The organism is Nonomuraea sp. NPDC050733, from assembly GCF_040654215.1.
In the GTDB taxonomy this organism is placed as follows: Bacteria; Actinomycetota; Actinomycetes; order Streptosporangiales; family Streptosporangiaceae; genus Nonomuraea.
The window spans coordinates 190449-248119 of record NZ_JBFAHO010000009.1 but is presented as its reverse complement, the minus strand read 5'-3'; the positions used below and the strand labels follow the sequence as shown (position 1 = coordinate 248119).

The window sequence follows — 57671 nt, the reverse complement described above, 5'->3', positions numbered from 1 at the left end:
CAACAACGGCAGCGGCGCGGCGGACGTGATCCGCAGGACGAACATCCGGTAACCGCCGCGGCAGAACCACCTCCGAGACATCAACCGAGGCAGGACAGATGAACCTCTCACGACGCCGCTTCGGCGCGTTCCTCGGCGCCGCCGCCCTCGCCCCCGCCCTCTCCGCCGTCCCGGGGCGCGCCGCCGAGGCCGCCCGCGCCGCCGGCCTGCTCCCGTCCGGGATGCGCTGGCAGCTCCTGTGGTCACCGTCGGCTTCCTCGGACGGCATGAACGCGTGGGAGACCGTCGAGGACGACCGCGCCGACTCACACCCCGCGGGTCAACCGCACATCCGCCCCGACGGGAACAACTACCGCTTCACCATGCACCTGGCCGACCGCGACACCAGCACCGACAGGCAGCGCCAGGAGGTCACCGGCAACCGCACGAGCGGCGGCTACCTGAAGTGGAAGTCCGGGGAGCTGTGGCGGGTCACCTATTCGATGTACATCCCGAGCACCCTCAAGGCGACCACCACCTTCACCCACATCTTCCAGACCAAGATGCCGGGCACGGGCACCGGCCCGATCACCGTCACCTCGCTGCGCCGGGTGAACGGTGCGCAGACCATCGAGCACAAGGTGTTCGAGCCGGACATCCTGGTCGGCAGAGCCGACCTGACGCCGCTCCAGAACACCTGGATCGACATCGACTACGAGCTCAGGATCGGTGACGGCGGCGCCGGCGCGGTGCGCTGGGTGGTCCGCAAGGGCGGCGCCACGGTGGTGGACGCGGTCAAGACCGGCGTCGACACGTTCCTCGGCGACCGGGTCCGCCCGAAGTGGGGCATCTACCGCTCGCTGGGCGACACCTCCGGCTCGCTCCAGGACTGCCATCTGCTGCTGACGAACCTGCGCGCGTACAAGGCGGTCACATGAATCTCCCCGGACGCGGCGGCACACCCGCCCGGAGAGCACCTGCCTGGCTGCTCGCCCTCGCTCTCCTCCTTCCGGCGCTCCCCGCCCTGGCCCCGACGCCCGCCCACGCGGCGGCCGAGTTCGACGTCCGCGACTACGGCGCGACCGGCAACGGCAGCACCAACGACGACGACGCGATCGACCGGGCCGTCAACGCGGCGAGCGCCGCCCCGGGCGGCGTCGTCGTCTTCCCGTCCGGCACGTACCGCTCCCGGACGATCCACCTCAAGAGCCACATCACCCTGCGCCTCGACAGTGGCGCCACCATCCGCGCCGCCTCCAGCGGCATGGACGCCCCCGAGTCCAACCCGTACGACGACTACCAGGACTTCGGCCACAGCCACTTCCACAACTCGCTGCTGGTCGGGCAGGACGTCACCGACGTCCACATCACCGGGTCCGGCACGATCGACGGCGACGGCAACCTGTCCACCAGCAACTCGCCGCCCTCCGGCGCGGGCAACAAGGCCATCGCCCTGACCGGCTGTGCCGACGTCAGCGTCACCGGCATCACGATCCGCCGCGGCGGCCACTTCATGGTGCTGCTCAACGGCTGCCACGACGTCCTCATCGACGACCTCAAGACCGTCTACGCCGACGAGGGCGTCCGTGACGGCGTGAACATCATCAACAGCTGGAACGTCACCGTGTCCGACAGCCGCATCGAGGCGAGCGACGACGCCGTCGTCCTCAAGAGCGACTACGCCCTCGGCGCCACCCACACCAGCCAGAACATCCGCGTCCGGAACTCCGTCGTCTACTCCCACGAGAACAACGCCCTGCAGTTCGGCTCGGAGACGTGCGGCGACTTCCGCGACGTCCGCTTCGACGACGTCACCGTGCTCGGCGCCGGCAAGGCCGGCATCGGCCTGGTCTCGATGGACGGCGCCACCATCGAGGACGTCCACTACACGAACATCACCCTGACCAGGACCACCACGCCCGTCTTCATGAAGATCGGCGAGCGTCGGCGCTGCCCCGGCTCGCCGCCCGCCGGCCGCATCCGCGACATCCACCTCACCAACGTGACCGGCACGAACCTCACCGCGCCCGAGCCGTCCGGCACCACCGGCGGCTCCGAGCTGACCAGCACCATCACCGGCACCCCGGCCGTCGACATCGGCCCCGGCATCACCCTGTCCGGCGTCCGGCTGACCGTCCCCGGCGGACACCCCGCCTCCGACGCGAGCCGGGTGCCCGGCGAGTTCCTCACCAGCTACCCGCCGCGCGACTACGGCACCCGGCCCGCCTTCGGCCTGTGGACCCGGCACGTCACGGGGCTGACCGTCGACGGCGGCAGCGCGTTCCGGACCGGCAGGAACGACGACCGGCCCGCCGTCGTCGCCGACGACGGCTCGGGTGTCCGCCTCGACGTCACCGCGCAGCGCGGCTCCGGCAGCGCCTACGACGTGGGCGTCAGCGGCGTCACCGGCTACGCCGTGTCCGGCGCCGACACGACCGGCCGCCCGCTGCGGGTGCGCGCCACCGGCTCCACGCCGATCCCCGGCCAGAGCGTCACCCTGTACGGCGAGGCGGAGGCGGGCACGGTCACCGCGCCCATGCAGACCGTCCAGGACCCGGCGGCCTCCGGCGGGTCGTACGTGACCGTCGCCGCGGGCAACAACGCCAAGACCAGCGCCCCCGCCACCGGTCACGCCACGCTCTCCTTCACCCTGCCGAGCACGGGGCCGAGCACGGGGCCGAGCACGGGGCCGAGCACGGGGCCGAGCGCGGGCACGTACCAGGTGTGGGCCCGGGTGATCGCCCCGACCCGCGAGGACGACTCGTTCTGGGCGCGCGCCGACGACGGCGCGTGGACGAGCTGGAACGAGCTCCCGCTCGGCTCCTCCTGGCACTGGGCGCGCCTGCCCGTGACCTACGACCTGTCGACCGGCTCCCACACCGTGACCTTCGCCTACCGCGAGGACGGCGCCCGCCTCGACCGCGTCGCCATCTCCAGCGACCCATCGTTCACCCCGTCCTCCTGAGGAGCCGCCCATGAGCCGATCCCGCCGTTTGGCGTTACCCGCCGTGCTGGTCCTCCTGCTCACGTTCCTGGTCGCGGGAACCGCCCGCGCCGAGCTGACCCATCCCCGCCAGGCGTTCCTGCGATCCGCCGTCGGCGGCCTGTTCCTGCACTGGGGCATGCGCACCTCGCCCCAGCACACGAGCTGCTCCGCCTGGGAGTCGGCCGTCACCGGCGGAGGCTGGAAACCCGACTACTGGGTCGACGAGGCCAGGAAGCTGCGCACCCAGTACATCGTGCTGGCCACCTTCCACTCCCGGCTCGGCTACGCCCGGCCGTACCCCTCCGGCGTCCCCGGCTCCTGCCGGACGAGCAGGGACTTCCTCGGGGAGCTGATCGACGCCGCCGACGCGCGCGGGCTGAAGGTCATCCACTACATGACCGACGACCCGCAGTGGTGGAACGAGGGCCTGTCCTCCGGCCAGTCGTGGCTCGACTCGGCCGCCTACTCCGCCTACAAGGGGCACACCGTCGATCTGCACACCCGCGACGGGTTCGGCGAGTACAGCTACGACCTGTTCGTCGAGCAGATGGCCCGCTACCCCAAGCTGGCCGGCTTCTGGATCGACAACGACAACGCCTACTGGGAGCGCAACGGCCTGTACGAGCGGATCCGCCGCGACCGTCCCGACATGACGCTGTCCAACAACAACGAGGACACGCCGATCATGGACATGATCAGCAACGAGCAGAAGACGGGGATGACGCCGGACTACGACTACCCGCAGGCGGTCTACACGGCGCTGCCCCGGCTCACCGAGGCCGACTTCAAGCTGCCCACCGCGGGCCCCTGGTGGTACGGCGGGTCGGACCAGGCCGTCGACCGGCGGCTGACGCTCGGCCGGCTGATCACGAACGTGGGCTCGTCCGTCAAGGCCCTCATGGCGGAGACGCCGATGAAGGCCGGCCGCATGCCGCCCGCGCAGGAGGCGTTCAACACCTTCGCCGACGGCTACCTCGGCGCCATCTGGGAGTCGATCGGCGGCACCGAGGGCGGCGGCTACCTCAACGGCGGCCTCGACCCCGGCTTCTGGAGCTCGGGCGCGCACGGCGTCACCACCGTCAGCCGCGCCGACCCGAACCTGCACTACGTCCACGTGCTCACCCGCCCATCCGGGAGCACGCTGTCGCTGCGTGACAACGGCTACCGCATCGCCTCCGTCACGAACCTGCGCACCGGCGCCGCCGTCTCCTTCACCCAGTCCAACGGCTCGCTGAAGCTCAGCGGCGTCTCCTCGTGGGACCCGTACGACACGGTGTTCAAGGTGGTCTCGAGTGGACGGGAGGGGATCCACTCGGGCGTCACCCTGTCCGCGTCCGCCTCCGCGAGCGGCCACCCGGCCTCCCATGCCGGCGACCGCGACCACCTCACCTACTGGGACGCCGGCTCCGCCGAGCCGGTGTCGCTCCGCTTCGACCTCGGCAGCGCCAAGCCGATCCGCTACATCGGCCTCAACCAGCGCGAGGACTCCACCACCTACCCGGCGTCCGGCTCGGCGCGGATCAAGTCCTACCGCGTGTACGTCAGCTCCGACGGCTCCACCTGGGGCAGCGCGATCAAGACCGGCACGCTGCCGAACCAGCGCGGCGTGCAGTTCATCGACGTGCCCGCCACCACGGCCCGGTACGTGCGGCTGGAGAAGGTCAGCACCCACGGCGTCGCCCGCCTGCGCGTGGACGAGGCGTGGATCGGCGGCTCCTACGCCCGGCCCGCTCCGGCCTCCGCCGGCTGACCCGGCCGTCCCCCCGGCGGTCCGCCCCTCGGCGGGCCGCCACCCCCCAACGAGAGGAGCGGACCCGTGAGATGGATCAGGCTGTGCGCGGCCGTGGCGGCGGTCGTGCTGTTCACCGCCGCGCTGACCGCCGTCCCGGCGGCCCCGGCCGCCGCCTCCGACAACGGGCTGTCGATCCGGCCCGCCATGGGCTGGAGCAGCTGGAGCTTCGTGCGCCGCCAGCCCGACGAGGCCAAGATGAAGGCGCAGGCCGACGCCCTGGTCAGCAGCGGCCTGGCCGCCAAGGGCTACGTGTACGTCAACCTGGACGACTTCTACCAGAAGTGCGACTCCAACGGCTTCACCGTGGACGGGTTCGGCCGGTGGGCGGTCGACACCGCCAAGTTCCCCGGCGGCATCAAGGCGCTGGCCGACTACGTGCACGCCAAGGGGCTGAAGTTCGGCTTCTACGTCACCCCGGGCATCGCCAAGAACGCCGTCACCCGCAACACCCCGGTCGAGGGCACCTCTTACCACGCGCAGGACATCGCCGACACCACGCGGACGCACAAGAACTACAACTGCAAGAACATGTACCGCCTCACGTACTCCCACCCGGGCGCGCAGGCGTTCATCGACTCCTGGGCGGACCAGATGGCCTCGTGGGGCGTCGACTACCTGAAGATCGACGGGGTCGACGCGACGACGGTCGCCGACGTCGAGGCGTGGGACAAGGCGCTGCGGCAGACCGGCCGGCCCATCAACTTCGCGCTGTCCAACAACCTGCCCATCGCCCAGGCCGCCACCTGGAAGCGGCTCGCCAACAGCTGGCGCACCCAGGGCGACGTCGAGTGCTACTGCGGCCCCGGCTCCAACGGCAGCGGCTTCCCGCTGACCGACTGGTCGCACGTCTCCAGCCGGTTCAACTCGGCCGCGAGCTGGCAGCAGTACGCCGGGCCCGGCGGCTGGAACGACCTGGACTCGCTGGAGATCGGCAACGGCGACCAGATCGGCCTCACCGCCGACCAGCGCCGCTCCCACCTCACGCTGTGGGCGATGGCCGCCAGCCCGCTGCTGCTCGGCAGCGATCTGACCGCCCTCACCTCGACCGACCTGACCATGCTCACCAACGACCGCCTCATCGCGGTCGACCAGGACGGGGTCGCCGCCCAGCGGATCGTGAGCAGCGGCGTCAACCAGGTGTGGCGCAAGCGGGAGGCGAACGGCGACTACGTCGTGGCGCTGTTCAACACCGGCACGTCGGGCAACTCCACGGTCAGCGTCACCTGGTCGCAGGTCGGCTTCAGCGGCTCCGCCCAGGTCACGAACCTGTGGTCGGGATCCTCCGAGGGGACGGTGGCGTCTTCGTACAGCGCCACGCTGCGGCCGGGCGAGACGCGCCTCATCCGCGCCCGGCCCGCCGGAGCAGTGCCCCGTTACGAGGCCGAGAACGCGACGATCGCGCAGGGCGTGGTGGAGTCGAACCACGCCGGCTACTCCGGCACCGGCTTCGTCAACACCGACAACGCGGTGGGGGCGTACGTGGAGTTCGTGGTGACGGCCGCACGGGCCGGCGACGCCGCGCTCACCCTCCGCTACGCCAACGGCACCACGGCCGCGCGGCCGATGGCGGTCACGGTGAACGGAGCGGCCGCGCTCACGCGCGACTTCCCGGGGACGGGGGCGTGGACGACGTGGGCCGGCGCCACGTTCACCGTGCCGTTGCAGGCGGGGGCCAACACGGTCCGCTTCACGGCCACCACGGCCGACGGCGGCCCGAACCTCGACCACCTCGACGCCGGGGCCTGACGGGGGAGGGCCTGGTAGAGGGGGCGGGTCGCGTTCCGCGTGCGCGGCCCGCTCTCGCGTAGGCTCCCGGCCATGCGGACGCTGGCGGGTGTGGACGTCGGGACGACGCACGTCAAGGTCGCCTTCCACGACGACACCGGCCGGTGCCTGGCCGAGGACCGGCGGCCGACCCCGCGCGACCTGCCCGGCCTGGTGGCGGCCGTGGCCGGGGGCCTGCGCCGGTGCGCCGACCGCGCCGGACGCCCGCCCGAGGCCATCGGCGTCACCGGCATGGCCGAGACCGGCGTGCCGCTCGACGCCGGTGGCCGCCCCCTCACCCCGCTCATCTGGTGGACCGACCCCCGGGGCGCCGAGGAGGCCGCCGAGCTGGCCCGTGACGAGGTGGCGCTGTTCGACGTCACCGGGCACCGCGCCACCGCCAAGACGCCGCTGGCCAAGTGGCTGTGGTTGCGCCGCCACGAGCCGGCCGTACTGGACGGCATGCGCTGGTGGGCCGGCGTGCCCGACGCCGTCGCCCACGCGCTCACCGGCGCGCTGCGCACCCACGAGACGCTCGCCGCCCGCACCCTCGCCTACGACCCGGCGAAGGGCGCGTACGACGCCGGCCTGCTCGCGCTCGCCGGCCTCGACCCCGACCGGCTGCCGCCGCCGGCGCACGCCGTGGAGCCGGTCGGCGGCGCGGTGGTCGGCCTCGACGGGGTGACGGCCGGGACGCCGGTGGTGATCGCCGGCCACGACCACGCGGTGGGCTGCTGGGCCGCCGGCGTCCGCCGCCCGGGCGACGCGGGCGACTCGCTGGGCACGGCCGAGGCTGTCATGGTCCCGGCCGCCGCTCCGCCGGACCCCCGGGCGGCCCTCGACCTCGGGATCACGGCGGACCCGTCCCTCGACGGCCGGCATGTCATGCTGGTCGGCGGCCTGTCCAGCAGCGGCGCGCTGCTCGACTGGCTCCTCGCCCTCCTCCTGCCCTCCGCCACCGCCGGCGACCGGTACGCCGCGCTGCCCGGCCTGCTGGAGGGCGTGGCGCTGCCCACGGGCGTCATCGCCGAGCCGTACCTGCGGGGGCGCGCCGCGCCGGCCCCTGACCCCGGCCGGCGCCTGACGCTGTCGGGGCTGGACGCCGGCCACGGGCCCGGCGACCTGCTGGCCGCCGCGATCGAGGGCACCTGTCTGCACACCCGCTGGACGCTGGCCGAGCTCACCGCGCTGGCGGGGACGGAGGTCCGGCGGCTGACCGTGTTCGGCGGGCAGGTCAGGGTCCCGCTGTGGATGCGGGTCAAGGCGGCCGTGTCCGCCCCGCCGGTGGAGATGGTGCCGGCGGGCGACGCGGTGTGCGCGGGCGCCGCCCTCATCGCCGGGCAGGCCGGCGGCTCCCTCGACGACGTCCCGATCCTGCCCCGCGAGCCCCTGCCCCGCGACCCGGCCCTCGCGACCGCCTACGACGCCGCGTACGAACGCTTCCTCGCCTCGGCGACCGCCCCACGCCCCCCGTACGGACAGGAATCACGATGACGGCACCCCATCCGCACTCCGGCGACGTCCCCGAGGGGGGGCGGTGGCCCGCCGACGCCGGACCTGCCGGCCCGGCCCGGCTGCCCTGACCCGGTGAGCGCCTGACCCGCCGCGTCCCTGAGCGCGTTGTGTCCCTGAGCGTTGTGTCCCTGAGCGTTGTGTCCCTGAGCATGGGGGAAGAGCCGGCGGGGGCGCGTGGTTGCAAGGGGCGTGGAGGAGATCGACGTCGTGGTCATCGGCGCCGGGCAGGCGGGACTGTCCAGCGCGTACTTCCTGCGCCGCTTCGGCCTGGACCCCCTGGTCCTGGACGCCGCCGAGGGGCCCGGCGGGGCGTGGCGGCACCGGTCGCCGACGCTGACCATGGACAAGGTCCACGGCGTGTTCGACCTGCCCGGCAGCAGGCGCGACCGGACGGCCGGCGGCGACCGCCCGGCCGCCGCCGTGGTGCCCGCCTACTACGAGTCCTACGAGCGCGGCCTCGGCCTGCGCGTGCTCCGCCCGGTCGAGGTGAGCGCCGTCACGCGCGGTCCGGGCGACCGGCTGACCGTCGCCTCCGGCGCGGGGGAGTGGGCCGCGCGCGCCGTCGTCAACGCCACCGGCACCTGGACCCGCCCCCACTGGCCGTACTATCCGGGCGCCCGCGACTTCCGGGGCAGGCAGCTCCACTACGCCGGCTACCGGGGGCCTGAGGAGTTCCGGGGCCTGCGGGTGGTCGTGGTGGGCGGCGGCAGCTCCGCCGCGCACGTGCTGTCCGAGCTGGCCGGCGTCGCGGCGGGCACGCTGTGGGTGACCCGCCGCCCGCCGCTGTTCCGGGACGACGACTTCGGCGAGGACGCCCGCCGGGAGGCGGTCGCCCAGGTCGAGCAGCGGGTACGCGCGGGGCTGCCGCCGCAGAGCGTGGTCAGCGTGACCGGCCTCGGCTACTCCACGGTCGTCCGCGAGGCGCTGGAGAAGGGCGCGCTGGAACGGCTGCCGATGTTCGCCCGGCTCACCCCGCACGGCGTCGCGTGGGCCGACGGCACCGAGGAGGAGGCCGACGCCGTCGTCTGGGCCACCGGGTTCCGCTCCGCCCTGAACCACCTGGCGCCGCTCCGGCTGCGCGAGCCGGGAGGCGGGATCGCGGTGGACGGCACCCAGGTGGTGGCCGAGCCCCGGCTCCAGCTCGTCGGCTACGGCCCGTCGGCCAGCACGATCGGCGCCAACCGTGCGGGCCGTACGGCCGCCTCCAACGTGCGCCGCCTCCTCACAGCCGCCACCCGGGCCGCGTGAGGCAGCACTCGGCCGTTCGCGCAAGGGGAAATGCCCATCATGTCGAGGTTCCGGGTGCGGCAGGTCCATGCCTGGACACGCCGCGTCACTGAGAGGTAACGTCCCGACATCAGGATCTTTATCGCATAAAAGGATGGGATGTCGGGTCGGGAGGTGCGCCGCCATCGTGACGGAACGCGACGTGACGGGGCCGGACCACGTCAAGGGCACATGCGACATGAAAGGCCGATGCGGTTCGACCGGCGCACGCGACCCGAGAGGGCCAGTCCTGGCGGGGCAGGATGGAGACGCGTCCCCCCGCTCGTCCGGCCACCATGACGCCCCCGCGCCACCGGCCCCCATCCCCCGGCGGCAGCGCGACCCGTTCCAGGCCGCGCTGAGTCCCACGGCCAGGCGGGCGGTCGCGGGCGGGCTCCTGCTCGCCACCGTGGCCGCCCTGGCGGCGGCCCTCGCCATCTGGAACGGCCGCGCCGCCGACGGAGCCCCCTGCGCCACCGCGCGAGCCGTCCCCGCGCAGGCGGCCCCCGCGCAGGCGGCCCCCGCTCAAGCCGCCCCCGCTCAAGTCGCTGTCTCACCCGTCGCGCACCCAGCCGTGTCACCCGTCGCGAACGCGGCGATTCCCGGCGTAGTGGTGTGATCCCCTAATATCTACCCTCGGTAAGAGGGCGTTCGCCGGACCGTCACGAATTTCGGCCGGCTCCGCCCTGCGGCACGGCCGAAGGAGAAGCGTGGCGGTTGCGTCCCCCGCCGACCGGCGGCGCGGCCCGCTCAGAACCCTCCACCTCCCCCTGGCGCTGGTCCTGACCCTGTCGTGGACCATGACGGGCCAGCCGGCGCAGGCGGAGCCGGCACCACGGGCCTCACACGCGGAGCCCCTCGCCCGCCCGGCGCAGGCCGCGCCGAAACCCACGGTCAAGCAGCTCAAGAAGGAGCTCGCCGCGCTCCAGAAGGAGTCCGACCGGCTCATCACCGACTACTACAACGGCCGCATCGCCCACGAGAAGGCCGAGAAGGCGGAGAAGGCCGCCAAGGCGCGGCTCGCCGCGGCCCAGGAGGTGTTCGACCGGGAGTCGTCGGAGCTGCGCGCGATGGCCGTCGCCCAGTACACCGGCGCCGTTCCCAGCGAGCAGGAGCTGATCTCCAGCGTGGACCCGGGCGCGCTGCTGGGCCGGCTCGCGCTCACCCGCCACCTCGCCGACCGGCAGCACGCCAGGTTGAGCGGATTCGCCCGGGTCAGGGACGAGCGCGCCGCCGCCGAGGCCGAGGCCGCCGCCCGCACCGCCGAGCTGGCCGACCAGATCGAGGACCTGGCCGGGAGCAAGGAGAAGGCGCAGAAGCAGATCGACAGGATCAAGGACAAGATCGACCAGCTCTACCAGGCGCCGGGGGTGCGCCGCTCGGACGGCACCTGGGTGCCGCAGCTCCCCGAGGGGCCCGACCACATCACACCCCGGATGCGCCTGGTCAAGACCCTCGTCGAGGAGCGCTTCGACGTGCCGTTCGGGATCGGCTGCTACCGGACCATCCAGGACGGCGGCGAGCACCCGCTCGGACGGGCGTGCGACTTCATGCTGAGCCGCGGCGGCGCCATGCCGACGGCCGCCGAGGTGGCGCGCGGCAACGAGATCGCCGCCTGGGCGATCAAGAACTCCCGGCGGCTGGGGATCATGTACATCATCTACCGGCAGCGGATCTGGCACGCCCGTACGGGAACCTGGCGGATGATGTCCAACCGCGGCGGCACCACCGCCAACCACTACGACCACCCGCACATCTCGGTCTACTAGCCGGGCGCCGCGGAGCCGGGCTTTCACCGGCGCCTCGGCGCGGACCTCCGGACGGCGAGAACATGGACGTGATCTGCTCCCACGCCCGGGGGTGAGCTCATCGGCTGCGGCCGCGGGGCCGCAACCGCGTGCCGGGCAGGACGGGCGCGGGCAGCGGGTCGCCGTCGAACCCCGCCACCGTCCCGAACCCCTCGCCGTCCATCCACTCCTTGCGGAACGCGACGATCTCGTCGTGGTCGCGCCCCACGAAGTTCCACCACATCACGATCTCCTCGGGGAACGGCTCGCCGCCGATCACCAGGACCCGCCCCTCCCCGCGCAGGGCCAGGCTCGTACGGCCCGGCGGCACGTACAGCAGCGGCCCCCGTTCCAGCGGCTCCACCTCGCCGTCGAGCAGCAGCAGCCCGTGCTCGAACCCCCGGTCGAGCGGCAGCTCGGCCGCCCCCGACATGGTGACCTCGGCCCCGGCCAGCGGCGTGAGGGCCGTCGCCGGCGACCTCTCCCCGGCGAACGACCCCATGACGACCGTCGCGCCGAAGCCCGGCCCGGACACCCGCGGCAGCTCCGCGTGGTGCTCGAACCCCGGCTCCATGCCCCGGGCCTCGCCGGGCAGTGCCACCCAGAGCTGCACCCCGTGCAGCAGCTCCTCGCCCGACTCCTCCGAGTGGGAGATGCCGCGCCCGGCGGTCATCAGGTTGAGCTGCCCCGGGCGTACCACCTGGCGGCTGCCCACGCTGTCACGGTGCAGCACCTCACCCGACAGCAGCCAGCTCACGGTCTGCAGCCCGGTGTGCGGGTGCGGCGGCACGCGCATCGTGGCCACCTCGGGCCCGTAGGCGTCGACGAAGCACCACGCGCCGACCATCCGGCGGTGCACGCCGGGCAGGGTCCTGCTCACGCGCATCGCGCGTGGCCCGCCCAGCGGCACCTCTCTGCCGGGGAGCAGCTCGGTCGAGACGCCGTCCGCCGCGCCGCACCGGACCATCTCGCCGGGGTCCCGCTCCAGGTTGCTCATGCAGTGACTGTACGGCGGGATCTCCGGGCTCGTGCGATCAGGCCAGGGTCTCCCACCAGCCGTCCACGGCCGGGGCCGCGCCCGGATCCACGGCCTCGCCGGGCCGCGGCACCACGATCGACACGTCGCGCGCCTTGGCCTCCCGCCACAGCCGCTCCACCGGCTCCGCCCACGGGTGCAGCGCCAGCGTGAACGTCGCCCAGTGGACCGGCAGCAGCACCCGGCCGCCGAGGTCGAGGTGGGCGTTGACCGCCTCCTCGGGGTTCATGTGGATGTCCGGCCAGGCGGGGCTGTAGGCGCCGATCGGCATGAGGGTCAGGTCGAACGGCCCGTGCGCCGACCCGATGCCGCGGTAGCCCTCGAAGTAGCCGGAGTCGCCCGCGTAGAAGACCCGGCGGGTCGGCCCGGCCACCACCCACGAGCCCCACAACGTGTCGTTGCGGGCGAGCGTGCGCCCGGAGAAGTGGCGGGCGGCCGTCGCGACGAAGCGCAGCCCCGCCACCTCGGCCTCCTCCTCCCAGTCGAGCTCGATGATCCGGTACGCGGGCACGCCCCAGCGCTCCAGGTGCGCGCCGATGCCCAGCGGCACCAGGAACGGCGCCTTCTGCGTGGCCGTCAGCGTGCGGACCGTCGCCATGTCGAGGTGGTCGTAGTGGTCGTGCGAGATCGCGATGGCGTCCACCAGCGGCAGGCTCGCGAGCGGCACCGGCACCGGGTGGTGCCGCTTCGGCCCGACGAGCTGCGAGGGGGAGGGGCGCCGGCTCCACACCGGGTCGAACAGCACCCGACGCCCCTCGATCTCCACCAGCGTGGAGGCGTGGCCGTACCAGATCGCGCGCACACCGTCCGGCGGCGCCTCGCCCGCGGGCGGGACGCGCAGCGGCACGGGCCCGGCCGGCCGGCGCTGGTCGCGGTCCTTGGCCAGCTCGCCCAGCATGTTCGCCGGCGGCGCGTTCAGCACCTCCGTCGCCTCGGGCATGGTGTTGACGAACGCGCCGTCCCTGAACTGCGGCGAGCGCCTGATCCGCTCGGCCCGCCCAGGTCCCGACCTCAGGGGCCGCACGCCCAGTTCCGCGGGTACGTCGCGCAGGGCCCACCCCGCCGCGGCCAGGGCCGCCCCGCCCATGAGGATCCGTCGTGCCGTCCGCAGTGCCGCCATTCGTTCACTCTCCCCTGGAAGTATGTTCCGTCCTGCTCAACCGCTCGGGGCGCCCGTGCTGTTCCCGATTACGGCGATATATCGCGATAGATTCAGACCGTCTTGATCGCTCCGCCGTCGATGACGTGGTCGGCGCCGTTGACGCTCGCGGCGCGCGGCGAGGCCGGACACATCACCAGGGCGGCGACCACCGTCGGCCGGACGAACCTACCGGTCGCCGTCCCGCTGCCGGCCGCACCCCCCGCGAGCGGTTGCTCGTGCCCCGGGCCCGGCGAGGCCGCGAGAGCCGCGCCGCACCCCTGTGGATCTTCCCATGTCACCGTGGGGGCCAGGCCGGGGGATACGGCGCCGCACTAGCGGCGATCTCGGGCTGGGCGCGGCTCCTTGGAAAGCGAGGGCCCTCCGGAGGCGGACGGCGCTTCGGCCGGGGACGGCTCTTCGGCTCGGGAGGGCTCCCTGGCTGGATGAGGCCAGGGGTTGGGCCGGCAGCCGTCCAGCGTCTTCGACTGCTGCACCATGACCGGTGCGAGCCGCCCCGGTCCCGGGCACGAGCTGTGGCCGTGGCCCATAGCGTGCCCCACCTCATGGCTGATCACGTACCGGCGGTAGGCGTCCAGGTCCCCTCGGTACTGCGGCACGCCGTACGCCCAGCGGCGGGCGTTGATGACGGAACGGGAACCGTTCCAGCAGGACAGGTCGCCGCCGGTGCGCAACGGCAGGCACTGCCGGTCGGTCAGGGAGGGGCTGGACAGGGCCACGCGCACCCGCACCGGGCCGCCGTCCACCCGCTGGAACCGCGCCCAGCCGCGCGGGTCATTGAGGGTGCGGTGCACCTCGGCGGCGAACCGGTGGGCGTCGAACGGAAGCCCCCGCTCCACCTCGACGAGGTACCGCACCACCCCGCCGCCACCCGACCGCGCGGGCGCTCCGCCCCCGACGACGTCGTACCGCCCGGACGCCGCGTACGGCACCTTGACCATGTTCGCGACCTTGACCCGGTGCTGGCCCTTGACGTGGCCCGGGGGCTTTGCCTGGCCTGGGGGCTTTGCCTGGCCCGGAGCCGTGGCCTCGTTCGGGGTCTTGGCCTGGTCGGAGCCCGCGGGCTCAGGGGGCCCGGCGGCCGGACCCGCCGACGCGGCGCGCTTCCCGGCGATGGAGGGAAGATCCATGAGCCCGGTGGCCACGAGGGGCACCGCCACGCATCCCCCGGCGACCAGGACCACGATCAGCACCGTCGACGGACGCACCGCGCCTCCCCACTCGATCACGGTGGGGAGGTGTCGATCGTATGCCGGGCGGTGGCCCCGCCCCGGGACTCCGGCCACAAGGTCATGTCCCAATCGCGTAGATCGTCCGTCTAGCCCCGTACCTCCAGGAAGCGTCGGTGAGGCCAGGAAGCGTCAGTGCGGTCGGAAGTGTCAGTGAGGTCAGGTATGTGGTGCAGGTGCGGTCAGGAGGGGAGACGGTACGGCGACAGGTCCAGCGGCGGGCGCTCGCCCAGCGCGAGGTCCGCGGCGAGGCGTCCCGCGTACGGCCCCGCCGTCAGGCCGTACGCGCTCAACCCCGTGGCCACCACCACCCGCTCGCCGGCGCGGCACACGAGCGGCGGCCCGCCCGCGTGCACCGGACGCAGCCCCACCCGCACTTCCGTCATCGCCGCCCCGGCCAGCCCGGGCGCGAGGCGGAGCCCGGCGCGCAGCACCTCGTCCAGCCCGCCCATCGTGACGTGCGGCGCGAACCCCACATCCTCGACCGTCGCCCCCACGACCACCCGCGAGCCCGGGAACCCCAGCAGGTAGGGGCCGTTGTGGGGGAGCACCATCGGCCACCCGGCCGTGTCGGCGCCGTCGAGGGTCGCGTGCACGATCTGCCCCCGCCTCGGGAACACGGGCACCTCCAGCCCGAGCGGCGCGCACACCATCCCGGTCCACGCCCCCGCCGCCACGACCACCACATCGGCCGCAACCCTCTCCCCACGCCGGCCCTCCCCACCGCCGGCCTCCCGGCCACGGCCCTCCAGGCCACGGGCCTCCCGACCACGGACCTCACGGCCGGTCGCGGGGCGATCACCGGAGCCGACCGCCGGTCGATCGCCGGAGCCGGTCGCGGGGCGATCGCCGGAGAGAGGCGCGGCCTGCCGCCACGACCCGCCGCCGTCCGCCTCCACCCGCCCCGGCATGCCCATCCCCGAGCCCGTGGACGCGCCACCCTCCGCGAACGCGCCATCATCCGGGAACGCGCCACCCTCCGCGGGCCGCCCTTCCCGGAGACAGTCCGCGTGGAGGCCCGCGACGTCATGGGACGACGCCTCAGCCCCCGAAACCAACGCCTCAGCCCTCGAGATCAGCAGCACCTCGCCCTCCGCCGTCAGCGTGGCCGTGCCGGTGCGGACCTCGGCCCCCTGCCGGACCGCCGCGCGCAGCAGCGCGTCCCGTACGGCACGGCCGTCGACGCGGGCCGCGCCCGGCACGTGCAGCGCGCTCAACCCGGCCGCCAGCGGCGGAAACAGCCGCGACGGGTCCGGCACCACGGTCACCTCGCCCATCTCGGGCGCACCGGCCCGGCGGCGCTCGAGCAGTGCCCGTACCGGCTCAAGCTCCGCCGGATCCTCGGCGACCAGCAGCGCCCCCACCCGCTCGTACCCGATGTCCTCGCCCAGCGCCTCCACCAGCTCGGGGTAGTGCCGCGCGCCCTCGCGGGCCAGGGCGTACCAGGCGTCGTCGCCCGGGTGGTCCACCCACGGGCACACGATCCCCGCGCCGGCCGCCGTGGCCTGCCCTTCCAGCGCCGCGTCCACCACGATGACGTCCGCTCCGCGACGGCTCAGGTGGTAGGCCGCGCTCGCCCCGACGATCCCGCTTCCGATCACTACGACCCGCATGCCGCCATGATTCCAGCCCACCCCGAACAACCACCCGGCGCCCGCCCCCCGGCCAACCGCGCGAACGGCCCGGCCAGGCGACCGGAACGCTCCGCCGCGGCCCCACCGGCCAGCACGGCACCCAGCGTGCGAGCCCCGCGGCTGCCTCCGGCGACAAGGTCGTGACCTACCGCGACCCCGCCAAGAGCCGATGATCATAGGAGGGAGGCGTAGAGAGGGTGATGTGGTGTTCGACGGCGTGGAGGAAGTGCCGTGGAAGCGGCTCGGGTTCGGTGGGACGGGTCCGGTGCCGGGCCTGTTGCGTGAGATCGCGGCGGCGCCGCCGGGCAGGCGCGCGGAGTCACCGGTGCGGCGGCTGCGGCACGGCCTTTTCCCCACCTTCCAGCCCCGCGAGGTCGTCGGCGCGGCGCCCTGCCTGGTGCCGTACCTGGTGGAGGCGGCCGGGGTCGCCGGCCAACCGCACCGGGGGCTGGTCCTGGACCTCATGACGGACATCGCGCTCAGCGCCCCCCCACCGTGACCCGTTCCGGGATCTCGATGCCGGGCCCGAGCCCGATCACGCGGCGCTGGCGCGTGCGGCCATGGTCGAGCGCGCCGACGCGCTGGTGCTGCTGCTGGACGACGTCGCGCCGAAGGTCGTGGTGGAGGCGGCGCGGCTGCTGGCCTGCCTGCCTGAGGCCGCGCCGACCAGCGTCCCGGCCTTACGGGCGCGAGCCGAGAAAGCCCTGCGGCGGGCGGGTGACACCGGAGCGGTGGCCTGCGTGCTGGCTGTGGCATGGCTGGCGGCGGCCGAGCACGCGGACCGGTTCGCCGGGCTGCTCGCCGCCGGCGCCGCCCAGCGTGACGTACGCGCGGCCGCGGCCGCGGGGCTGGCACTGGCCGAACCCGAAGCGGCACCGCCGGGCGAAGCGGTGATCACGCTGCTGGCCGACGCGGAGGCCGACCGGAGGAGGGTCTGCCACCGCATCCCCTGGCACGGCGACGGCATGACGCCCCTCGGCTCGGCTCTCCTGCGTGCCGAGCGCTGGCATCGCGCCCTGGCCCGGGAGCTGCTGAGCCGCCCGGAGCAGGGCGAAACGGGAGGCGCCCTCCTCGCCGCGCAGCAGGCGATCGCCTCTTGGAGGGCGTCGCCGGCGGACCTGCTGCCGATGCTCGCCGACACCGCGCGGGACCTCATGGCGGACGTACCTTCGCGACCACCCAGGCGCGAACCCGGCCGGCAGCACTCGCTCGCGTACGCGGTCCGGGTGATCGCCGAGTCCGGGCGGGCCGCTGCGGCGCAGGCCGACCTGCTGGCCGGGATGCTGACCGGCGACCCCGCCGAGCCGTGGCCGGAGGTGGCCGCTCCCGCAGTGGAGGGCCTCGCCAGGCTCGGTGACGGCCGCTGCGTGCCCTGGCTCGTCGCAGCCCTCCTCGACGAGTACGGCCACGTCAAGCATCTCGACGTCTCCGCCATGATCCCCGCCATGGTGGCGCACGCGCCCGCCCTGACCCCGGCCCTGCGATCTCTGCTCGGCCCTTCGTCACGAGGTGGCGGCGGCATGCAGGGTGTGGAGTGCATGGAGGCGCTGGTCTCGTGGGGAGCGGCCGCGGCGCCGGTGGTGCCGGCGATCGCCGCCCGGGTCCCCGACAGATACCTTTCGGTCGCGTTGCCGCTGTTCGGGGCGGTCGGCCCGGCGGCGGTCGAGGTCCTGCCGCGGGTGCTGGCCCTGCTCGACGACGAGCAGTCCCGGCACGTGGCGGCCTGGGCGGCATGGCGGATCACCGGCGAGCCGGAGCAGGCCGGGCAGGCGGCGACCCTGCTCACCGAGCACCTCACCCGCCTCGGCCCTCATGCGGCGGACGACATCGCGCCGCTGCTCGAACAGCTCGGCCCCGCCGCCGGGATCGCGGTTCCGGTCCTGCGCGAGCAGCTCCACGACGCCGACCGCGGCGGGCGGGCCGGCCAGGTGGCGCCGGCGCGGGCGCTGTGGGCGATCACCGGCGAGAGCGGCGGGCTGGTCGAGCCGCTGCTGAAGGCCATCACCGTGAGGCCGCTGCCCACCGCCGGCTACCTGGGACCGGCCTCCGAGCTGCGCGCGGTCGAGGCCCTGGGCATGATGGGCCCCGCGGCCGAGCCCGCCGTACCGCAGCTGGAGCTCGTCGCGAACGGCCGGGCCCGCGTGACGTCCTGGGACGCCTGGGCCGACGAGCGGTACCAGCACGCCGCCCGTCGTGCCCTGGCCCTCATCCAGGGGTGACACGAGGGCATCCCCTCTAGGAGGGGGATCCGCCGAGCCGTGGAGCGCGGGCCAGCCACAGGGTGACGGCCAGTGGGATCCCGGTGATCGCGGCCAGCGCCGCCGCGGTCACCGGACCCAGAGTCAGGGGAGGCAGCAGGAACAGGCACGCGATCGGGACCAGCGCGATCAGTGCGCGGCGCCCGACGGGGGAGCGCAGCGCGAGCAGCGCGAAGGCCAGCGCGACGGCGGCGGGCGGCCGCAGGGACGACGACGGGGAGGTCTGGACGCCCACCACGGCGATCGCCAGCGCCCCAGCCGCCCAGCCCAGCAGCCGCGGCACGCCCAGGGAGCCGGCCCCCGGCGAAGGCGCGAAGGTGAGCATCACGGCGCACACGCAGGCGGGAAGGACGCCCAGCGCGACACCGCCCACTTCCACCAGCACCACGTGGGCGGGCGCGAGGCTGAGGACCGTGGGGACGAGGAGCGCCGCGCCCAGCGCGGCCCAGGCCCACAGGCAGGCGGCGGCCGCCTTCCGGCGTCCGAGACAGACCAGGTGCACGACCAGCACGTACGGCAGAGCGAAGGTGAGCGTGAGCAGGGCCGGCCCGGAGTACCCGCGGCCGGCCAGGATCGCGGACTCGAAGAGCCGGCCGGCCAGCGACGCGAGCGGCGCGATGAACGCGGCGAGGTCCATGGCGGTCCGCCAGAGCCGCAGGGACTCGGGCGGCAGCGGGCGCCGCAGCCGGATCACGAGGGCGCCGCGCAGCACGTCGAGCGTGTCCCGGGCGGACGGCCGGTCACGCCCCGGCTCCGTCGCCGCGAGCAGGACGGCGAGCATCTCGTCCTCGTGCACGGCGCGGTGCTCGTTCGGGTACCACGCCAGCAGCCTGCGGTAACGGCGCTCCAGCGGGGTCACGCCGCGCCTCCCGGAGCGGCCGCCGGACGCGCGGGCACACCCAGCCGGGCGCCGAGCCGCGAGACGGCGGTGTCGGCATGACGGCGCAGCCGCTCGGCCTCGCCCGCCAGGCGCGTCGCGCCCGCCGACGTGAGGCGGTAGTAGCGCCGGGCGCGGCCGTCGACGACCTCTTCGCCGCCTGCCTCCACCAGGCCTTCACCCTGCAGCCGGTCGAGCGCCGCGTAGAGGGTGCCGGCGCGCAGCCGTACACGGTCGTCGGATATCCGCAGGATGTCGGTGATGACGCCGTACCCGTGCTGCGGCCCGGCGGCCAGCGCGGTCAGGATGAGGAACGTCGGCTCCTGCATCGATCTTTCAGTCATGCGGTTGATATATACCGATGATCTGAATGGCGTGCAAGGCGCGGACCTCCGAAACGGGTGGACACCTCTGGCAGGGCGTCACTAGGGTGTGGCCTCATGTCCAGCCCCGAGGCGTCAAGACGCTAGCCGCCGGTAGTCCGGTGGCCTCTTCCGACGTTGCCCGGCGCCCCTCCCGCCCGATGCGGCCCGAGGGTTTCTTCGCCGTGGCCGCCGTCGCCACCGGATCGCCGTAGCGCGGGCCGCGTCCGCCTCGAACCACGACATCACCCGACTGCCGCCTCGGCACGCCCGGGCACCCCTGTGCCGGACGTGCCGACCTGACGGCTCTCGTCGAACGCGGCCGGCCCGCCTCAGCTCACCTGACGAATCGGTCACAAGACATCGTTGCGGAGTTTCGCCGTGCCTTTCGCCCTTTACCTGCTCGGACTGGCGGTGTTCGCCATGGGCACGTCCGAGTTCATGCTGTCCGGACTCGTCCCGGACATCGCGTCCGACATGAACGTGTCCGTCCCGGCCGCCGGAGCGCTCACCTCGGCGTTCGCCGCCGGGATGATCGTTGGCGCGCCCCTGATGGCCGTTCTCAGCCTGCGCTGGCCGCGCCGCCGCGCGCTGCTGGCGTTCCTGGTCTCGTTCCTGCTCCTCCACGTGCTCGGCGCGGTCACCACCGGCTTCGAGGTGCTGCTGGTGACCCGGTTCGCGGGGGCCGTGGCCAACGCCGGGTTCCTCGCGGTGGCCGTGGCCACCGCCGCCGCCCTGGCGCCATCGGCCGCCAAGGGCCGGGCCACGTCCATCCTCCTCGGCGGGGTCACCCTGGCCTGCGTCGCCGGCGTCCCGGCCGGGGCGCTGCTGGGGCAGCTGTGGGGGTGGCGGTCGGCGTTCTGGGCCGTCGCCCTGCTGTCGGCGCCCGCCGTCATCGCCGTCCTGCGCTCCATCCCGGCAGCTCCGGGCCGTACGCAGGTCGCTCCGGCCCGTACGGAGGCCGTTCCGGCCCGTACGGAGGCCGATCAGGCCCGTACGGAAACGGGCGTGGCCGGGGCGGGCGGCGGTGCGGGTCGTGAGGCGCGGGCGCTGCGCGACCCCCGGCCCCTGGTGCTCCTCCTGCTGGCCGCGCTGGTCAACGGCGCCACGTTCTGCACGTTCACGTACCTCGCCCCGCTGGCCACCACCGTCAGCGGGATCGCGCCCGCGTGGATGCCCGGCCTGCTGGCGCTGTTCGGGCTCGGCTCGTTCGCCGGTGTCACCGTCAGCGGGCGGCTGGCCGACAGCCGTCCCCGGCTCCTCCTGACGGCCGGCGGGGCGGCGCTGGTCGTGGGGTGGGCGGTGTTCGCGGCGGCCGCCGACCGGCCGGCGGCCGTGCCGGTGCTGGTCTTCACGCTGGGAGCCCTGTCGTTCGCTGTCGGCTCCACCCTGGTGTCCCAGGTCCTGTACGCGGCCCCGGGAGCGCCGACGCTGGCCGGGAGCTTCGCCACGGCGGCCTTCAACGTGGGCGCCGCCGCCGGCCCCTGGCTCGGCGGGGTCACGATCGGCGCCGGGCTGGGCTACCGCTCGCCGCTCTGGGTGAGCGCGGCGCTGGTGGCCCTCGCGCTCGCCTTCGCCACGACGGCACACGCGCTGGAACGCGTCAGGACCAGGCCCGTCACGGCGCCCCGGACGGGTGTCGTGGGAGAGAAGTGACCCCGGGCAGACGGGCTGTGCCGACGTCCGGGCCGAGCGCCGCCTGGTCGTACGGGCGGCGCTCGACGCTGAGGTTGTGGGAGCCGCGCCACCGGCGTCGACAGCCCGCCGCGCCGGCGTCGGGCCGGCCTATGGCCCGGAGCGCGGCGGTGGGCCGGCCACCAGGGAGCCGTCGCCTTCGCCCGGCTGGACCAGGCCGCTCTCGTACGCGAGATGGACGAGCTGGGCGCGATCACGTGCCCCGAGCTTGGTCAGCAGCCGGCTGACATACGTGCGGGTGGTGGCCGGGCTGAGGAACAGGCGCCGGGAGATCTCGTCGTTGGAGCGCCCGGCGGCGATCTCGGCGAGCAGTTCCCGCTCGCGCTCGGTGAGCGCTGCCGGCAGATTCCCGCGAGGCGCAGGATGCCGGTGGGCGACGGCCGCCAGCACGCGCCGGGTGACCGAGGGCGACAGCAGCGCCTCGCCGCCCGCCACCGTGCGTACCGCCGCACGCAGCTCGTCCGGGGCGGAGTTCTTCAGCAGGAACCCCGACGAGCCCGCGTGGATGGCGTCGAAAAGATACTCGTCGGTGTCGAAGGTGGTGAGCACGACGACCCGCACCTCACGCAGCCGCTCGTCGGCCACGATGCGCCGAGTCGCCTCGATCCCGTCGGCCCCCGGCATGCGAATGTCCATGAGCACGACGTCAGGCTGCTCCGCGACCGCCAGCGCGTATCCCGCCGTGCCGTCAGCGGCCTCGCCGACGACGGTGATGTCCGGGGCCCGCTCCAGCAGCACCCGCAGCCCCGCGCGTATCAGCTCCTGGTCGTCGACCAGCGCGAGCCGGATCATCGCGGCGCCTCCAGCGGAAGCGGCGCCTCCAGCGGAAGCGACGCCTCGACGCGGAACCCGGCGCCGGGGCGCGAGCTCACCGCCACGTGGCCGCCCAGCAGGGCGGCCCGCTCCCGCATTCCGGCCAGCCCGCGCCCGGCCGGCTCGCGAGGCAGGTCGGCGCCGCGCCCGTCGTCGGCGACGGTGATGGCGAGCCGGTCGCGTTCGTAGCCCAGGCGGACCTCCGCCTTGGTGGCCCGGGCGTGCCGCAGGCAGTTGGTCAGCGACTCCTGCACGATCCGGCAGGCAGTCGCGTCCACGACCACGGGCAGGGACACCGGCTCACCCTCGGTGCTGAGCTGCACCGTCAACCCTCTGCCGGTGGTCGCCGCCACCAGCGCGTCCAGGTGGCGCAGGCTGGCCGTGGGCGCGCGGCCGTCGCCCTGCTCGGCGTCCCTGAGCAGCCCGAGGGTGCCGCGCAGCTCGCGTATGGCGTCGTCGCCGGCCCGCCGGATGATCGTCAGCGCCGAGCGGGCCGTGGCCGGATCCTCGTCGAGGGTCTCCCTGGCCACGTCAGCCTGGACGGAGATCACCGCGATCGTGTGGCCGAGCACATCGTGCAGGTCCCGCGCGATCCGCAGCCGCTCCTCCTCCACGCGCCGCCGGGCCTCACGCTCGCGCTCCGCCGCGGCCCGCGCGATCGTGCGGCGCTGCTCGGCACGCAACAGCCGGGTCGCCCGTACGGCCGCGCCGAGCGCGATCGCGGCCACCATCAGCCCGATCGTGGACGACAGCTCGAACCCCAGCAGGTATTCCGGGTCCTCGCCGTCGCGCAGCCGGAACGTGGTGCTCACCAGCACGAGGGCCGCCGCGACCGTCGCGGCGACCACGAGGCTGCCCGCCTCGGCCGCGGAGTAGAGGGCTGCCGCCACCGGCAGGGCCAGCCCGATCGGCGGGTAACCGGCGGCGTGGTAGGCGATCAGGCCGACCGCGGTCGCGGACAGCGCCAGCACGGGGAAGCGCCGCCGTACGAGCATGAGCGCGCCCAGCCCGGCCGCGAACACGTATGCCACCAGGTCGGGACTGCGCGTGCCGCCGAGATCCATCGCGACGGCCACGGCCACGACGGCTGACACGGCCATGCCCAGTGCCGCGTCGCCGAGCCGCTGACGGTTGTCCGGATGCACGTCCCGAGGATAGCCAGGCCGGCCGACGGCCCCGTAGTCCCCCGATGTTGACACCCGCTGTCGCCTCCAGCCGATTCCCGCGCCCGCCGCGGCGATCTAGCGTTCGGCGGCATGAGAACACTCGGGGTGGCCATTCTCGGCCTCTTCGCCGGGCTGGCCGTGGGATTCGTCCTGTTCAGCGAGGTACTGGCGAGGCTGGTCGTGAGCAACGGCACGGTACGAGCACCGTGGACGTTCATCATCGGATTCGGCCCGCAGATCCTGGCCGTGGTGGGTGCGGTCGCCGCGGTTCTGATCGACAACGCGCGGAGGAGCAAGTCGTGAGCCTGTCCCGGCGGCGTTTCCTGCGGACCGCCGCGAGCGGCCTGGTCATGGCGCCCCTGGCGGGCTGCAGCGGGTCCACGAACGGCGGCGGGTCCACCGGCGGCGCCAACGTGGAGACCCAGTCCAGCGCCGGCAGCCTGCTCCGCAGCACGGCCCGGCTGCCGGAGCCGTTCACCGTGCCGTTGCCGATCCCGCCGGTGCTGCGCCCCTCCGGCACCGACGTGTACGAGATCACCCAACGCGTCGGCCAGGCGGAGATCCTGCCCGGCCTGCGCACACAGGTGTGGGGGTACAACGGGATCTTCCCCGGCCCCACGATCGTGTCCAGACGCGGCCGCAAGACCGTCGTGCGCCACCGCAACGAGCTGCCTGAGCCCGTCGTCGTGCACCTGCACGGCGGCAGGACCCCCGCCGAGCACGACGGCTACCCCACCGACCTCGTCAGCCCCGGAGCCGTCCACGAGTACGTGTATCCGCTCGACCAGCCCGCGGCCACCCTGTGGTACCACGACCACCGGATGGACCACACCGGACGGCAGGTCTACCAGGGACTCGCCGGCTTCCACCTCGTGCACGACGACGAGGAAGAAGCGCTCCCGCTGCCGAAGGGCGAGCGGGACGTCCCCCTCATGATCGCCGACCGCTCCTTCGCCGAGGACGGCTCGATGATCTACCCGGACCTGCACAGCGACTTCATCAGCGGCGTGCTGGGGGACTGCGTGCTGGTGAACGGGGCGCCGTGGCCGGTCATGGAGGTCACCGCCACCCGCTACCGCTTCCGCGTCCTCAACGCCTCCAACGCCCGCCGCTACCGGCTCGCGCTCGATCCGCCGCCGCCCCGCGGAGTGTCGTTCGTCCAGATCGGCAGCGACCTGGGCCTGCTCGGCGCGCCTGTCGCGCACGCCGAGCTGCAGATCGCCCAGGCGGAGCGGTTCGACGTGGTGGTCGACTTCTCCGCTTATCCGGTCGGGCAGGCGGTGACGCTGACGAACCGGCTCGGCGAGGACGGCACCGCCCACGTCATGCGCTTCGTGGTGGCTCGCAGGGCGGCTGACGACAGCCGCGTCCCGGCCAAGCTGACCGACTTCCGGCCGCTGTCGCCGTCAGAGGCCGTCGTGGAGCGGACCTTCACCTTCCAGCGTGGCGGCGCGGAACGGCACGGCATGAGCCTGTGGACGGTCAACGGCCGGGCGTTCAGCCCCGACCACATCGCGGCCACCCCCAGGCTCGGCACGGTGGAGCGGTGGAAGCTGCGCGCGCAGAACGTGGCGCACCCCGTCCACATCCACCTCGCGCCCTTCCAGGTGCTGGACCCCGGCCCCTACGCCACCGGCTGGAAGGACACCGTCGACCTGGCCAGCGGCGACCAGGCCGAGGTCCTGCTCCGGTTCGACTCCTACCGCGGCAAGTACGTCTTCCACTGCCACAACCTCGAACACGAGGACATGATGATGATGGCCAACTTCCGCATCACCTGACCGGCGTCACAGGTGCCGCTCGGGATCCTCCGGGGCGCGCCGCCCGGGTCACGGCTCCAGCAGGTGCCCGCGCAGCGCCTCCACCAGGTCGCCTCCGACCCCCAGGCGCTCCGCGGCGTACCCCTCGACGGAGCCGTGCGCGGCGGCCAGGTCCGCCAGGAAGAACCTCATGATGTCGCCCGGCGCCCGCCCGTAGCCGGGCCAGACCAGGGTCCGGTCCGGGTGCGCGGCGCGCCAGTCCGAGATGAGCCGTGCGGAGGCCAGCTCCGTGAGGGCGAAGTCGGCGACGACGGTCTCCTCGTCCACTCCCGCCAGTGTCAGCACGAGGGCGGCGAGCAGCCCGGTGCGGTCCTTGCCGGACGCGCAGTGGAACACCAGGGGCGCGTTGTCGTCCGCGGCGATGATCTCCAGTGCCTGCCGCAGCTCCGCCGCGCCGTCGTCGGCCACCTCGGCGTACCGGTCGGCCAGGAAGCGGGCCGTGTCGACGTCCGGGCCGAGCGCCGCCTGGTCGTACGGGCGGTGCTCGACGCTGAGGTTGTGGTAGGCGAGCCCGTCGAGGTGCCGGACCCGCCCCTTGGCCGCGATCTCCCACGGGTAGCGCAGGTCGATCACCGTGCGGACGCCCAGCTCCACGAACCGGTCCCAGTCGGCGCCCTGGAGCTTGGCCAGTGAGTCGGCCCGGTAGAGCCGGCCCCAGCGCAGCACGCGACCGTCCCGGGTGCGGTAGCCGCCCAGATCCCGGAAGTTGTGCACCCGCTCGAACGCGATGTGCCGTGTCATCGGCCCGCGGACCAGCCGTACAGCTTCATCAGCCGGGCCGCCACCCGGGTGAAGCGGTCGACGTCGAGCACCGCGCCCTCACGCCTGATGTCGTCCTCGTCCAGCACGAACACCCGGTCCAGCCGCGCGTGCGACACCCTGCCGTCACGGCCCCAGGCGCCGACCTCCACCCAGTCGGGCCCGTCGTCGCCCTTGCTGGACAGCATGACGCCGAGCAGCCTCCGCCCGGTACGGCCGACGACCAGCAGCGGACGGTCCTTGCCCCGCGCCGTGTCCTCCTCGTACGGCACCCACGCCCAGACGATCTCGCCGGGGTCGGCCAGGCCGTCGAGGTCGGGGGAGTAGGCCAGCGTGGCGGCCTGGGCCGTCGAGTGGATCTCACGCACCGCGCCGCGGAGGGGTCGCGGGTCTTCACCTTGATCGTGCACGTGGGCATCCTAGGCTCTCCACCGATCGTCCGCGCGCGGCGGCGTCAGGAGGCGGCGCAGGACGGCGGGGGTGTGGCCGGCGTGGTGGCGTACCGTGCGCGTCAGGTGGGCCTGGTCGGCGAAGCCCAGGTCGGCCGCCAGCCGCGCCAGGCTCTCCTCCCCGGCCTCCAGCCGGTCGAGCGCCCGGCCGACGCGCACCCGGTTGCGGTAGTGGGTGAGGGAGACGCCCAGCTCGCGGGTGAACGCCCGGCTGAGCCGGTACGGCGAGACGGCCAGGAACTCGGCCAGCGACAGCAGCCCGGCCGCCGCCTCGTGGCCGGAGGCGATGGCCTCGCGCGCCGCCTCCACGACCGTGCCCACCGGCGCCCCGGGCCCCGATCCGGCGCCCGGGGGGCCGGGCGGGGGAGGGGTCGTGCGGCTGACGGCGGTGGCCACCAGCGGCAGCAGGGCCTCGGTCAGCTCGTAGGCGGGGTCGCCGCTCCGCGTGGCCGCCAGGAGGCGGCGGTGGGCCAGGTCGAGGCGGGCGTCGACGTACACCGTCGAACGGGCCGGCCGCCCACGCTCACCGGTGAGGACCCGCCACAGGCGAGGGGAGAGGCGCAGCGAGGTGCACTCGTCGCCGCCCGTCGGATGCGCGAAGCGCTCCTCCTCGCCGGGCAGCGCCAGGTACGCCATCGTCGGGTCCACCAGCGTGCCCCGGCCGCCGGCCATCCGCCGGAACCGGCCCCGCCGCACCAGCACCAGCAGGTACGCGGACCCCACCTCGACCGGTGACCACCCGCGATGGTCGTCGACGCAGGTCACCGCGTCGACCGTGAACCCCGGCCCGCCCCCGAGCCGCACACCTGTACGCACCCCGCGCACGTTATGCCCCGGGTACGACAATCCCAGCCGCCGCCTGCGTGCGCGTCCGGACCGAAAGACCCGGAGCGGTGCTGCAGAGGTGCAAGGATGTTCAAGACCGTGGCGTCGGCGACCGGCAGGCTGGGCCGCATGACGACTCTTTCCACGATCATTTTCGACTGCGCCGACCCGGCCGCGCTCGCGGCCTTCTACGCCAAGGCCACCGGCTGGCGGCTCGGCGAGGGCGACGCCGACTACGCCACCGTCGAGGGCGGCCCCGTCACGCTGGCCTTCCAGCGGGTGGACGGATACGGCGGCGGCCCCGGCTGGCCGGGCGGCGACAAGCACCTCCACCTGGACTTCCAGGTGCCGGATGTCGGCGCCGCCCGTGCGGAGCTGGTCGCCCTGGGCGCGTCCGTGCCGGACTTCCAGCCGGGCAAGGACGAGTGGACGGTGTTCACCGACCCCGAGGGCCACCCGTTCTGCGTCTCGGCGGCCTGAGCGCCCCAGTGCGGGGACCCGGCGGGGCGCCGGAGCAGCACAGCGACGGGCCGGGTCCCGCCAGACCCGGCCCGCCAAGCCTCCCCGAGCCCCCGGACACGTCGGGTCCGGGGCCCGGGTCCGAGCCGTACGGTTACGCCAGGCGCTCGGTGCGCGCCCGACGCCGTACGGTTACGCCAGGTCCGAGCCGATACGGCTACGCCGGGTGCTCGGTGCGGTCGCCCGACCAGTCCGTGTGGAAGGCGCCCTCCCGGTCCACCCGGAGGTACGTGTGCGCGCCGAAGAAGTCGCGCAGCCCCTGCACCAGCGCCGCCGGCAGCCGGTCGCGGCGCAGCCCGTCGTAGTAGGCGAGCGCCGAGGAGAAGCCCGGCGTCGGCACGCCGATCCGGACGGCCGTGGTGACCACCCGCCGCCAGGCGTCCTGCGCCACGTTGAGCGCCGCCGCGAACGTCGGGTCCGCGAGCAGCGTCGGCAGCGCCGGGTCGGCGTCGTAGGCCGAGCGGATCCGGTCGAGGAACTTGGCCCGGATGATGCACCCGCCCCGCCAGATGGTGGCCATCGCGCCCAGGTCGAGGTCCCAGCCGTACTCCTTGGAGGCGGCGGCCATCTGGTCGAAGCCCTGCGCGTACGCGACGATCTTGGACGCGTACAGGGCCTGGCGCACGTCCTCGACCAGCTCGCGCCCGCCGACGCCCGACAGCTTCGGCCCTTCCAGGCCCCTGGCGGCGGCGCGCTGCTCGGGGTGGCCCGACAGGGCGCGGGCGAAGACCGCCTCGGCGATGCCGGTGACCGGCACGCCCAGGTCGAGGGCGCTCTGCACGGTCCAGCGGCCCGTGCCCTTCTGCTCGGCCTGGTCGACCACCACGTCCACGAACGGCTTGCCGGTGGCCGCGTCGACCTGCTCCAGCACCTCGGCGGTGATCTCGATGAGGTACGAGTCCAGCTCGCCCTGGTTCCACTCGCGGAACACCGCGGCCAGCTCGGCCGGGGTCGCGCCGAGCGCCTGCCGCAGCAGGTCGTACGACTCGGCGATGAGCTGCATGTCGGAGTACTCGATGCCGTTGTGCACCATCTTGACGAAGTGCCCGGCGCCGTCGGGGCCCACGTGCACCGCGCACGGCACGCCGTCGACCTTGGCCGAGATGTCCTGCAGGATCGGCCCGAGCGCATCCCACGACTCCGTGGAGCCGCCCGGCATGATGCTCGGCCCGTTGAGCGCGCCCTCCTCGCCGCCGGAGATGCCGGTGCCGACGAAGTGGATGCCCTTCTCACGCAGCGCCGCCTCGCGCCGCCGGGTGTCGGCGAAGTGCGCGTTGCCACCGTCGACGATCATGTCGCCGGGCTCCATCAGCTCCGCGAGCTGGTCGATCACCGCGTCGGTCCCCGCGCCGGCCTTCACCATGATGATCGCCCGCCGGGGCCGCTTCAGCGAGGCCACGAAGTCGGAGAGCTCCTCGGCGGCGACGAACGTGCCCTCGCCGCCGAACTCCTTGACCAGCTGCTGCGTGCGGCTCGTGGAACGGTTGTGCACGGCCACCGCGTAGCCGTGCCTGGCCAGGTTGCGGGCCAGGTTGCGTCCCATGGTCGCCAGTCCGGTGACGCCGATGTCTGCCAAGTCCATTTCAGCTCCTCTATCGGGGATACGCACGGTCAAGCCTCATCAGTTCGACCGGATATTCCCCGCCACGCCGATCGCTCCGGGCCGGAACCGCTCAGTCGACGCCGCGCACGCCGAGCTCGTCCAGCCTGTCCAGCATGTCCGCCGGGTCGGCGTACACCCGGAAGGCGCCCGTACGCTCAAGCTCGTCCCTGCCGTAACCGCCGGACAGGAGCCCGATCCCGAGCGCGCCCGCCCTGCGCGCGGCGAGCAGGTCCCAGACGCTGTCTCCCACCACCATCGCATGCGCCGGATCGACGTCGAGCAGCGCCGCACCCGCCAGGAACAGGTCGGGGTCCGGCTTGGCGCGGCGCACCAGGTCGCGGGTGACCATCGGCGTGTCCTCCGGCAGGCCCAGCATGCCGAGCGCCAGCCGCGCCGTACGGGCGTAGCCGCTGGTGGCGATCGCCCACGGCACGCCGCGCGAGGACAGCTCCGCCAGCAGCTCGGCGGCGCCGGGCAGCGGGCGGACGGAGTGGACCTGCTCGGTGTAGGCGTCGGCGTGGGTGTTCTGCAGCTCGTCGATCTGCTCCTGGGTGAGCTTCAGCCCCGTCTCCCGCAGCAGTGCGCTGACGAACAGCCCGCCGCTCATCCCGATGCGCCGGTGGATCCGCCACACCGACAGATCGATGCCCATCCCGGACAGCGCCTGCCGCCAGGCGATCACGTGCTGGTACACGCTGTCGATCAGGGTGCCGTCGAGGTCGAACAGGAACGCCGGGGTGGGGGCCTGCGGGAAGTCACTCATGGGTCCATGACACCATGAGCGGATGAGGATCATCATCGCGGGCGGTCACGGGAAGATCGCGCTCCGGCTTGGGCGGCTGCTCGGGAGCGCCGCCACCGGCCTGGTGCGCAACCCCGCGCACGTGGCCGACGTCGAGGCCACCGGGGCCCGGGCCGTGGTCTGCGACCTGGAGAGCGCCGGAGCCGAGGAGCTGGCGGCGATCCTCGACGGCGCCGACGCGGCCGTGTTCGCCGCCGGGGCCGGGCCGGGCAGCGGCGTGGCCCGCAAGGACACCGTCGACCGGGCCGCGTCCGTGCTGCTCGCCGATGCGGCGGAGCGGGCGGGGGTGCGCCGGTTCCTGCAGGTCTCGTCGATGGGCGCGGGCAGGCCGCCCGCGCCGGGAAGCGACGAGGTCTGGACGGCGTACATCACGGCCAAGACCGAGGCCGAGGAGGACCTGCGCCGCCGCGGGCTCGACTGGACGATCGTCCGGCCGGGCGGGCTCACCGACGACCCGGGCACGGGCCAGGTGCGGCTCGCGCCGGAGGTGCCGCGCGGCACGGTGCCCCGCGACGACGTGGCCGCCGTGCTGGCCGAGCTGCTGCGCGAGCGGGCCGCGATCGGCCGGGTCCTGGAGCTGGTGTCCGGTGACACGCCGATCCCGCAGGCGATCGCCTCGGTGCGCTGAGCCGCTCCCTGCGCCGGGCCTCTCTCCGCGCCGGGCCTCTCTCTGCGCCGGGCCTCTCCCCGTGCTGGGCCTCTCCCCGTGCTGGGCCGCGGGTCCGGGCCGGGTCGCGGTCCGGGCTGGTCAGGGTTTTGCCGTTCGGCGGCGCGGGGTTGGCTTTGGCTTGCGGCGTCCCCGGTTAGGGGTTCCCTCAGTGCGCGAGAAGGGACCCGTAATGTCGGATATGTCGCTCTTTGGGGGAGACCCGTTCAAGCGGTTCGAGGAGCTCACCGGCCGGATGTTCGGCGACGCGTGGCCCCCCGCCCGGCCCAGTGTGCAGCGCGTCGACATCGGCAGGCTGCTCAGCGAGCCGGCCCGGCAGGTCCTCACCGACGCCATGGAGACCGCCGGGCGGCGCGGCGCCGAGGACCTCGGCGTGCTCGACCTGCTCGACGCCCTGACCCGGGCCGACCGGACCAGCGCCCTGCTCCGGGCGGCCGGCGTCAACGTGGAGCGGCTGCGCGAACGCGCCGAGGCCGCCGCCACGCCCGGCGAGCCCGCCGGCGAGCCGCCCGCCACGCTGTCCCCGGGCGTCAAGCGCACCCTCCTCGACGCCCAGCGCATCGCCCGCGCCCTCGCCTCCTCCTACATCGGCCCCGAGCATCTCCTGCTCGCCCTCGCCGCCAATCCCGGCTCCACCGCCGCCCGGCTGCTCCAGGAGGAGGGCGTCTCCGTCCAGGAGCTCCAACGCGCCATGGCGTACGGCGACGAGCCACGCCCGTCCGAGCGGGCCCCCGCCAGCGACACGCCGTCGCTCGACCAGTTCGGCAGGGACCTGACCGAGGAGGCCCGCCAGGGCCGCATCGACCCGGTCGTCGGCCGCGAGGACGAGATCGAGCAGGCCCTGGAGGTGCTGTCCCGCCGTACCAAGAACAACCCGGCGCTCATCGGCGAGCCCGGCGTCGGCAAGACCGCCATCGTCGAGGGCATCGCGCAGCGCATCGTGAACGGCGACGTGCCCGACCCGCTGAAGGACCGCCGCGTCGTCGCGCTCGACCTGACCGGCATGGTGGCCGGGACGAAGTACCGGGGCGAGTTCGAGGAGCGCATCAAGAAGGTCGTGGACGAGGTGCGCGCCCAGGCCGACCGGACGATCGTGTTCATCGACGAGATGCACACGCTCGTCGGCGCCGGCTCGGCCGAGGGCGGCATGGACGCCGCCAACATCCTCAAGCCCGCCCTCGCGCGCGGCGAGTTGCACGTCATCGCCGCCACCACGATCGACGAGTACCGCAAGAACGTCGAGAAGGACGCCGCCCTCGAACGCCGCTTCCAGCCGATCCTCGTCTCCGAGCCGACCGTCGAGGAGACGATCGAGATCCTGCGCGGCCTGCGCGACGCCTACGAGGCCCACCACCAGGCCCGCATCACCGACGAGGCGCTGCACGCCGCCGCCATCCTGTCCGACCGGTACATCCCCGACCGGTTCCTGCCGGACAAGGCCATCGACCTCATGGACCAGGCAGCCGCCCGGGTACGGCTGCGCGCCCGTACCCCCGGCACCGACGTGCGGGACCTGGAGGAGCGTCTCGACGCGCTGCGCCGCGACAAGGACCAGGCCGTGGCCAACGAGGACTTCGACCGGGCCAAGGAGCTGTCGTCGGAGATGGGCAAGCTGCGCCCCGAGCTGGAGCGCGCCCGGCAGGTACGTGACGAGGCGCCGCAGGTCATGGCCGAGGACGTCGCCGAGATCGTCTCCCGCCGGACCGGAATCCCGGTGCGCCAGCTCACCGAGCAGGAGCGCGAACGGCTGATGCGGCTGGAGGAGCACCTGCACCAGCGGGTCGTCGGCCAGGACGAGGCGGTCGTCGCGATCGCCGAGGCGGTCCGCCGCTCCCGCGCCGGGCTGTCCGACCCGCACCGGCCGATCGGCAGCTTCCTGTTCCTCGGGCCGACCGGCGTCGGCAAGACCGAGCTGGCCCGCGCGCTGGCGGCGGCCCTGTTCGGCGGCGAGGACCACATGGTCCGGCTGGACATGAGCGAGTACCAGGAGCGCCACACGGTCTCCCGGCTCGTCGGCGCCCCTCCCGGCTACGTCGGCTACGAGGAGGCCGGGCAGCTCACCGAGGCCGTTCGCCGCCGCCCGCACGGGGTGCTCCTGCTCGACGAGATCGAGAAGGCCCATCCCGACGTGACCAACATCCTGCTGCAGATGCTCGACGACGGCCGCCTGACCGACGGGCAGGGCCGCACCGTCGACTTCACCAACACGATCGTCATCATGACCAGCAACATCGGCGCCCAGCTCATCCTGGATTCGGGCGAGGACCCCGCCAGGATCGGCCCCGCCCTGGAGGAGCGCCTCATGGACCTGCTGCGGCACTCCATGCGGCCCGAGCTGCTCAACCGGATCGACGAGACGATCATCTTCGAGCGGCTCGGCCGCGAGGAGCTCCGGCAGATCGTCGAGCTGCTGCTGGAGCGCACCCGGCAGCGGCTGCGCGGCCAGGACATCGACCTCCAGGTCTCCGAGGCGGCCGTGGACTGGCTGGCCGAGCGCGGCCACCAGCCCGAGTTCGGCGCCCGGCCGCTGCGCCGCACCATCCAGCGCGAGCTGGACAACCGGCTGTCGGCGATGCTGCTGACGGGCGAGGTCGCCGAGGGCGGCCGGGTGATGGTGGACGTGGAGAACGAGCGGCTGTCCCTGCGCGCCCACAACCCGGAGCCGGTCGGCGCCTGACCGCGCCCTCCCGGGTGGAGCGGGTGATCAGCGCCTGCGGGCCAGCGTGACGCCGTCGCGCACCGGCAGCATCACCGACTCCACCCGCTCGTCCTGGGCGATCAGCTCGTTGACCTGCCGGATCGCCACCTGGCTCGGCTCCTGGAACGCCGGGTCGAACACGCGGCCGCCCTGGAAGACGTTGTCGAGCACGATCAGCCCGCCTGGGCGCAGCCGGGAGACGATCTCCTCGTAGTAGGCCGGGTAGCTCGGCTTGTCGGCGTCGATGAAGGCGAAGTCGTAGACCGGCTCGGCGGGCAGCGCGCGCAGCGTGTCGAGCGCCGGCCCGATCCGCAGCTCGACGCGGTCCGCCACGCCCGCGCGCTCCCAGTACTCGCGGGCGATGGACGTCCACTCCTCGCTCACGTCGCAGGCGAGCAGGTGGCCGTCCTCGGGCAGGGCGCGGGCGACGCAGAGGGAGGAGTAGCCGGTGAACACCCCGACCTCGATCGCCCGGCGGGCCCCCGTCATGCGGACGAGCAGGGACAGGAACGCGCCCTCGTCATGCGAGATCTGCATGCCGGCGGCGCCGCCGGTGGCCTCGCGGGTCCGCGCCACCAGCTCCCGGAGCAGCTCGTCCGGCTGGGTGCAGTGCGTGAGCAGGTAGTCGCCGGCGACGGGGGAGAGGATCTCCAGCTCGTCGCCCGCGACCGGCTCCGTCCATTCGGTGCGCAGCTCCTCCTGCGTGGCGCAGCGCAGCAGGTGCCGTGTGACGACGTCCTGGACCCCGGCCAGCGCCTCCGCGTCCGCCGCCGTCGCGATCATCTCCAGGGCGCCCCCGGCCGGCGCCAGCACGCACGCCCCGTGCGAGAGGGCGATGGTCGCCCGGCCGTCGGTGGACAGGGTCGTGGTGACCTTGCGCCCGAGGTGGGAGACGAGCTGCTTGATGTAGCGCTCCGCGCGGTCGGTGGGGACGTACGCCGTCGAGATGGGCATCAGGCTCCTTCGATCAGAGGCGGCTCCCTGGCAACCTACCCACGGGGGTCCGGGCTGAGCACCGTGCCGTCATCGGGTTCGGTCCCGGTCGTCCCGGTGTCGCCGGTCGCTTCCGGGCTCGTCGTCGGAAGGGCGCCGCCCTCGGGCAGGTCCGCGATCTGGGTGTCGTCGATGACCCCGTCGTCGTCCGTGGGCTCCTGGCCGTCGTCCGGGCTCTGCTCGCGCACCGGCGCGCAGGATGAGCCGCAGCCGCCGAAGCGGGCCGTGTCCACCGGCGTGAACGGCGTCGCCGGCGTCCCCTTCAGGGCCGCCAGCATGGTGTCCTTCCAGATCGGGCCGGGCACGGAGGCGCCCTGGACCGAGCCGAAGTACCGGCCGCCGAGGGTGACCCCGGTCAGCTTGTACCGCTGCGAGCCGCGCGGGTCGCCGATGCTGACCGCGCCCGCGAGGTCCGGCGTGAACCCGGCGAACCACGCGCTGGCGTACCCGTCGGTGGTGCCCGTCTTGCCGGCCGCGGGCCGGCCGATGCCGCCGACGCCGCTCATCGTGCCCTGGGTGAACACGCCGGACAGCACGTTCGCCGCCGCGTCGGCCACGGGCGCGTCCATCGCCTGCCGGCACTGCGGCGCGAAGGAGGTGGACCGGCCCGTCGAGATGTCGGTGACCTTGGTGATGGCCAGCGGCGCGCAGTACTTGCCGCGGGCCGCGATGCCCGCGTAGGCGGCCGCCACGGTCACCGGGTCCATCTCGTTGATGCCGAGCGTGAACGTCTCCACCTCGTGCAGGGGCTTGCCGTCGGCCCGCCGGATGCCCAGCGACTTGGCCGTCTCCACGGTCTCGCACAGGCCGACCCGCTGCTCCAGCGCCACGAAGAACGTGTTGACGGACCCCCACGTGCCGGTCGCCAGCGTCTTGAACCCGCCCGTGCCCTCGTCGTTGGTGACCGGCCACGACGGGATGCCCATGTTGTTGCCCTCGCAGTCCTTGAAGGAGGACGCGGAGGGGGCGGTGTAACTGCCGCCGACGCTGATGCCGTCGCCGATCTTCATGCCCTTCTTGAGGGCCGTGAGGAGGGTGAAGGTCTTGAACGTCGAGCCCGCCTGGAACCCGACCAGCCCGCCGTGCCGCATGTCGGCCACCGGGTTGTACGAGATCTCGTGCTTCCTGGTGTCGCTGCCGAACGGCCGGCTGGCCGCCATGGCCCTGATCATGCCGGTGCCGGGCTCGACCAGCGCCTCGGAGGCGAGCGCCCGGTCGGAGGCGCGCACGTACTTCTTGACGGCCTTGTCCGCGGCGGCCTGCGCCTTCGGGTCGAGCGTCGTGTAGATCCGCAGGCCGCCCCGGCGGAACGCCTCCTGCCGGGCGCGCGGGGTCTTGCCGAACGCCTTGTTCGTCAGCAGCTCGTAGCGGACGTACTCGCAGAAGTACGGCGCCGAGACGGTGGCCTGGCAGCCGTTGGGCTGGCTGAGGCCCTTGTAACCGAGCTTGGTGGCCTTGGCCTCGGCGGCCTCCTCGGGCGTGATGACCTTCAGCTCCGCCATCCGGTCGAGCACGGTGTTGCGCCGGTCGAGCAGCGCCTTGCGCGCCTTGGCGCCGATCGCCGGATCGGTGGTGTTCGGGTTCTGGACGGCTCCGGCCAGGGTCGCCGCCTGCGGCAGGGTCAGCCGGGCCGCGGACACCCCGAAGAAGCGCCGGGCCGCCGACTCCACGCCGTTCGCGCCCGCCCCGAAGTACACGATGTTGAGGTACTTCGCCAGGATCTCGTCCTTGGTGTACTTCTTCTCGACGCTCATCGCGTAGCGCAGCTCGTTGAGCTTGCGGGCGTAGCTGGCCTCCAGGGCCTTCTCCTTGCCCTCCTCGGTGTCGGCCGAGTTGAGCAGCACCTGCTTGACGTACTGCTGGGTGATGCTGGAGCCGCCCTGGCTCACCCCGCCCGAGCCGAAGTTCTTGGCCAGGGCGCGCATGGTGCCCTCGATGTCGATCGCGCCGTGCTGGTAGAAGCGGTCGTCCTCGATGGCGACGATGGCCTTGCGCATGATCTCGGAGATCTGGTCCAGCCGCACCACCTTGCGGTCCTCGGCGTAGAACTGCGCGATCCGCTTGCCCTTGGCGTCGTACACCGTGGACGCCTGCGGCAGCGGCGGCTCCGCCAGCTCCATCGGCTGCAGGTTGAGCTCCTCGGCGGCGGAGACGACCGCCGCGCCGGAGCCGCCCACGGCGGGCAGCGCGATGGCCGCGACGAGGACGCCGGCGGCAGCCGCCGCTCCGGTCAGGCGGACGACGCCTGTCAGCCGGGCATGGCTCCGCGTGGGGTTCGCTTGGGGCATGGCGGTCATCCGACCACAACCGGCTCCGCCTGTCCAAGACTGCGCCACCGGCCGCGTCATACGGAATCTGATATCACCGCAGCTCACCGGTCACGCCTTCGGTGGTTGCGCCCGTTCTGGTAGGTATGGCGGATGCGCATCAAGCCGTGGGCCGCCGTGGCGGCGGCCGTCCCCCTCGCCGCGGGCTGCGTGTCGGCCCCGCCGGCCGCCGCCTCCGCCTTCCCTTCCGCGTCCGCCGCTCTGGCGGTCTCCCGTACGTCTGTCGTGCCGCCCGTCGTGCCGGGCGGGACCACGGCCGCCTGGGTGGTGTTCGACCGGAAGGCCGGCGGCACGGGGCGGATCGTGGCCACCAGGAACGCCCACCGGGCGTTCCGCTCGGCCTCGGTGGTGAAGATCCTGCTCGCCATCGACTACCTGGAGTCCCGCAGGACCGTTCCGCCGGCCGACGCCCGCCTGCTCAAGAGCATGCTGCGCTCCAGCGACGACGACGCCGCCTCGACGCTGTGGGACCGCGCCGGCAAGGGCGCCGTCATCACGCGGCAGGCGCGCCGGCTCGGGCTGTCCGACACGGCTCCGCCGCCCGCCGCCAAGCCCGGCTTCTGGGGGTACACCTCGCTCAGCGCGTACGACGTGGTCCGCGTCTACCGTTACCTGCTCGACCGGGCCGCGCCGCGCGTCCGCGACACCATCCTCGGCCATCTGCGGGCCGCCACGCCGTGCGGCAGCGACGGCTTCGACCAGTACTTCGGCATCCCGCGCGCCGTGCCCCGGCCGTGGGCGGTCAAGCAGGGCTGGTCGGGATTCGGGTCGGTGCCGCCCGTACGGTGCGCCGCCGCGCCGGCCTCCCCGGCGACCCGCGCCCCGGCGGCCTCGGCCGTGACCCGTGGCGGGCCGGACCCGGCCGTGACGCAGGGGGCGCCGGGCTCGGTCCCGGCCGCGGCGCAGGGGGCCGCAGCCGTGGCGCAGGACGCCTCGATCTCGGCCGTGGCGCTGCGCGCCCGCGGCTCCGGGGTGCCGGACCTGGGGCGGCCGGTCCTGCACACGACCGGCCTGGTGGGCAAGGACGACAGGTACGTGCTGGCGGTCCTGACGGCGCACCCGGCGGGCGGCACGTGGAGCTCCTCGGTGCGCCGCGTCACGCGCCTGACCGCGGACCTGTACCGCGGCCTGCGCTGAAGTCTCGCCCGCGGGCGGCCGTCACGGGGCGCGCGAGGAGTCAGCGGACGCCGGCCGTGTACGCGGCGTAGACCTTCTTCGGCACGACCATCCGCCACGCCTCGACGACCAGCTCCCGCATCTCGTCGAGGTCGATGGCCGCCATCCGGACGAGCACCCAGTGATACCGCAGGTCGCGCTCGTCCGGCATCATGAACGTGTCGGGCTCGGCGGCCACCAGCGCCTCGCGCTCCTCCTTGGGGAACGCGAAGCCCATCACGGTCTCGTCACGCGAGAACGCGACGTAGACGATCGACCCCACCCGGAACTTCACGCGATCCCTGATGAGGTGCTCCGACGACCGGGGCAGGGTGGACGCGAGCCGCCGCACGTCCTCGACTGTCACCATGCCGCCCAACGTAGCGTCCCCCACCGACAATCCACCCGGCAATCCACCCGGCAAGCCGGCCGCCCCGGCTCCGGCGGACCGCCGCGACGGCCGGGCAGGACCGGAGAGGACCGGAGGGGGAGAGGGCGGCCAGGGCGTCCGCGTGCCAGGGGCCGGACATGGGGGACGGGCCGGCGGCGCGGTCGCCGGCCCGTCCCTCGACGCGCGGCTCAGTCGTTGCCGCGCGCGGCCGAGATGTCGCCGAGCGCCGACTCCGGGTCACGCTCCACCGCCAGGTCGCCCAGGCTGACGATGCCGACGGCCTGGCCCTTCTCGACGACGGGCAGGCGCCGTACGGCGTTCGCGCGCATGAGCTGAACGGCCTGGTCGACGCTCGTGTCGGGGCCGACCGTCTCGACGGAGGGGCTGCACGCCTCGCGGACCGGCGTGTCGGGGCCCTTCTCCGTGGCGACCACGCGCACGGCGATGTCCCGGTCGGTGACGATGCCGCTGACCCGGCCGTTGTCGTTGACGATCACGGCCCCGGCGTCGTTGTCGCGCATCAGCGCCGCGGCGACGGAGACGGGCTGGTCCGCCTCCACCGCCGCGGGCTGAGTCGTCATGATGTCTGCCACGGTCTTCGCCATGGGGGTTCCTCCTCATCCAGCGTCGTCCGGCCGGCGTGGCTCGCCGGCCCGGCCCCTCTACCCCTCTCGTCCGCGCTCTCACCCCCGATCCGCCATATCCATCGATCTCGTATTGCGAGACGAATCTTCTCTCATCATGAGACAGTGGCTAGGGTTGTCGCGTCGGGCCGGTCATGGGGCCGGACGGGGACGAAGGAGTTCTGATGGACGCCGTATACACGCACGGCCACCACGAGTCCGTGCTGCGCTCGCACCGCTGGCGCACCGCCGAGAACTCGGCGGCGTACCTGCTGCCGCAGCTGAAGCCGCACATGACGGTGCTGGACGTGGGCAGCGGGCCGGGAACCATCACCGCCGACCTGGCCTCCAGGGTGGCGCACGTGACCGCGTCCGAGGTGACCCCCGAGGCGCTGGAGATCACCAAGGCGGAGCTGGCCGCCCGCGGCGTCGCCAACGCCGGCTTCGCCGTGGCCGACGTGCACGCGCTGGACTTCCCGGACGACACGTTCTGCGTCGTCCACGCTCACCAGGTGCTCCAGCACGTGGGCGACCCGGTGCGGGCGCTGCGCGAGATGCGGCGCGTGGCCAAGCCCCGCGGCTTCGTGGCGGCGCGTGACAGTGACTACGCGGCCTTCGCCTGGTACCCCCGGGTGCCGGCGCTCGACGACTGGATGGCCCTCTACCAGCGGGTCGCGCGGGGCAACGGCGGCGAGCCGGACGCCGGACGGCGGCTGCTGTCGTGGGCGCGGGCGGCCGGGTTCGAGGATGTGACGGCCACCTCGTCCACCTGGTGCTTCGCCACGCCGGAGGACCGTGCGTGGTGGGGCGGCATGTGGGCTGAGCGCGTCCTCAGCTCCGCCATGGCCGACCAGGCCGTGGCCACCGGCGCCGCCACCCGCGACGACCTGCGCCGCATCTCCGACGGGTGGCGCGAGTGGGCGGCGGCCGAGGACGGCTGGCTGTCCATCCTGCACGGCGAGATCCTCTGCCGCGCCTGACCCGGCCCGGCCACCCCGCGCGGCCGGCCGCCGCCAGCCCCACCCCCAGGCCACCCCGTGCGGCCACCGCCCCACCCCCACCCGAATCGACAGCCGTGGCGGGGGCGGCGGTTCGGTTGAACTTCCGGTTTTCGGAACGATGGTCTAACCTTCGGAATATGTCCGACTTGGTGACCGGCCTCGCCGACGCGGCGAGCGGCGCCGAGCCCCGGCTCGTCGGGGCCGATCGCGTGCTGGCGGTGCTGGCCGAGCTGGCCCGGCACCCCGACGGGATCGCCCTGGAGGAGATGGCGCGCGCCGTGGCCAGTCCCAAGCCGACCGTCCACCGCGCTCTGGCCTCGCTGCGCCGCGCCGGGTTCGCCTCCAGGAACAGCCACGGCCACTACGTGCTGGGGGACGAGTTCCTGCGTATGGCCTTCGCCCACCACGAGGCCCGGCCGGACCACGTCAGGATCACCCCGGTCCTCCAGGCGCTGTGCGAGCGCTACGGCGAGACGGCGCACTACGCCGTGCTGGACGGCGTCTCGGTCGTCTACCGCTCCAAGCTCGACCCGCCCGCCGGCGCGGTGCGGCTGACCTCGGTCGTGGGAGGCCGCAACCCGGCGCACTGCACCGCCGTCGGCAAGGTGCTGCTCGCCGACGCCCTGCGCGACGAGGACGCGGTACGCGGCTGGGTCGCCGGCCGGCGGCTGGAACAGCCCACCGAGCGCTCGATCGGCACGGTCGGAGAGCTGCACGCCGAGCTGGTCCGCACCCGCGAGCGGGGCTACGCCGTGGACGACCAGGAGAACGAGCCCGGCGTCAACTGCGTCGCGGTCCCCGCCTACCTGACCTCGCCCACGGTGCCCAGCGGCGCCGTCAGCGTCAGCGGCCTGGCCTACCGCACGCCGCTGCGGCGGCTCGTCGACGACCTGCCCGCCATCCACGCCATCGTCACCGGCCGGCGGACCACATGACGCCCACCCCGGCGCACCGCACACTGCCCACCCCGGCGCCCACCCCGGTCCACCGCACCGCGCCCACCAGGCGCGCCGAGTGACGCCGTCGTCCCGATCCTGAACCCACGGAGAGAGCACCTTGTACCTCATGCGCATCGGCGCGCCCGGCGCCGAGAAGCCCGTCGTCCGCGTGGACGACGCCCGCTACGTCGACGTCTCCGATCTCGCGCCCGACTTCGACGAGAGGTTCTTCGGCGCGGGCGGCGCCGCCCTGCTGGCCGCGCCGGTGGCCGAGCGGATCGCCGCGGGACACACCCGTGAGTTCGCCGGCGAGCGGGTGGGCCCGCCCATCGCCCGTCCGCACCAGATCCTGTGCGTCGGCCTCAACTACAGCGACCACGCCGCCGAGACCGGCCAGGCCGTGCCGGACGAGCCGATCCTGTTCACCAAGTCGCCCAACACGCTCGTCGGCCCGTACGACGACGTGCGCATCCCGCGCGGGTCCACCAAGACCGACTGGGAGGTCGAGCTGGGCATCGTGATCGGCAGGCGCGCCTCGTACCTGGACTCGGTGGAGGAGGCCGCGGCCGCCATCGCCGGCTACTGCGTCGTCAACGACGTCAGCGAGCGATCCTTCCAGATGGAGCGCGGCGGCCAGTGGTCCAAGGGCAAGTCCGCCGAGACCTTCAACCCGGCCGGCCCCTGGCTGGTCACCCCGGACGAGATCGCCGACGTCAGGAACCTCGGCATGTGGCTGGACGTCAACGGGGTCCGGCGGCAGACCGGCACCACCAAGACGATGATCTTCGACCCGTACGTCATCGTCCATTACCTGAGCCAGTTCATGGTGCTGGAGCCCGGCGACCTCATCAACACCGGCACCCCGCCGGGCGTCGGCATGGGCTTGAACCCGCAGGTCTGGCTGCGGCCGGGCGACGTGATGGAGCTGGGCGTCGACGGGCTCGGCAGCCAGCGCCAGAACGTCGTGGGACCGAGATAGGGCCTCGGGCCCGCACGAGAACCACCCCTGGAAAAGAGCACGAGTGTGACCGACCCTGAACCGCGGCGGCTGCGCACCCCCGACCCCGCCGTCCTGGCGGCCGTGGAGAACGCCGTGCCGGCGATCACCCGGTCACGGGCGAGTGACCGGCTGGGCATGGCCCACGACGCCTCCCACTACCTGCTCACCCCGCAGGCCGTCCTGGTGCCCGGGAACGCGGGGCAGGTGGCGGCGCTGATGCGGACGGGCCTGCCGCTGACGTTCCGCTCCGGCGGCACCAGCCTCAGCGGGCAGGGGGTCAGCGAGCACCTGCTGGTCGACACCCGGCGGCACTTTCGCGACATCGAGGTGCTCGACGGCGGCGCCCGCGTGCGGGTGCAGCCGGGCGCCGTGCTCCGCCAGGTCAACGCCCGGCTCGCCCCGTACGGCCGCAAGCTGGGCCCCGACCCGGCCAGCGAGTCGGCGTGCACGATCGGCGGCGTCGTCGCCAACAACTCCAGCGGCATGACCTGCGGCACGCACGCCAACACGTACCAGACCCTGGAGTCGATGGTGCTGGTGCTGCCCAGCGGCACCGTCGTCGACACCGCCGCCCCCGACGCCGACGCCCGGCTGCGGGCGCTCGAACCCGAGCTGGCCGAGGGCCTGGAACGGCTGCGCGACCGCGTCCGCGGCGACGCCGGCTCGGTGCGCCGCATCACCGCGCAGTTCTCGCTGAAGAACACCATGGGGTACGGGCTCAACAGCTTCCTCGACCACACCTCGCCCGCGCAGATCCTCGCCCACCTGGTCATCGGCAGCGAGGGCACGCTGGCCTTCGTCGCCGAAGCGGTCCTGCGCACCGTCCCGGCGCACCGCCAGGCCGCCACCGGCCTGCTCATCCTCCCCACGCTGCGCGCCGCGACGGCGGCGCTGCCGCGGCTCGTCGCCGCCGGCCCCGCCGCCGTCGAGCTGCTGGACGCCGAGTCCCTGCGGGTGGCGCAGACCGACCCGAAGGCCGACGACGTCCTCCGCGCCCTGACCGTGGACCAGCACGCGGCGCTGCTCGTGGAGTGGCAGGAGTCGGACGCCGACCTGCTGGCCGAGCACGAGCGCGCGGCCGGGCAGGTGTTCGCCGAGCTGGAGACGGCCGCCCCCGCGCGGCTGAGCAGGGACACCGGTGGCCGCGCCGCGCTGTGGCACATCCGCAAGGGGCTGTACGCCTCCGTCGCCGGGGCCCGCCCCAGCGGCACGACCGCCCTGCTGGAGGACGTCGCCGTCCCCGTGCCGGCCCTGGCCGACCTCTGCGACGACCTGACCGAGCTGTTCGCCAAGCACCGCTACGAGCGCAGCGTCATCTTCGGCCACGCCAAGGACGGCAACCTGCACTTCATGCTCAACGAGCGCTTCGGCACGGACCTGGAGCGCTACGCCGACTTCACCGAGGACATGGTCGCCGCCGTCCTCGACCGCGGCGGCACGCTCAAGGCCGAGCACGGCACCGGCCGCGTCATGGCGCCGTTCGTCCGCCGCCAGTACGGCGACGAGCTGTACGACGTGATGCGCGAGGTCAAACGGCTCTGCGACCCCGGCGGCACGCTCAACCCCGGCGTCGTCCTCACCGACGACCCGCGGGCCCACCTGCGCGACCTCAAGACCGTCGTCACCGTCGAGCCCGAGGTCGACCGGTGCGTCGAGTGCGGCTACTGCGAGCCCGTCTGCCCCAGCCGCGACCTCACCACCACCCCGCGCCAGCGCATCGTGCTGCGCCGCGAGCTCGCCGCCGCCCACGCCTGCGGGGACCACGCCCTGGCGCGGGAGCTGGAGGAGGAGTACGGCTACGACGCCGTCGACACCTGCGCCGTGGACGGCATGTGCGCCACGGCCTGCCCCGTCCTCATCAACACCGGAGACCTCACCAAGCGCCTGCGCGGCGAGCGGCACGGCCGCGCCGCGCAGGCGGGCTGGAAGGCCGCCGCCGACCACTGGGGCGCCGTGACGCGCACCCTCGACGTGGCGATGGACGTGGCCGGAACCGCGCCGGCCGGGCTCGTCGAGGGCGCCGCGCGGGCCGCCCGCGCGGTCGCCGGAGCCGACAACGTCCCCCGGTGGAGCCGCGACCTGCCCAAGGGCGGAACCCGGCGCAGGGCCGCACCCGCCGCCGACGCCGACGCGGTCTACGTGCCGTCCTGCCTGAACACCCTGTTCGCCCCGGCGGACGGCGGGCCGGGCGTCATGGCCGCGCTGCTGAGGCTCGCGGAGCGGGCGGGCGTGCGGCTGCACGTGCCCACGGACATAGCGAGCCTGTGCTGCGGCACCCCGTGGTCGTCCAAGGGCTTCACCCGAGGCCACGACGTGATGGCCCGCCGCGTCCGCGACTCACTCGCGGCGGCCACCGGCGGGGGAGGCATCCCGGTCGTCAGCGACGCCGCCTCCTGCACCGAGGGCTTCGAACGGCTCGCCGCCACGGCCTCGCCCGCCGTTCAGGTGATCGACGCGGTGACGTTCGTGGCGGACCATGTCCTGCCGGGCCTGCCCGAGGGGCGCCGCCTGGCCTCGCTCGCCCTGCACCCCACCTGCTCCTCGACCCGGCTCGGCCTCGACGCGGCCATCCGCCGTGTCGCCGAGGCGGTCGCCGAGCAGGTCGTCGTCCCCGACGGCTGGCAGTGCTGCGCCTTCGCCGGCGACCGCGGCCTGCTCCACCCGGAGCTGACCGCCTCCGCCACCCGCGCCGAGGCCGCCTCGGTCACGAGCGGCGACTTCACCGCCCACGCCTCCGTCAACCGCACCTGCGAGCTGGGCCTGACCCGCGCCACCGGAAAGCCCTACCACCACCTCATCGAGCTCCTCGACCAGGTCACGGCATGACGAGGCGCACAGTCACATTCCGAGGGTGCGGGCGCGCTGCCACTGGGGGTCGCGGTAGAGGACCACGTCGGTGCCGGCCAGCAGCTCGTCGGGGGCCGACAGCATGGTGATCTCACCGTCGGCCTGGAGACCCAGCAGCAGGTCGCGCACCCTCGGCCCCACCGGGAGGCGGCCCGCCTGGACGCCCAGCCCGGCGCGGACCGCGTCGGCGACCTCCGACAGGTGGAACGGCCCGTCGAAGCCCGCCACGACGTCCCGGACGACGCTCATCGTGATGAGCTGCTCGGCCTCGGTGTGAGCGAGCTGCCAGATGACCTGCTCGCGCCGCCGGCCGGTGGCGGCGCACGACGTGCAGCCCCGCGTCAGGCCCGGCGCGAACCCCGGCGCCACCTGCTCCTCCGCGGATCCCAGGCAGACGGTGCACTGCCCGGTCTCGGCGGCGTGCACCTCGGCGCTCATGCGGGTGGGCAGGTGCTCGCCGCAGTCGCAGACATGGGCCTCACCCAGGATGGCGGCGGCGGGCGGAGTGATCGTGTGCTTCGTCATCGCCGCCGACTCTACCCGCGCCCGCCCGAGCCCGAGCCCGCCGAGCCCGCCGTACGACGCTCAGCCGCCCGCCGTACGCAGCCGGCACCACGGGTGCGGCGCGTCAGCCCGTGCCCGACGATTCGCGGGCGACAAGCCGCCGGGCCGTTTCGAGTTGCTGCTCCTTGCTCAGCTTCAGCATCCGGAACTGCTCGGCGTGGCCGCGAACGGCGTCGTTCTGGAGGCGTTCCTCCGCTCTGGCCCAAACCGGGACCAGGCCGGTCTTCTCCTTGCACCGCACATCGGCCACAGCCACCCGTATTTCCGCGGAAGACGGCTTTTCGTCCCGCATCCACCGTTCGTCGGTGACGGCCTGGAGCGGGTCCGCATAATGGACGCCCGCGGCGGTCATGCACGCGCTCCACGACCGAAAGGCGCGCACCACGTTCTCGTCGCGCTGCGAGGCGTCGAAGGTCTGCGCGATGAGCCTGTTGAACAAGGACGAGTCGACTTTCGCGGCGCCCTGCAACCGGGTCCTGCGGATTTTTCTCGCGCATCCACCTCCGTCGTCGGCCGTGCCGTCGCCGTACGCGGCACGCCGTTCTCGAGCCGAGAGCTTCGCCGTCCGAAGGTCCCATCGCGCCCTTCGCGCGGCCACCGAGGGCCTCTCGGCGGGGACGTGGTAGCCGAAGAGCTGGGCCATCTGCGGTTCGATGACGCCGTAGCGGCGTCGGTGCGGTGGCTCGACGTCCTCCTGCCGGGCCTGCGGCAGCAGTTCCCACGCCATGCCCTGACCGCGCATGCAGTCACGGATGAGGATGTCCTCGGCGGCCTCGATGGTCATGATCTCGGCCGGCGAGAAGTTGTAGGCGTCGAAGGGCACAGTGAGCTCGCGCGCCTCCTCGCCCGGGAGCGGGACGCTCACGATCGGCGGGGCGGCCTGCCGCTGGGACGGTGATTGCGTCGTCGCCGCCGAGCAGCCGGCGGCGACGACGCACCCCAGGACGGCGCCCGTCAGCCGGGCGGACACCGGCGGCTTCGGTGCCATCGTGGCCGGGGCGTCGCGTGGACGGCACCGGGCCGTCCGGGGGTCAAGATCACAGTACGGAGCTCGTCTTGTTGTCCCAGCCGTTGTTGGTGAAGTCCTTGTCCTCGCTCTCGGGAGCCGCCGTGTAGCCCCTGGTGCCGGCACAGTTGGCGCGGTCGAACAGCCAGACGATCTTGCTCGAGTTGTTGACCATCGAGCTCGCCATGTTGTTGGCGACGCCGGTCATGTTCCTGCAGAAGCCCTTGATCGGAAACTGGACCTTGACTCCGCTCTGGTTGAAATTGTCGTGCTCGAACAGGCAGAACTCGCCGGTGGCGCACGCGTAGTTGTCGGTCGTGTCGGCCTGAGCGCTCGGAGCGAGGCCCATCAGGCAGGTGATGCCGACCAGGGCTGCGCCTGCGGTCCTCATGAGCTTTCGCCTCACCTGTGTATCCCTCCGATTGTGCGGATGTTTCGCGGCGGTCGACGGTTCGGACATGTCCCGCTCACAAACGGCAAACCTAGCGGTTGATGATCGACTGGGACAAGATCCCGTAATGCGGGTGAGGTGATCTCATGGGGCGACCGGCTCTTCACGCCCGTGTTCACGCGGGAGGTCGTCCATGAGCCGACGCCTCACCAGCGCCCCTCGACAGGCCGGCGGGCTAGCCTCGGATGGCGGCCAGGCCGTGCAGGCGGCGGAGGGCCTTGCGGGCGGCGGCGGAGACGCGCTCGTCCGGGTGGTGGTCGATGAAGACCCGGAGCACCTGAGCCGTCCACGGATGGTCGCCCAGGGCGAACAGCGCGAGGGTCGAGGCCTGCTCCTCCGCGTCCATCCCCATCGCGATCGAGGCGATCACCTCGTCCGTCTCGCCGCCGAACTCCAGCAGCGTCGCCGCCATGTCCACCAGCGCCCACGCGATCTCCTCCGGCGGCGACGGACGCTCGTCGCGGCCGAGCCGCGCGGCGATCACCGCACCGACCCGAGGCGTCTCCATCAGCCGGTCCAGCACCCGCCGGCCCTCGTCGCCGAAGTCCGTGGCCAGCAGCTCCACCCCGACGGCCCGGCTCAGCGGGCTCGCCGTGGCGAGCGCGGCGCCCACCTCCTCGGCGGCCTCGCCCCGGTCCTTGCCGGCCAGCCAGCCGGTGAGCTCCTCCAGCCGTTCCGGCTCCGGGTACGAGCGCAGGCCCAGCAGCAGCGCGGCGGCGTCCCGCGACGCGAACGACCCCATGACCGGGATGTCCTGCCCGGACGCCTCGCTGACCAGGCCCCTCGCCGCCCAGGACCCCAGGGGACTCAACACGTACGTCTCCTCGTCCGCCGGGCCGCTGTCCGCCCGGCGTCGCCGCCTGCCGGTCATGGCGGGCTCCCCGTCCGGCACGGGCGGCCGTACCAGCCCCAGCGCGCCCAGGACGCCGGGCGGGCCGGCCAGCCGCTCGCGCCGCATGAACAGGCGCACCAGCACCAGGAAGACCCGCTCGTCCCGGGTGACGACGTCCCGGCACACCTCGGCCCACGTCTGGAGGACCCGCCGGTCGTCCCCCTCCCGCAGGACCTCGGCCACCCGGGTCCCGGCGGCCTCGTCGAGCAGCTGTCCGGTCTCCGGGTCCTCGGCGGCAGGCGGCTCTTCGCCGGGACCGGCCCCGTCCGCCGGCTCCGTGGCGCTCAGCAGGTCCGCCGCCAGGGGAGTCGTCCGTACGGCCGCGGCCAGCTCGGCCTCGGAGGGCAGCCGGACCGGCGGCTGGAGGGGCAGCGTGTCGTCGTCGTTGGTGGCCACGACACTCATCCTGGCGGACCTGTCGCCCGCTGTGGCCACCACCCCGCATCTGAACCGCAGGACGGGCGACGCCGTACCTGCCGACAAGCAGATCTTCCAGATCCGCGTCATCGACCGGGAGGAGTGTCGTATGCGAGGTGCGTCGCGTGGACGGCCGTTCAAACCCTGGCTGACCCTGTTCGGCGGCATCGTGCTGCTGCTCGCGACGGGGCCGTCACCGCAGCAGGGGGCTGGCGTGTTACGGCTGTCGTCGAGCACGGGGCTCGTCACGGGGTTCGCCACCACCGGGACGAACGCCGCCGCCGAGACCATCGTCTGCCCGGGGGTGGCGGACCGGCTGCTGGCGGTTCCGGCGGCGGCGCGGGAGGAGGTGGATCGTAACCTGGCGTTGCTGGAGCGGCAGATCGCGGAGGCGAACGCGCGGCTGGTGTCGTCGGCGGGTGAGGGCGGTCCGAACTTCGTGCAGAACGCCATCCTGGGGCCGCTGGAGGACAAGCGGGTCGCCACGGTCAACCGCATCGCCACAGCCATCGGCCGCGTGGCCGCCCGCCCCGAAGGGCTCGTCGCGCTCGCGCCCTGCGCGCTGTCCGGCACGGGGGCACCGGCGCCCGCTCCGTCCGCCACGCAACCCTCGCAGACGGCGGCGCCGGACCCGTCCGCCACGGCGGCTCCGACCGACGGCGTCACGCCCCCCGCCACCCCTGGGCAGACCATCGTCTGCCCGGGGGTGGCGGACCGGCTGCCGGCGGTTCCGGCGGCGGCGCGGGAGGAGGTGGATCGTAACCTGGCGTTGCTGGAGCGGCAGATCGCGGAGGCGAACGCGCGGCTGGTGTCGTCGGCGGGTGAGGGCGGTCCGAACTTCGTGCAGAACGCCATCCTGGGGCCGCTGGAGGACAAGCGGGTCGCCACGGTCAACCGCATCGCCACAGCCATCGGCCGCGTGGCCGCCCGCCCCGAAGGGCTCGTCGCACTGGCTCCCTGCGCGCTGTCGGACTCCGGCACGCCCGGCTCGACGGCGTCCGCCTCGGCGAGCGCGGCGCCCGAGGCCACCGAGCCGGGTGCGGGGGACCCGGCGGCGATCGGGCCGACGGCGGACGACTTCGTCGACATCCGGCAGGTCGCCCGCGCCGAGCAGCCACGCGGGACGGACACGGGCTCCAGGGGGACGTACGACTCCCGCTGCGGCACCCCGCGGGAGACCCACGCCAACGAGGAGGACCTCATCACCGCCCCCGGCGTCCAGGACGGCGCCCAGCAGCTCCACGACTACGTGGGCAACATGTCGGCCGACGCCTTCTCCACCAACGAGAGCCTGGCCGCGGCCGGCACCACCTGCGTCCAGCGCGGCGACCGGTCCGCGTACTTCTGGCCCGCCCTGCGCGCCAGGGCCGCCGGCGACGTGGGCGCCGCCGCGACGGAACCCGCCACCACCGCGACAGCCACCGGCACGGAGGACGCGCAGGCGGACCAGGAGACCAACGTCGGAACGCCGGTGAAGCCCGTCGCCGTGCGCATCCAGTACCGGGGCAACCCGGCCTCCCCCGTCACGGCGATGCCGCGGTTCCTCAGGGTGCTCTCCGGCGACCCGAGGGCGCTCACCGACGGCGACGCCGACGTCCGGGCCGCGTGGAGCTGCACCGGCTTCACCGACCGGCTGACCGACAAGTACCCGATCTGCCCCAGCGGCAGCGACCTCGTCCGCGTCCACGACATGCCGAGCTGCTGGGACGGCGAGAACACCGACAGCGCCACCCACCGCTCCCACCTCGTCTTCCCCGGCGAGGACGGCGCCTGCCCGAGCGGCACACGGGCCGTCCCGCAGCTCCGCCTCACCCTCGTGTACGGCGAGCTGCCCGGCACCCGGCCGGAGGGCACGGACGTCCCCTTCGCGCTGGACTCGTTCGCCAGCGAGCGCCACGCCCCGCAGACCGCCCACGCCGGCGCCGTCGTCGTGATGTCGGACCGGCTCATGAGGACCGTCGTCCGCTGCCTCAACACGGGAAGGACCTGCTGAAACACCCGAAGGACCTGCTGGCCCCCTGACGGTCGCCGCCCGGCCCCAGCGAAGGCCGGGCGGCGACCGTAAGTGCCTCAGTGCTTCAGTGCTTCAGTGCTTCAGTGCTTCAGTGCTTCAGGGCCTCAGGGCCTCAGGGCCTCAGGGCGACAGGCGGGCGCGCGCCTCCTCCACCTGGCGCAGCACGGCCCGGGCGCCGCTCTCCTCCGCGAGCGCGGCCGCCTCGCCGGCCAGCGCCGCGTCGTCCCCGAAGACCGCGTCCTCGTAGAGCTCCCTCGCCCGCTCGATCCGGCTCTCCGCACCCATCACGCCGCCTCACCTGTCATCGAACTGCCGCACCCCGATTCGCACCGGGTCATGGTAGATCCTCGCGCGGGCGGGTAGGCGGCGACCGTGAGCAGGGACGGATCGGAAGAGGCGACACTCGCGGCGCTGGCCGCGAACGTCGGGATAGCGGTGTCCAAGTTCGTGGCGTTCTTCTTCACCGGCTCGTCGGCGATGCTGGCGGAGGGCATCCACTCCACCGCGGACTCCGGCAACCAGCTCCTGCTGATGCTGGGCCGCAGGCAGTCGGCGCACAAGCCCAGCCGGGCGCACCCGTTCGGCTACGGGGCCGTTCGCTACTTCTACGGCTTCCTGGTGTCCGTGGTGCTGTTCTTCGGCGGCGGCCTGTTCGCCCTGTACGAGGGGTACGAGAAGATCGTCAACCCGCATCCGCTGGAGAGCTGGCCGTGGGCCATCGGCGTCCTGCTGGTGGCCATCGTCATGGAGGGGCTGTCCCTGCGCACGGCCGTCCGGCACTCCAACGAGGTGCGCGCCGGGCGGTCGTGGGCCCGGTTCGTCAAGGAGGCCAAGGCCCCCGAGCTGCCCGTGGTGCTGCTGGAGGACACCGCGGCGCTGGCCGGGCTGGCGTTCGCGCTCGCCGGCGTGACGCTGTCGCTCGTCACCGGCAACACGGCGTTCGACGGCATGGGGTCGGTGGCGATCGGCCTGCTCCTGGTCGTCGTGTCGTTCACGCTGGCCCGGGAGACCAAGAGCATGATCATCGGTGAGTCCGCCTCGCCCGCGGTGCTGGGCGCGATCGAGGACGTCCTGCACAGCGACCCCTCGATCCGGTCGTTCACCGAGCTGCGGACGCTGCACCTCGGCCCCGACGACGTGCTCGTCGCCGCCCGCGTGATCATGCCGGCCGAGCAGGACGTGGACGAGGCGTCGCGGGCCCTGGCCGACACCGAGCGGCGCATCCGCGACCGGGTCCCGCTCGCCACCACGATCTACCTCCAGCCGGCGGCCCCCTCCTGACCGGTCGGCCCCGGCCGAGGGGGTTGCGCCGGGCGCCCGGGCGCTGATCTGATCGAAGGGTGAGCGCTTACGACGCCGTCTACCGGCGCAGCATCGACGACCCCGAGAGCTTCTGGGCGGAGGCCGCTGCGGGCGTCGACTGGGACGTGCCACCCGCGACCGTATTCCGCGACGGCCGGTGGTTCCCCGACGGCCGGCTCAACACCTGCTTCAACGCCGTGGACCGGCACGTCCTGGCCGGCCACGGCGAGCGCACGGCGCTGATCCACGACAGCCCCGTCACCGGCTCCGTGCGCGCCTACACCTACGCCGAGCTGCTCGACGAGGTGGCGCGGACCGCCGGGATGCTGCGCGACCTCGGTGTCGGCGCCGGCGACACCGTGGTGATCTACATGCCGATGGTGCCCGAGGCCGTGATCGCGATGCTGGCCTGCGCGCGGCTCGGCGCCGTCCACTCCGTGGTGTTCGGCGGATTCGCCGCCGCGGAGCTGGCCGTCCGCATCGACCATGCCCGCCCGGTCGTGGTGCTGTCGGCCTCGTGCGGCATCGAGCCGTCCCGCGTGGTCGCGTACAAGCCGCTGCTCGACGCCGCGCTGGAGCAGGCGGAGCACCGCCCGGACCACTGCGTGATCCTGCGGCGCCCGCAGGAGCCCGCCACCCTGACCGAGGGCCGTGACCTCGACTGGGCCGCCACCGTGCGCGACGCCGCGCCCGCCGGCTGCGTGAGCGTCGCCGCCACCGACCCGCTGTACGTCCTCTACACCTCCGGCACCACCGGCGCCCCCAAGGGCGTCGTGCGTGACAACGGCGGCCACGCCGTCGCGCTGCACTGGAGCATGGGCAACGTGTTCGGCGCCGCGCCCGGCGAGGTGTTCTGGGCCGCCTCCGACGTCGGCTGGGTCGTCGGGCACTCCTACATCGTGTACGGGCCGCTGCTGGCCGGCTGCACCACCGTCCTGTACGAGGGCAAGCCGGTCGGCACGCCCGACCCGGGCGCGTTCTGGCGGGTGGTGGCCATGCACGGGGTGCGGACCCTGTTCACCGCGCCGACCGCGCTCCGGGCCATCAAAAAGGAAGACCCCACCGGAGATTTCGCCAAAAAATGGGATTTGTCGAGTCTGCGATACCTCTTCCTGGCCGGCGAGCGGCTCGACCCGAACACCTACCACTGGGCCTCCGACCTGCTCGGCGTCCCCGTCATCGACCACTGGTGGCAGACCGAGACCGGCTGGCCCATCGCGGCCAACTGCGCGGGCCTCGGCCTGCTGCCCGTCAAGCCGGGCTCGCCCACCAAGCCCGTCCCCGGCTACGACGTGCGCATCCTCGACCCCGTCGGCGAGGAGTGCCCGCCCGGCGTGGAGGGCGCGGTCACCCTCCGCCTGCCCCTGCCGCCCGGCACACTGCCCACCCTGTATCACGACGACGCCCGTTTCACCGAGTCCTACCTGTCCCGCTATCCCGGCCACTACCTGACCGGCGACGGCGGCTACGTCGACGAGGACGGCTACCTGTTCGTCATGGGCCGCATCGACGACGTCATCAACGTCGCCGGCCACCGCCTGTCGACCGGGCAGATGGAGGAGGTCATCGCCGCCCACCCGGACGTGGCCGAGTGCGCGGTGATCGGCGTCGCCGACGACCTCAAGGGGGAGCTGCCGGTCGGGTTCGTCGTGCTCAAGGCGGGCGCGGACCGCGACCCGGCCGACGTCGAGCGGGAGGTCGCCGCCCTGGTGCGCGAGCGCATCGGCCCGGTCGCCGCCTTCCGCCGGACCGTGGTGGTCGGCCGCCTGCCCAAGACCCGCTCCGGCAAGATCCTGCGGGGCACCATGCGCGACATCGCGGCCGGGCGCCCCTACCGCGCGCCCTCCACGATCGAGGACCCGGCCGCGCTGGACGAGATCTCCGGCGCCCTCTGACCGGGCCCCGCCCCCGGAAGGAGCCGTCAGAGCTCCGCCGGCAGCTCGACCGTGATGGTCAGGCCGCCCTCGTCGCGCGGCCGGGCCACCACCGTGCCCCGGTGCGCCTCCGAGATCACCCGCACGATCGACAGCCCCAGCCCGCTGCCCCGGTCCGAGCGCAGCCGGTCGCCGTGCAGCCGCCGGAACGGCTCGAAGATCGTCTCGATCTCGTATGACGGCACCGGCAGGCCCGTGTTGGCCACCACCAGCTCGACCCGCTCGGCCCGCTGCCGCGTCGTCACCCACACCTCGCCCTTGGGGTGGTTGTGCCGGATGGCGTTCTCCACGAGGTTCTGCACCAGCCGCTCCACCAGCACCGCCTCGCCCGTGGTCGGCGCGCTGTCGAGCAGCCGGTGGATCGTCACCTCCCGCTCGGCCGCCTCGTCGGCCGCCAGGTCCAGCACGTGCTCGGCCACGTCCGTCAGGTCGAACGGCCGCCGGTCCAGCACCGCCTGCTCGCCCTCGGCCAGCGCCAGCAGCCCGTCGATGAGCCGCTCGTGGCGGGCGTTGACGAGCAGCAGCGACTCGCCGAGCCGCTTGACGTCGTCGGTGGCGTCGGGGCGGCGCACCGCCACGTCCACCAGCGTCCGATTGATGGTCAGCGGGGTGCGCAGCTCGTGGGAGGCGTTGGCGACGAAGCGCCGCTGGCCGTCGAAGGAGCGGGCCAGCCGGCCGAGCATGGTGTCGTAGGTGCCGGTCAGCTCCTTCAACTCGTCGTGCGGGCCCTCGTACGCGATGCGCTCGGTCAGGTCGTGGTTCTGCGCGACCCGGCGGGCGGTCTCGGTGACGTCGCTGAGGGGACGCAGGACCCACCCGGCGGCGCGCCGGCCGGCGCCGAACGCGATCCCCGCGGCGGCGAGCACGGCGAGCCCGCCGACCGTGCGCACGTTCGCCAGGGTGTCGCGCTCATAGGCGACGCGGACCTGCATCACGCGGTCACGGGCCACTTCGTAGTACGTGTCGCCGCGAGGGATCTCCCAGCCGTTCCGGACCTTGATGCGGGTCGGCGTGATCAGGCCGCTGCGGTACTGCAGGCTGTGCCGCACCGTCAGGTACACGCCCGTGACCACGAGCGTGCCGAGGACGGCCGTGACGACGGCTGAGGCCAGGGCGAAGCGCAGGCGCATGCTCATGGGATGCGGTACCCCGATCCCGGCACGGTCTCGATGACCTGCGGCTCGCCCAGCTTCTTGCGCAGCTTGGTCATCGTCGTGCGGACGGTGTTGGTGAAGGGGTCGATGTTCTCGTCCCACACCTTCTCCAGCAGCACCTCGGCGGAGACGACGGCGCCGCCCGCGCGCAGCAGCTCCGCCAGCACCCCGAACTCCTTGCGCGCCAGCGGCACGTAGCGGCCCCCGCGGAACACCTGCCGGTGCGCCCAGTCCAGCCGCACGCCGGCCCGCTCCAGCATCGGCGGGTCGGCCTTGCGGGCGCGGCGGCCGAGCGCGTGCACCCGCGCCACCAGCTCCTCGAACGCGAACGGCTTGGTCAGGTAGTCGTCGGCGCCCAGCGACAGCCCCGCCACGCGCGAGCGCACGTCGCCCGCCGCGGTCAGCATGAGCACCCGCACCAGCCAGCCCTCCTGGACCACGCGCGCGCACACGTCGTCGCCGTGGACCAGCGGCAGGTCCCGGTCGAGGATGAGCACGTCGTAGTCGTGCACGCCCAGCCGCTCCAGCGCGGCGTCACCGTCATAGGCGACGTCCACCGCCAGCGCCTCCCCGCGTAACCCCTCCGCGATCGAGTCGGCGAGCATCCGCTCGTCCTCTGCGATCAGAACACGCACCTGTGGCCCCCATATGACGCGAAAACCCCGGAAGTATTGCCCAAAGGGCATAACGCGGGCATAACCGAATTCGGTGATCCCCACGTTAGCGCCCGCCCGCTGGACTGCTTCCCCTATGGCCGGATCCGCCCGGTCCGTCCACGGGGAGGACAGCCATGGCGACCGCATTCGCGGCGTCCCTTCGCTCGCGCGTGCCCGGAGCGCCCGTCAGCGCCCGGCACCAGGGACATCTCCTCTTCGGTCTCGCCCTCGTGCCGGCCGCCGCGCTCCGGGTGCTCGTCATGCTGGGCTACGACACCGCGCAGCTCTACTGGTACGACTCGTTCACGTACCTGGACACGGCCGTGCACATGCGCCCGCAGGGCGCCTTCCACCCGGCCGGCTACGCGTGGTTCCTGTGGCTGCTGCGGCCCTTCCACAGTGTGGAGCTCGTCGCCGGGGTGCAGCACGCGATGGGCCTCGGGGTGGGCGTGATGATCTACGCGCTGCTGCGCCGCCGGTCGGTGCCCGGGTGGGGCGCCACACTGGCCGCCGCACCCGTATTGTTCGACCCGTCGTTCCTGCGGCTGGAGCACGCGGTCCTCTCCGACCTGCAGGTGATCTTCCTGGTGGTGGCGGCGCTGCTCGTGCTGATGTGGCGCGAGCAGGTCTCCACGCGCGCCGCTGCCCTCGCCGGCCTGCTCATCGCCCTGGCGGGCCTCACCCGCACGGCCGCGGCCCCGCTGCTGGGCATCGTCGTCCTCCATCTCCTCCTCCGGCGGGCGGGCTGGAGGCGGGTCGCCGCGGCGGCCGTCGCCGGGGCCCTGCCGCTGGTCGCCTACGCCGGCTGGTACGCCCAGCACCACGGCAGGTTCGCGCTCAGCGGCTCCGACGGCGTCGCGCTGTGGGCCCGCACGATGACGTTCGCCGACTGCTCGGTGATCCAGCCGCCGCCGGAGGAGGCCGTGCTCTGCCCGAACGGCACCGTCTCCGACGCCGCCTCCGAGTACGTGTGGGCCCCGGGCGCGTCGCTGAACCGGCTGCCCGGCGGCCGGTTCGCCCACAACGACCTGGCCCGCTCCTTCGCGCTGCGCGCCATCGCCGCCCAGCCGCTCGACTACCTGCGGGAGGTGGCCCGCGACACGGCGCTCGCCTTCACCTGGGAGCCCGTGCCGCATCCCCGCCGGATGAACCCGACGACCACGTTCCCGCGCGGCTCCTGGCCGCTGCCGGAGGAGCAGCCGCTCGTCGGGCAGGTCCGCCGGGAGTACGACCCGGACATCCACGGCATGAGCTCCGTCGAGCCGTACGCCTCGGTCCTGGCCGCCTACCGCTACCCGTGGTTCCTGCACGGCACGGTCTTCGGCCTGGTCCTGCTGGCGGGCGGCCTCGGGGCGATCGGCCTGCGAGCGGAGCGCCGCAAGGAGGCCGGTCCGGGGAAGGCGGAGCGCCGCCCTGCCCTGCTGCCCTGGGCGTTCGCGGTGTTCCTGCTGGTCGCCCCGGTGGCCGCCCTCGACTTCGACCACCGCTACGTGCTGCCCGCCATCCCGGTGGCCTGCGTCGCCGCCGCGCTGGCGGTGACCCGGACAGCCCGGACCCTGCGGACCAGGCGGAAGCCGCTGCTCAGCGGGGGCCGGTGAGGCGGACGTCGCCCTTGGCGGACAGCACGAACACCTGCCAGTTGTAGTACGCGTAGAAGCTGCGCGGATCGCGCCGCATCTGCCGGGCGTGCGCCTGGACCGCGTCCACGTAGTTGCCGGAGTGGTTGTAGGCGAACAGCGCGCGCCGGTAGTCGCCGGGAGCGCCCGACGCCTTCAGGTAGTTGGCCGCGCCGAGCACCGCGTCGCGCGCGTCGTGCACGTCGCCGCCCAGCCCGTACTGCCGCCACGTCGCCGGCATGAACTGCATCGGCCCCTGGGCCCCCGCCGAGCTGGACGAGGTGACCCGGCCGAACTTCGTCTCCACGAGCATGACCGCCGCCAGCACCTCCCACTCGACGCCGAACCGCTTCTCGGCCCGCGTCATGTAGCCGCGCAGCCGCTCGGCGGGCAGCGGCTCGGTCAGACGCATCTGCTTGCGGCGGGCGGCGCTGATGGGGCGGGCCAGCGACAGGAGGCTGCCGACGGCCTTGGCGTTGTCGCGCGCCTCGGCGGCCAGCCGCGCCGGCAGCCGCTCGGCCGTGCGCCGGGCCAGCGTGGCGTCGCGGGCCAGCACCCGGTAGACGCGCTGCTGGTGCAGGGAGAGCAGCACGACGTCCTGGGGCGGGCGCTCCTGGCCACCGCGGGTCCAGCGGTCGATCGCGGCGTACAGGGCGGTGCTGGTCTTCTCCAGGGCGGCGGCCAGCTCGGCCGGGTCGGTGGGGATGCTCGCGTCGGGTGCGGGCACGTCGGCGCCCGCCGCGGCGGGCGGGTCGTCTCCCCGCTCCTGGCCGGTGCCCGGCGCCGTCGGCTCGGGGGTGGCGCCCGGGGGAGCCTGCCGGGTGGCGCTCTGGGCGGGGGGGCGGGGGGGGCCCCCCCCCCCCCCCCCCCCCCCCCCACCCGCCCGGGCGCCGCAGCCCGGGGGCGCCGACAAAAAGGTGGGCGGGCAAC

At 73.7% G+C, this 57671-nt stretch carries 51 protein-coding genes (1 of these 51 only partly in view); 26 read left to right on the top strand and 25 right to left on the bottom strand.

Going from position 1 to position 57671, the window contains the following annotated elements:
- From AB0H64_RS18670 to AB0H64_RS18630, 9 genes are all read left to right on the top strand, one after another.
- Positions 1–52, top strand: partial view of a PQQ-dependent sugar dehydrogenase gene (locus tag AB0H64_RS18670; protein WP_357625715.1) — the 3' portion only. 2405 nt of this gene lie to the left of the window's left edge; the window shows 52 of its 2457 coding nt (coding positions 2406–2457); the start codon falls outside the window, past its left edge; the stop codon is at positions 50–52.
- A 46-nt stretch (positions 53–98) separates the two neighbouring features.
- On the top strand, positions 99–917 hold the full coding sequence (locus tag AB0H64_RS18665) for a hypothetical protein (protein ID WP_357625713.1): 819 nt from the start codon (positions 99–101) through the stop codon (positions 915–917).
- Positions 914–2944 carry a glycosyl hydrolase family 28 protein gene (locus tag AB0H64_RS18660; RefSeq protein ID WP_357625711.1) on the top strand — a complete coding sequence of 677 codons (2031 nt, stop codon included), beginning with the start codon at positions 914–916 and terminating at the stop codon, positions 2942–2944. Before AB0H64_RS18665 ends, AB0H64_RS18660 begins: the two co-directional genes overlap by 4 nt.
- Before the next feature lie 10 nt (positions 2945–2954).
- Entirely contained in the window at positions 2955–4715 is a 1761-nt protein-coding gene (locus AB0H64_RS18655) for a discoidin domain-containing protein (protein WP_357625709.1), read from the top strand.
- A 66-nt stretch (positions 4716–4781) separates the two neighbouring features.
- Complete coding sequence (locus AB0H64_RS18650; RefSeq protein ID WP_357625707.1) at positions 4782–6503, top strand: alpha-galactosidase; 1722 nt, start codon at positions 4782–4784, stop codon at positions 6501–6503.
- Positions 6504–6575: 72 nt separating this feature from the next.
- Positions 6576–8015 (top strand): FGGY family carbohydrate kinase, encoded by a 1440-nt coding sequence (locus AB0H64_RS18645; protein WP_357625704.1) that lies wholly within the window; start codon positions 6576–6578, stop codon positions 8013–8015.
- A 210-nt stretch (positions 8016–8225) separates the two neighbouring features.
- Positions 8226–9284 (top strand): FAD-dependent oxidoreductase, encoded by a 1059-nt coding sequence (locus AB0H64_RS18640; RefSeq protein ID WP_357625702.1) that lies wholly within the window; start codon positions 8226–8228, stop codon positions 9282–9284.
- A 166-nt stretch (positions 9285–9450) separates the two neighbouring features.
- Positions 9451–9921 (top strand): hypothetical protein, encoded by a 471-nt coding sequence (locus AB0H64_RS18635; RefSeq protein ID WP_357625700.1) that lies wholly within the window; start codon positions 9451–9453, stop codon positions 9919–9921.
- Positions 9922–10012: 91 nt separating this feature from the next.
- Positions 10013–11071 carry a hypothetical protein gene (locus AB0H64_RS18630; RefSeq protein WP_357625697.1) on the top strand — a complete coding sequence of 353 codons (1059 nt, stop codon included), beginning with the start codon at positions 10013–10015 and terminating at the stop codon, positions 11069–11071.
- Between the two features lie 97 nt (positions 11072–11168).
- Here AB0H64_RS18630 and AB0H64_RS18625 read toward each other — a convergent pair whose 3' ends face one another.
- From AB0H64_RS18625 to AB0H64_RS18610, 4 genes are all read right to left on the bottom strand, one after another.
- On the bottom strand, positions 11169–12086 hold the full coding sequence (locus AB0H64_RS18625) for a pirin family protein (protein ID WP_357625695.1): 918 nt from the start codon (positions 12084–12086) through the stop codon (positions 11169–11171).
- A gap of 37 nt (positions 12087–12123) precedes the next feature.
- Entirely contained in the window at positions 12124–13245 is a 1122-nt protein-coding gene (locus AB0H64_RS18620) for an MBL fold metallo-hydrolase (protein ID WP_357625692.1), read from the bottom strand.
- Between the two features lie 353 nt (positions 13246–13598).
- Entirely contained in the window at positions 13599–14492 is an 894-nt protein-coding gene (locus AB0H64_RS18615) for a DUF3152 domain-containing protein (protein WP_357625690.1), read from the bottom strand.
- 203 nt (positions 14493–14695) lie between these two features.
- Positions 14696–16126 carry an FAD-dependent oxidoreductase gene (locus AB0H64_RS18610; protein ID WP_357625687.1) on the bottom strand — a complete coding sequence of 477 codons (1431 nt, stop codon included), beginning with the start codon at positions 16124–16126 and terminating at the stop codon, positions 14696–14698.
- A gap of 226 nt (positions 16127–16352) precedes the next feature.
- On the opposite strand from AB0H64_RS18610, the gene AB0H64_RS18605 reads away from it, so the two are divergent.
- On the top strand, positions 16353–16646 hold the full coding sequence (locus AB0H64_RS18605) for a hypothetical protein (protein ID WP_357625685.1): 294 nt from the start codon (positions 16353–16355) through the stop codon (positions 16644–16646).
- 61 nt (positions 16647–16707) lie between these two features.
- On the top strand, positions 16708–18366 hold the full coding sequence (locus AB0H64_RS18600) for a hypothetical protein (protein WP_357625683.1): 1659 nt from the start codon (positions 16708–16710) through the stop codon (positions 18364–18366).
- A 16-nt stretch (positions 18367–18382) separates the two neighbouring features.
- On the opposite strand, the gene AB0H64_RS18595 is transcribed toward AB0H64_RS18600, so the two are convergent.
- The gene (locus AB0H64_RS18595) at positions 18383–19264 is read right to left on the bottom strand and encodes a hypothetical protein (RefSeq protein WP_357625680.1); all 882 of its coding nucleotides are present in this window, start codon (positions 19262–19264) and stop codon (positions 18383–18385) included.
- Positions 19261–19626 carry a helix-turn-helix transcriptional regulator gene (locus tag AB0H64_RS18590; protein WP_357625677.1) on the bottom strand — a complete coding sequence of 122 codons (366 nt, stop codon included), beginning with the start codon at positions 19624–19626 and terminating at the stop codon, positions 19261–19263. The genes AB0H64_RS18595 and AB0H64_RS18590 overlap by 4 nt, the downstream gene beginning before the upstream one ends.
- Positions 19627–20025: 399 nt before the next feature.
- Between AB0H64_RS18590 and AB0H64_RS18585 the strand changes: the two genes are divergently transcribed.
- Positions 20026–21300: an MFS transporter gene (locus AB0H64_RS18585; RefSeq protein ID WP_357625674.1), complete on the top strand. Its 1275-nt coding sequence runs from the start codon at positions 20026–20028 to the stop codon at positions 21298–21300.
- Between the two features lie 129 nt (positions 21301–21429).
- Here the strand turns inward: AB0H64_RS18585 and AB0H64_RS18580 are convergent, their stop codons facing one another.
- A complete protein-coding gene (locus tag AB0H64_RS18580) occupies positions 21430–22131 on the bottom strand; it encodes a response regulator transcription factor (protein WP_357625671.1) in 702 nt (233 codons plus the stop codon).
- Entirely contained in the window at positions 22128–23297 is a 1170-nt protein-coding gene (locus tag AB0H64_RS18575; protein ID WP_357625669.1) for a sensor histidine kinase, read from the bottom strand. The genes AB0H64_RS18580 and AB0H64_RS18575 overlap by 4 nt, the downstream gene beginning before the upstream one ends.
- A 111-nt stretch (positions 23298–23408) precedes the next feature.
- On the opposite strand from AB0H64_RS18575, the gene AB0H64_RS18570 reads away from it, so the two are divergent.
- Both AB0H64_RS18570 and AB0H64_RS18565 read left to right on the top strand, forming a co-directional pair.
- Positions 23409–23621, top strand: coding sequence for a DUF5957 family protein (locus tag AB0H64_RS18570; RefSeq protein ID WP_357625666.1), 213 nt, complete (start codon positions 23409–23411; stop codon positions 23619–23621).
- A complete protein-coding gene (locus tag AB0H64_RS18565; RefSeq protein WP_357625663.1) occupies positions 23618–25099 on the top strand; it encodes a multicopper oxidase domain-containing protein in 1482 nt (493 codons plus the stop codon). Before AB0H64_RS18570 ends, AB0H64_RS18565 begins: the two co-directional genes overlap by 4 nt.
- Before the next feature lie 48 nt (positions 25100–25147).
- Here the strand turns inward: AB0H64_RS18565 and AB0H64_RS18560 are convergent, their stop codons facing one another.
- Genes AB0H64_RS18560 through AB0H64_RS18550 form a run of 3 tightly spaced genes read right to left on the bottom strand, consistent with a single transcriptional unit; the run spans position 25148 to position 27162 of the window.
- On the bottom strand, positions 25148–25879 hold the full coding sequence (locus AB0H64_RS18560) for a tyrosine-protein phosphatase (protein ID WP_357625660.1): 732 nt from the start codon (positions 25877–25879) through the stop codon (positions 25148–25150).
- The gene (locus AB0H64_RS18555; RefSeq protein ID WP_357625657.1) at positions 25876–26307 is read right to left on the bottom strand and encodes a type II toxin-antitoxin system PemK/MazF family toxin; all 432 of its coding nucleotides are present in this window, start codon (positions 26305–26307) and stop codon (positions 25876–25878) included. The genes AB0H64_RS18560 and AB0H64_RS18555 overlap by 4 nt, the downstream gene beginning before the upstream one ends.
- A gap of 9 nt (positions 26308–26316) precedes the next feature.
- Positions 26317–27162 (bottom strand): AraC family transcriptional regulator, encoded by an 846-nt coding sequence (locus AB0H64_RS18550; RefSeq protein WP_357625654.1) that lies wholly within the window; start codon positions 27160–27162, stop codon positions 26317–26319.
- A 96-nt stretch (positions 27163–27258) separates the two neighbouring features.
- On the opposite strand from AB0H64_RS18550, the gene AB0H64_RS18545 reads away from it, so the two are divergent.
- Complete coding sequence (locus tag AB0H64_RS18545; RefSeq protein ID WP_357625652.1) at positions 27259–27651, top strand: VOC family protein; 393 nt, start codon at positions 27259–27261, stop codon at positions 27649–27651.
- Positions 27652–27847: 196 nt separating this feature from the next.
- Here the strand turns inward: AB0H64_RS18545 and gndA are convergent, their stop codons facing one another.
- The gene (gene gndA / locus AB0H64_RS18540) at positions 27848–29272 is read right to left on the bottom strand and encodes an NADP-dependent phosphogluconate dehydrogenase (RefSeq protein ID WP_357625649.1); all 1425 of its coding nucleotides are present in this window, start codon (positions 29270–29272) and stop codon (positions 27848–27850) included.
- Positions 29273–29363: 91 nt separating this feature from the next.
- Positions 29364–30056 carry an HAD family hydrolase gene (locus AB0H64_RS18535; protein ID WP_357625646.1) on the bottom strand — a complete coding sequence of 231 codons (693 nt, stop codon included), beginning with the start codon at positions 30054–30056 and terminating at the stop codon, positions 29364–29366.
- 22 nt (positions 30057–30078) lie between these two features.
- Here AB0H64_RS18535 and AB0H64_RS18530 point away from each other — a divergent pair, with 22 nt between their 5' ends.
- Positions 30079–30723 carry an SDR family oxidoreductase gene (locus AB0H64_RS18530; protein ID WP_357625643.1) on the top strand — a complete coding sequence of 215 codons (645 nt, stop codon included), beginning with the start codon at positions 30079–30081 and terminating at the stop codon, positions 30721–30723.
- A gap of 211 nt (positions 30724–30934) precedes the next feature.
- Positions 30935–33439, top strand: a complete 2505-nt coding sequence (locus tag AB0H64_RS18525) for an ATP-dependent Clp protease ATP-binding subunit (RefSeq protein WP_357625641.1) — start codon at positions 30935–30937, stop codon at positions 33437–33439.
- A gap of 27 nt (positions 33440–33466) precedes the next feature.
- Here AB0H64_RS18525 and AB0H64_RS18520 read toward each other — a convergent pair whose 3' ends face one another.
- Together AB0H64_RS18520 and AB0H64_RS18515 are read right to left on the bottom strand one after the other, a co-directional pair.
- Positions 33467–34414: a DUF2218 domain-containing protein gene (locus AB0H64_RS18520; protein ID WP_357625638.1), complete on the bottom strand. Its 948-nt coding sequence runs from the start codon at positions 34412–34414 to the stop codon at positions 33467–33469.
- A 35-nt stretch (positions 34415–34449) separates the two neighbouring features.
- On the bottom strand, positions 34450–36741 hold the full coding sequence (locus tag AB0H64_RS18515; RefSeq protein WP_357625635.1) for a transglycosylase domain-containing protein: 2292 nt from the start codon (positions 36739–36741) through the stop codon (positions 34450–34452).
- A 132-nt stretch (positions 36742–36873) separates the two neighbouring features.
- On the opposite strand from AB0H64_RS18515, the gene AB0H64_RS18510 reads away from it, so the two are divergent.
- Complete coding sequence (locus AB0H64_RS18510) at positions 36874–37917, top strand: hypothetical protein (RefSeq protein WP_357625632.1); 1044 nt, start codon at positions 36874–36876, stop codon at positions 37915–37917.
- A gap of 40 nt (positions 37918–37957) precedes the next feature.
- Here AB0H64_RS18510 and AB0H64_RS18505 read toward each other — a convergent pair whose 3' ends face one another.
- Together AB0H64_RS18505 and AB0H64_RS18500 are read right to left on the bottom strand one after the other, a co-directional pair.
- Positions 37958–38305, bottom strand: a complete 348-nt coding sequence (locus AB0H64_RS18505) for an MmcQ/YjbR family DNA-binding protein (protein ID WP_355438803.1) — start codon at positions 38303–38305, stop codon at positions 37958–37960.
- Between the two features lie 209 nt (positions 38306–38514).
- Positions 38515–38931 (bottom strand): CBS domain-containing protein, encoded by a 417-nt coding sequence (locus AB0H64_RS18500; protein ID WP_357625629.1) that lies wholly within the window; start codon positions 38929–38931, stop codon positions 38515–38517.
- A 203-nt stretch (positions 38932–39134) separates the two neighbouring features.
- Here AB0H64_RS18500 and AB0H64_RS18495 point away from each other — a divergent pair, with 203 nt between their 5' ends.
- The 4 genes from AB0H64_RS18495 to AB0H64_RS18480 all read left to right on the top strand — a co-directional run bounded on the left by AB0H64_RS18495 (position 39135) and on the right by AB0H64_RS18480 (position 44714).
- Positions 39135–39929, top strand: coding sequence for a class I SAM-dependent methyltransferase (locus AB0H64_RS18495; RefSeq protein ID WP_357625626.1), 795 nt, complete (start codon positions 39135–39137; stop codon positions 39927–39929).
- 158 nt (positions 39930–40087) lie between these two features.
- On the top strand, positions 40088–40885 hold the full coding sequence (locus AB0H64_RS18490) for an IclR family transcriptional regulator (RefSeq protein ID WP_357625623.1): 798 nt from the start codon (positions 40088–40090) through the stop codon (positions 40883–40885).
- A gap of 121 nt (positions 40886–41006) precedes the next feature.
- The gene (locus AB0H64_RS18485; RefSeq protein WP_357625620.1) at positions 41007–41867 is read left to right on the top strand and encodes a fumarylacetoacetate hydrolase family protein; all 861 of its coding nucleotides are present in this window, start codon (positions 41007–41009) and stop codon (positions 41865–41867) included.
- Between the two features lie 45 nt (positions 41868–41912).
- A complete protein-coding gene (locus AB0H64_RS18480; RefSeq protein WP_357625617.1) occupies positions 41913–44714 on the top strand; it encodes an FAD-binding and (Fe-S)-binding domain-containing protein in 2802 nt (933 codons plus the stop codon).
- Between the two features lie 12 nt (positions 44715–44726).
- On the opposite strand, the gene AB0H64_RS18475 is transcribed toward AB0H64_RS18480, so the two are convergent.
- The 4 genes from AB0H64_RS18475 to AB0H64_RS18460 all read right to left on the bottom strand — a co-directional run bounded on the left by AB0H64_RS18475 (position 44727) and on the right by AB0H64_RS18460 (position 48044).
- Positions 44727–45260, bottom strand: a complete 534-nt coding sequence (locus tag AB0H64_RS18475) for a hypothetical protein (RefSeq protein WP_357625614.1) — start codon at positions 45258–45260, stop codon at positions 44727–44729.
- Between the two features lie 103 nt (positions 45261–45363).
- A complete protein-coding gene (locus AB0H64_RS18470; RefSeq protein WP_357625611.1) occupies positions 45364–46122 on the bottom strand; it encodes a hypothetical protein in 759 nt (252 codons plus the stop codon).
- Positions 46123–46336: 214 nt separating this feature from the next.
- Positions 46337–46696, bottom strand: coding sequence for a peptidase inhibitor family I36 protein (locus tag AB0H64_RS18465; protein ID WP_357625609.1), 360 nt, complete (start codon positions 46694–46696; stop codon positions 46337–46339).
- Between the two features lie 235 nt (positions 46697–46931).
- Positions 46932–48044: a hypothetical protein gene (locus tag AB0H64_RS18460; RefSeq protein ID WP_357625606.1), complete on the bottom strand. Its 1113-nt coding sequence runs from the start codon at positions 48042–48044 to the stop codon at positions 46932–46934.
- Between AB0H64_RS18460 and AB0H64_RS18455 the strand changes: the two genes are divergently transcribed.
- Positions 48022–50058 (top strand): DUF1996 domain-containing protein, encoded by a 2037-nt coding sequence (locus AB0H64_RS18455; RefSeq protein WP_357625603.1) that lies wholly within the window; start codon positions 48022–48024, stop codon positions 50056–50058. The genes AB0H64_RS18460 and AB0H64_RS18455 overlap by 23 nt on opposite strands.
- A gap of 141 nt (positions 50059–50199) precedes the next feature.
- On the opposite strand, the gene AB0H64_RS18450 is transcribed toward AB0H64_RS18455, so the two are convergent.
- Positions 50200–50367 carry a hypothetical protein gene (locus AB0H64_RS18450; RefSeq protein ID WP_357625600.1) on the bottom strand — a complete coding sequence of 56 codons (168 nt, stop codon included), beginning with the start codon at positions 50365–50367 and terminating at the stop codon, positions 50200–50202.
- 84 nt (positions 50368–50451) lie between these two features.
- Here AB0H64_RS18450 and AB0H64_RS18445 point away from each other — a divergent pair, with 84 nt between their 5' ends.
- Both AB0H64_RS18445 and AB0H64_RS18440 read left to right on the top strand, forming a co-directional pair.
- Positions 50452–51360, top strand: coding sequence for a cation diffusion facilitator family transporter (locus tag AB0H64_RS18445; RefSeq protein ID WP_357625598.1), 909 nt, complete (start codon positions 50452–50454; stop codon positions 51358–51360).
- 59 nt (positions 51361–51419) lie between these two features.
- Complete coding sequence (locus AB0H64_RS18440) at positions 51420–53276, top strand: propionyl-CoA synthetase (RefSeq protein WP_357625596.1); 1857 nt, start codon at positions 51420–51422, stop codon at positions 53274–53276.
- A gap of 26 nt (positions 53277–53302) precedes the next feature.
- Here the strand turns inward: AB0H64_RS18440 and AB0H64_RS18435 are convergent, their stop codons facing one another.
- The gene (locus AB0H64_RS18435; RefSeq protein WP_357625594.1) at positions 53303–54451 is read right to left on the bottom strand and encodes a HAMP domain-containing sensor histidine kinase; all 1149 of its coding nucleotides are present in this window, start codon (positions 54449–54451) and stop codon (positions 53303–53305) included.
- A complete protein-coding gene (locus AB0H64_RS18430) occupies positions 54448–55104 on the bottom strand; it encodes a response regulator transcription factor (RefSeq protein ID WP_357625592.1) in 657 nt (218 codons plus the stop codon). Before AB0H64_RS18430 ends, AB0H64_RS18435 begins: the two co-directional genes overlap by 4 nt.
- Positions 55105–55259: 155 nt before the next feature.
- Here AB0H64_RS18430 and AB0H64_RS18425 point away from each other — a divergent pair, with 155 nt between their 5' ends.
- The gene (locus AB0H64_RS18425; RefSeq protein ID WP_357625590.1) at positions 55260–56723 is read left to right on the top strand and encodes a hypothetical protein; all 1464 of its coding nucleotides are present in this window, start codon (positions 55260–55262) and stop codon (positions 56721–56723) included.
- On the opposite strand, the gene AB0H64_RS18420 is transcribed toward AB0H64_RS18425, so the two are convergent.
- A complete protein-coding gene (locus tag AB0H64_RS18420; protein ID WP_357625588.1) occupies positions 56707–57468 on the bottom strand; it encodes a lytic murein transglycosylase in 762 nt (253 codons plus the stop codon). The genes AB0H64_RS18425 and AB0H64_RS18420 overlap by 17 nt on opposite strands.
- Positions 57469–57671: the final 203 nt, after the last annotated feature.

Bases quoted from the DNA above. Each gene is read 5' to 3' on its own strand.
- AB0H64_RS18625 (WP_357625695.1), bottom strand. From the start codon at position 12,086: ATGAGCAACCTGGAGCGGGACCCCGGCGAGATGGTCCGGTGCGGCGCG.
- AB0H64_RS18525 (WP_357625641.1), top strand. From the start codon at position 30,935: ATGTCGGATATGTCGCTCTTTGGGGGAGACCCGTTCAAGCGGTTCGAG.
- AB0H64_RS18505 (WP_355438803.1), bottom strand. From the start codon at position 38,305: ATGGTGACAGTCGAGGACGTGCGGCGGCTCGCGTCCACCCTGCCCCGG.
- AB0H64_RS18610 (WP_357625687.1), bottom strand. From the start codon at position 16,126: ATGCGGGTCGTAGTGATCGGAAGCGGGATCGTCGGGGCGAGCGCGGCC.
- AB0H64_RS18620 (WP_357625692.1), bottom strand. From the start codon at position 13,245: ATGGCGGCACTGCGGACGGCACGACGGATCCTCATGGGCGGGGCGGCC.
- AB0H64_RS18465 (WP_357625609.1), bottom strand. From the start codon at position 46,696: ATGAGGACCGCAGGCGCAGCCCTGGTCGGCATCACCTGCCTGATGGGC.
- AB0H64_RS18655 (WP_357625709.1), top strand. From the start codon at position 2,955: ATGAGCCGATCCCGCCGTTTGGCGTTACCCGCCGTGCTGGTCCTCCTG.
- AB0H64_RS18660 (WP_357625711.1), top strand. From the start codon at position 914: ATGAATCTCCCCGGACGCGGCGGCACACCCGCCCGGAGAGCACCTGCC.
- AB0H64_RS18535 (WP_357625646.1), bottom strand. From the start codon at position 30,056: ATGAGTGACTTCCCGCAGGCCCCCACCCCGGCGTTCCTGTTCGACCTC.
- AB0H64_RS18520 (WP_357625638.1), bottom strand. From the start codon at position 34,414: ATGCCCATCTCGACGGCGTACGTCCCCACCGACCGCGCGGAGCGCTAC.
- AB0H64_RS18500 (WP_357625629.1), bottom strand. From the start codon at position 38,931: ATGGCGAAGACCGTGGCAGACATCATGACGACTCAGCCCGCGGCGGTG.
- AB0H64_RS18545 (WP_357625652.1), top strand. From the start codon at position 27,259: ATGTTCAAGACCGTGGCGTCGGCGACCGGCAGGCTGGGCCGCATGACG.
- AB0H64_RS18475 (WP_357625614.1), bottom strand. From the start codon at position 45,260: ATGACGAAGCACACGATCACTCCGCCCGCCGCCGCCATCCTGGGTGAG.
- AB0H64_RS18510 (WP_357625632.1), top strand. From the start codon at position 36,874: ATGCGCATCAAGCCGTGGGCCGCCGTGGCGGCGGCCGTCCCCCTCGCC.
- AB0H64_RS18600 (WP_357625683.1), top strand. From the start codon at position 16,708: ATGGTCGAGCGCGCCGACGCGCTGGTGCTGCTGCTGGACGACGTCGCG.
- AB0H64_RS18490 (WP_357625623.1), top strand. From the start codon at position 40,088: ATGTCCGACTTGGTGACCGGCCTCGCCGACGCGGCGAGCGGCGCCGAG.
- AB0H64_RS18560 (WP_357625660.1), bottom strand. From the start codon at position 25,879: ATGACACGGCACATCGCGTTCGAGCGGGTGCACAACTTCCGGGATCTG.
- AB0H64_RS18570 (WP_357625666.1), top strand. From the start codon at position 23,409: ATGAGAACACTCGGGGTGGCCATTCTCGGCCTCTTCGCCGGGCTGGCC.
- AB0H64_RS18590 (WP_357625677.1), bottom strand. From the start codon at position 19,626: ATGACTGAAAGATCGATGCAGGAGCCGACGTTCCTCATCCTGACCGCG.
- AB0H64_RS18530 (WP_357625643.1), top strand. From the start codon at position 30,079: ATGAGGATCATCATCGCGGGCGGTCACGGGAAGATCGCGCTCCGGCTT.
- AB0H64_RS18495 (WP_357625626.1), top strand. From the start codon at position 39,135: ATGGACGCCGTATACACGCACGGCCACCACGAGTCCGTGCTGCGCTCG.
- AB0H64_RS18425 (WP_357625590.1), top strand. From the start codon at position 55,260: ATGGCGACCGCATTCGCGGCGTCCCTTCGCTCGCGCGTGCCCGGAGCG.
- AB0H64_RS18435 (WP_357625594.1), bottom strand. From the start codon at position 54,451: ATGAGCATGCGCCTGCGCTTCGCCCTGGCCTCAGCCGTCGTCACGGCC.
- AB0H64_RS18515 (WP_357625635.1), bottom strand. From the start codon at position 36,741: ATGCCCCAAGCGAACCCCACGCGGAGCCATGCCCGGCTGACAGGCGTC.
- AB0H64_RS18665 (WP_357625713.1), top strand. From the start codon at position 99: ATGAACCTCTCACGACGCCGCTTCGGCGCGTTCCTCGGCGCCGCCGCC.
- AB0H64_RS18580 (WP_357625671.1), bottom strand. From the start codon at position 22,131: ATGATCCGGCTCGCGCTGGTCGACGACCAGGAGCTGATACGCGCGGGG.
- gndA (WP_357625649.1), bottom strand. From the start codon at position 29,272: ATGGACTTGGCAGACATCGGCGTCACCGGACTGGCGACCATGGGACGC.
- AB0H64_RS18645 (WP_357625704.1), top strand. From the start codon at position 6,576: ATGCGGACGCTGGCGGGTGTGGACGTCGGGACGACGCACGTCAAGGTC.